The sequence below is a fragment of the Curtobacterium sp. MCBA15_012 genome (genome assembly GCF_001864935.2).
In the GTDB taxonomy this organism is placed as follows: domain Bacteria; phylum Actinomycetota; class Actinomycetes; order Actinomycetales; family Microbacteriaceae; genus Curtobacterium.
Map to the genome: position 1 here is coordinate 230,687 of NZ_CP126267.1, position 57,671 is coordinate 288,357.

A 57,671-nucleotide genomic window follows, 5' to 3' on the forward strand; every position below is an offset into this window, starting at 1 on the left:
CCTCGTGACGGCTGCGGCACAGCGCTACTAACGCGGGCGGTTGAGCCGGCGTCTCGATCGACTCAAGGGGCGCCTGCTGTCGGAGGGCCCATGCGTCGGAGCTTTGCGTTGATAAGTTGCACTCGATCTGCCGCCGCCGACCCTGCCCCTGGCGCGTCGATGGCAGGCTGGCATCGTCATGGCCTTGTGATCGAGCGTTCGCCGGCCAACTGCGCACCATGCGGAAGCGACTACAGAAGTCGCCCAATTCAAGGGCGTCGCTGAGCCGTTCCCTCGACGGCTCGGCACGCCGTGCCGAGCTACCACTACCGCCGCTTCATTCCGTAGTAGGTTGAACACCCAAGTTCGACGCCGCCATCCTCGCCGACGCTGCCACCAGTGGATCCTTCCGCTCCGGGGTGTGTCAACGGACGGTGTTACGTGCATCCCCTCATCACGAATCTCAGGGAGAGATGAAGCTTCAGAACGTATCGATCGCCGGATTCCGGTCCATCGAGCACCTCACCGATCTCCGTATCGGATCCCCGCTCGTCCTTGCCGGGCACAACGATGCAGGGAAGTCGACCATCATCGACGCGATCCTGTACCTCCTCGGCGCCTACAAGCTCACCGACTCGGACCGGACCTACTTGAACGCCGACGCTGCCGCCGTAGATGCCGAGGAAGGTGAGACCAGTGACGCGGCGGACCGGGTCGCGGAGACCTTCGTCGACGCCACGTTCTCCTTGTCTGACGATGAGGCCGACACTTTCGGGGCGGCGACACTGCGACTTCGTCGCATCTCGTTCGAAGGTGATTCCGCAAAACTCGAACAGCTGACGATGGCGCCAGTTGACGCTCGACTGCGAGACTACGAAAGCCTGACGGTACCGGCGCTGCGGGACCGTCTGGCTACGCTCGACCTGCCGCAAACCGGGTTGAAGCCGGAACTCATCGAGCGCCTCAATGACGCTGCCAGTGCGGCGCCGAAAGAGAAACTCTGGGTTGGTGCGCCTACCAGCGTCGATCGGGCACTCCCGACGGTGAAGCGGTTCGATGCGAGTAGCGCCGTCGACGCAGAAGCGGCAATCCAATCGACGCTCCAGACCAAGTTCAGGGCGCACCTCGAGTCGGACGAGTTCAGCGGGAACCTTCGCGCCATCGAGGAGAGCCTCGAGCAGAAGCTCGTCGCGGATGCGCAAGCGATCCGTGAACACATCACCGACAAGGTCACCGATGTTGGAGAGGTGACAATTCGGCCGCTCGTGAACCTCGGCAACGGCAACGGGTTGAAGGCCACCCAGATCACAGTGCAGAACTCCCGCGGGGAAGCGATCGACCTGCGGCTCTCAGGTGCCGGCCGCGCACGACGTATCGCCCTGGCGGTCTGGGAGTACAACGCAACGCTGCTCGCCGACGCCACCGAGGACATCGTCCTGCTCTACGACGAGCCCGACACGCACCTCGACTACGGGCATCAGCGTGAGCTGATGCGACTCATCCACGAGCAGACAAAAAACCCGAACGTCACCGTCATCATCGCCTCCCACTCGATGAACCTCATCGACGGCACCGACATCTCCGACGTCGCGCACATCAAGCACGTCGGACACCGGACCGTGGTCGAACGCCTCACCGAGGACGCGGGCGTAGGCGACCACCTCGGGGCGATCGCCGCGAGCGTCGGTCTCCGCAACACAGTCCTGCTCCATGAACGACTGTTCGTTGGCGTCGAGGGGGATTCGGAAGCTCGTGCGCTACCGGTTCTCTTCCGTCTCGCGATGGGACGGCACCTTGAATCGTGCGGTATCGCCATATGGCCCTGCGACAACAACGAAGGCGCCGTCAAGTTCGCCAAGTTCCTCGTCCGCCACAACCGAAACGTGATGTTCGTCGTCGACGCCGACTCGCGGACGAACGCAAAACACGTCTTCAGTGACGAGAAGCTGAAGAAAGAAGGACTCGATCCGGCAAAGCACAGCCACTACATCGGCGACAAAAACGAGATCGAGGACGTCTTCTCCAACGAGCAGTGGGCGGCCGCGGCAAACGTACTTTGGCCCCGTGACGGCGAACAGGAACCTTCCGACGTGTGGGGTGCTGAAGACTTCGCTGCACATCGGGGCAAGAAGTTCAGCAGCGACGTTCTCGCAATGCTGAAATTCGGATCCTCTTCTGCACCATCCGGGAAGCCAGAGGCGCTCCGTGATCTCGCGCTGAGCCTCCGGGAGCCCAGCGAAGTACCCGATCAGCTCGTCGCCGCATTCGAGGAGATGCTCACGCGCGCGAACTGAGCCGGCGGGCCCGCATCCGAGCAAGACGCTGCGCCGAGGTTGGAGACTCCCAGTAGTGGCCCCGCACGGATCTGGCATATGAATGAGCGTGCGATGAGCGGGGAACACCGCACCAGCGGCAACCATCAGGGGTGGGAGCACTCGTGTGTCGAACCCGAAGCAGCGGCGTGGTCATGACGTTCCTCCTCTCGGTGTCGCGTTCATCGCAACACATCCCACCGACATCCGCATCTGGCGTCGGCGCTGACCCTATGCGCGGACAGCAGAAGAAGCCCGCATGCGCAGTCGATCGAGCACATGCGGCAACTGGAGCACCACGCGAGCCGGTACGGATCGCTGTGCTGCACGAACACCCGCCCACCACTGGCGGCCCGTGCCGCCCCACCGCACAGGAGCAGCGCATGACCGATGCCTTCACTGTTGTCACCGGCACGTTCGGAATCCTCGGAACAGTCGGCGGTATCGCAAGCACGGTCACAACGGTGCGGGTATCGGGCATGCGTCGCCACGTCGAACGGGCGCAGGGAGCGTCCTCGCTCCTTGACGGCCTCCGGTCGCTTCCAAACGGCCACGCGGTCGGAACCCGTCTCATGACACCGTCCGACGAAGATGAGCTCCGAAGCGAACTCAGCAGAATCGTCCGCGAGAACGCTGCGTCCTATGCAAAGCAGAACCCCACTCCCGTCGGCTTCGACTTCGCCCGAGTGCTGATGCCGGCATACTCCGTGCTTTTTGTCGCGGTCGCCATCGGCGCGTTCATCGCGGCGGGCCACGAGCACACCGCGCAGGACGCGGCGTCGCAGCAGATCACTGCTGGCCTATTCCTCTTCGTCGCACTGATCTTCCTGGGGATGACTGGGTTGCTTCACGAGCGGATGCGGCGACGCAACGACGCGCGACGGGTCGCTGGCACTCCCGGTCGCGAATACTACTTCGGACCGCTCGTCGAGTTGTGGCAAATGACCGCCGGAGCAGTTCGCGGCCAGAGCGCTCGTCGACGCACCGCCAGAGCGGACCGGGAGCGCTGAGGCGGCGCGGAACCTGCGTCCGTCATCCCGGAAAGTCGTCAGCAAGCAGACGTAGACGAGACAACGACCACAAAGGACAGAACATGCATACTCAATTGTGCGCGAATTCGATCGTGGAGCATTGTGACTGCAATGGTTGCGACAAGAAGTTACATGGGTGGCGCGGCAGCCATCGTTTCGCGCCACTCTTCGACGGCCGGCAGAACGTGATTGTGCACCAGCCTGCAGTCATTGGCGCTGCGTTCGACACGTTGCAGAGAAGAGAAGGCGAGAGGACCGCCGAGACCACAGACTACCTCGCCGCGAAACTCGCGCTCTGGACCGTTGAAACGGTGTGGTCCGATGACGAAACAGACAGATTGGTGCTGGCGTTTGCTGACAGCGTCGCACCGGCGAACCGCATCTTTGTGGATGCGCTTGCAGCCAGTGCAGGTCTCACGGAAGATGACCGGCACCGCATCCGTGCCCACGTCGCAGGTCATCTGATCTGCGTGCTTAGCGTCGCTGTGCTCGAGGCGTACGACACGCTCGGCACGGCGCTCGACGACCTCGCGACGGTCGCTGCACGGCAACTTGCTGCAGATCTCTTCACTGGCGCCACTGAGGCGATCGCGCGAGCAGCCGCGGAACGGGTCTTCAGGCTTGCCGCCCGGCAGCTGACTGGGATCCTCATCGACGACGTCCGGGTCGTTGCGCTCCGCTTCGTCGGCGCCGTGTCCTGCCCTGACTGGTACGCGCACCCGGGTGACGGGATCTGGACGTACTGCCTCAAGCCGGCTTTCCTGGACGCTCTTGGCGACAAGGAGAAGGAATGGGCGAGTGAGCAGCTCAAGGCTGGCCGCCGATGATCGTTTCGCCGCATAGGGCAGTGCATGAGCACCCAGCGACACCGCCCACTTCCAGCGGAGAGCCTCTCTTCCCTCCCTCACGGGACCGTCGTCACCGTCCGCGACGGCGAACGGTGGGCGGCCTTCTTCTGCGCTCGAACGGACCACTCGACGGCGCACTTCCTTCCCACTGTCGCAGTACGACCGACTACTATCCTCGTCAGTGCACGCCGTGTCTGCACGGGCGAATCACTGACGGCGGCGCCGGACTTCACGATCATCAAGTACGAGGACGACGATCGGAGGTTGTGCCAGGCCGTCAAATTGCCGACCTGCGACCCTGCATGCTGGTTCGCTGTGGCCTGCGGCGCCGAACACGAGGGACTGCAGTCCTTCGCCGACCTACTCCACGAGTTCGACCGGCTCCACTATCTCCACAGTGTCGACACCAAACTCGGTGTCCTGATCCCCACCGATGGCAGCGTCCGCTGACGCGCTGTCCACGGATCTACTGCGTTCGAACCAGAGGCGACTCAAACTTTCGCACTACGCCGCACCAGCGGCGCTGAGTCGCCCGACTGCTGCTCTCACGCGGCCGCCGGCCCGTCGACGTGAGGAAGGCAGAAGCGCAGCTGGGCGCCTCGCGTGCTGTCAGTCTGACGAATCGAGGCAAGCACGGTCTCCGTGGGCACTCCACAATTCCGAACGGTTGACCTGGATCAACACGCCACCCGGGGAATCGACACGGATTCCGCACCCTTCAAGGGGAACGCTGTGATGAAGGCCTACCTTTACCTGTACTGAAATGGCGCCAGCCGATGCGATCATTAGGCTGCGCGCAAGCACTCCGTTTGACTGACGAGCGAGCCCCTGTGGGGGAGCATGATGGAAGGACGGTACCCGTATGAACATTCCTGGCGCAGAGTTCATTGCCCTAGCCGAAGGAGGGAAGTGGCCAGGGGAAGCAATTCTTTGGAGCGTGGACGGAACTGTTGCCGCGATCGACCTTGGCGCGGGTGCGGTTACCGGTGAACACGTTGCAGCGCAGCACCCACAGATCCTGCTGCTGACGCACGACGACGACGACCACATCGGCGGTTGGAGCGGGTTCGCGGCGGAAGCGGACCGTCAGCAGCACTGGCCGGAGCAAATCTGGCTTCCGTACGAGTGGGCAGGCCTCGCGATTGCGGCAGCAACACCAGCCCGAATGGTCGCCACCACGCGGCGGCAACGCGTCACGTCCGAGACTGTGATTGAGGAGCTCGGGCTCGACAACTGGACGATGGTCGCCACGCAACGCGACGACGACGGCGGAAACGTTCGAAGCGAATCTGTTCTTGACACCATCGACTGGAACACCGCCTACGAACGCGTGACCGCGTTGAACGAATCGAAGGAGCTCGAAGAGCAGGTCGCGGCGCTTCTCGCCCCGCGAACAAAGAAGTTCGAAGGCATCGGCACGAGGGAAGCGGTCGCAAAACGAGCGGTCGACAGCGTGAGGAAGATCCTGCAGATCGTCCAAGAAGCGCACCAGTCGCCGACGACCGTGAAGCTGTTCTCGATAGAACACGCCATGCGCAACCCCGAACCGCAGCCATGGCGCTCAGAAGGATCTGCTGGTCTCATCACGATCCCAAACGGGCGCGAAGTCGAGCCGAAATCGTTGACAACGCCGGCGACTGTGCAACACCTGGCCATGCTCTATACGCTGACAATCCAGAACCGTCGAGCCCTCACAAGTCTCCTCTGGACATGCTGGTGCGTCGGTTCGAATAAGGTAATGGTGTGGAGCGACTCGTCCGGCGAATGGACGGCCGAGAGCCGACTCCACCTCCCGATCGAGCGTGTAGCCCTAGCCACAGCACCGCACCACGGATCGGCCAACGCCGACCACACGGACGCATGGACCGCAATGTGGGGAGCGACCGCGGAACTCATTCTTGTCGCCGCGGGCGGACAGGCGGGTCAACAGGTGAACGGCGCGTTCCTCGCCGCGCCACACGAGCGGCGCGCCTGCAACAGGTGCCGTCACCAGCCAAAGGAACGAAAGGCGCAACGGGTAACGGCCAACGTCCCGCACCACGACGCGGCAACACTCGCTAGCGCCCACTGCGTTCGACCTCAGCGCAAAAACTAGCAAGCAGCCTTCGATCGCAAGAACACATGTCAAATCGAGGAGCAGAACGACGCATGACAGAGTCTGACGAGACGCTATTCACCGAACATCCCGCAACAGCTCGCTCGGGTCTTATTCAGTACAACGAGTTCCTCATGAATGAACGTCTCGTCGCAGTCGGCTAGCGAACAACCCAACGTGGCGGTTCGCTCGCCGCAAGTTGTATCGGGACGTGAGCTGCGACGAGTCGACCGACGGCGGAGTGTCCGGCTCCACTGAGCTGCAAACGCGCGATGCATGTTGCGGAGAGTTCTGCTTACTCCTTGGACGGCAGCTCGTGCACGACAGCTTGGTCGGCGGCAGCGAGTTCACCGTCGACGCCGCGACGTCGTCAGGGGCGTGTCTTTCGGACTGGCGAACGTTGGGAGGGCGTACACCTCGCTGATGTCCATAGCCGCCAATTCCTTCGCCACCTCGTAGTGGAGACGCCGAATCCGCTTGTTCAGCACCCCGATCAGCTTCGTGCAGAGGCTGCTCAACTGTGCGGGGGCCTCCTCCGGGGACAGTAGCTGTTCGAAATGCACCTGACCGGTTCGCGTAACCGCGCGTTGGGTGAAGCTCGAGTCGGTCAGATATGCGATGACGGCTGTGTCCTCAAGGCCGTTGACCGCATGCGCCACATGCTTGTTGCGGAGGTCCAAGCAGAATTGGTGGAATGTGCTCTCCGACTCGTCGAGTTCGTCCAACGGAACCCGGGCAGCGTGACGGGTTCCGTTGTTGAACGCACGGCCGTAGCTTGTCAACGCGGCGCTCCATAGGCCGAGCCTTGGGTCTCGCGATGACTCCATTCGCGGGCCTTGAATCTGTGTGGCGAAGGCGTCCGCGTAGACCTTCGTCATCTCCAGGTCTCTGCGGTAACTGACGATGTCGCGAAGCTCGGAACTGGATGGCGTATCGACGGTCACGACGCGGTAGCCCGAAGGGCCGGGCTGCTCCTCACCGTTCGCGACACCCATGGAGTGGCGTCGCGACCAAGCGGCTTCTGCCCGACCATCAGTGTCCTCAAAGACCATGGCTCGACGGTAGACCAACGTGAGGCAGGCTCGAACCACTGAGTGGTGCGCGGCAACGCGGGGGCTGGAGCCCGGGCACTTGAGACTGCCCTCCCCGAACAGGCGTCGTCGGCCGCGAGGTCTCCAGCCGTCGACGCATGCAGAGCGCTCCTGCACCTTTGGTCCCTGGCCGCGCAGACTGCTCCACGAATGCACGAAGCTTGACGCATGAGTCGGTAGGAGTCACGCCGGACGGCGGATAGGCGCCTGGGTTTGATCTCGCGCCGCCTGCCCGCTCCTCGCTTCAGAGCGGGGCTACCAATGTGGTGATGTGCCGCTCCGCCGGCGCAGGGGCGTTGTCTTACTGCTTCTGGGCTGAGCACGAAGTGCGACGCCCCACCTGGCACTCCTTGCTCTCGAAGCGTTTCGCTGACCAACACTTGGGCAAGCGGACGGGTGATTTGGTCGGGCAGGGGGTCTGAAGCTCGCAGGATCTCGTTCCATGGACGCCTCCACACTCGCGCATCAACCCCTGCGTGTCGATGACGATTAGGTCAGCGTGTAGATCTCATCCAGAACTGCCGGCCCCGACGTCTCATGACTGTCCTCGTCCTGGCCGGTTCGCAGGAGCCGACCGAGAAGAGAACTGAAACGCCTTGACCATCCGCTTCAGCCCACCTGGGGCTCCTCGGTACCGTCGTCAAGCCACCTGGGCTCTTCTTCGGCGTGCTGCTGAGGGCATCGCGCCCACATGATGAAGTCACGACGGAATCGCTCCGCCGGCTGCCGCGGCTCCATCTCGGAACCGGCGGCGGTAGCCCCTTCACCGAGGGGCTCGGTGAAATCAGAGTACCGGAGCGCAGACCGATCGTGAGCATGACGTCGGCTTCTTTTTCTTGGCGCTCAGAGAGCGGTCGTTCACCGGGCAGGTGTCGGTGGCGTGTGTTCCTATGGCCTTGTCCGGCCTGCTGGAGGAAGAGGAGGTGCGCCCGATGCGCCCTGACGGGTTCCGGTTCAACCTCGGCTCAAACGCTGCGTTGCAGACGTTGGCGGCCTCCGTCGCCGCTCAGCAGGCGGAGCTCCGTGCGTCGCTGATGGCAACCATTGCGCCCGCATTGCAGCAGGTCAACCTCGCATACAAGCCAGTCATGCCGGCATTGACGACTTCGGACCTCATCCGCCACGCATCGGCAGCGTTGGAACCCGCCCGGGTGCTCTCCGCCTGGTCGCCGAAGATCACCGTGCCGAAGTTCACGATGCCGACGATCACGGTGCCGACGGGGATGTTCGACGTTCTGCGCGGGTTTGATTGGGACGCGTTTGAACGTCGGATTCGCGTTCCCCGCAACTGGCCAACCGCGTATGAGCAGTATCTGCCGGATTTGGTCTCTATGGTCAACGACGAAGGCATACCTGTTGCATGGGTGCCGCGTTGGGAACTGCTCGAGACGCTGCTGGGCGCCCCTGACGCAACAGCACGGTCGCTGCTGCTCGTGAAGCACCGTGCTGAGATCCTTCACGACTGCGAGATCGCCCTCGACGACGTCAGCGACCCGTCATTGATGCCGTTCATGTCGACTGTGCGGGAGCTCCTATCCGCGAGCCGGTACGGACTGTGGAAGGTTGCAGCGATCTCCGCAGTAGCAATCACGCACTCCATCGTCGAACGACTTGAGTGGGTTTCAGCCCGTCAGCAGGTGAAGAAGCACCACGCGTTACAGGAGAGCGTCACCCTTGCAGAAGTGATGGAACGAGCGACACGGGGCCCGTTGGTGCTGTTCTACGACGATTGGAACCCTAAATCCCGCCGGCCACGGCCGACCCATCTGACACGACACGTCGTCTCGCATCGATTCGGCCCGGAACAGGTCGCCGAACGCAACTGCGTTGTCGCAGTGATGCTGCTCACCTCGTTGATGGTCACCGTCGACCAACTTGAACTGATCTCTCCGGACGAGTCGACAGGGTCGTCGGGCTAAGTGGAGGCCTCTCGGCTGAGGAGTCGGAGCTACCGCAGTATGCAACACAATGAGCAGAGCGGCCTTCAGACGGTGTGCGCCGCGGCATAGGCGTCGGTCACATGCTTCGGAAGGCGTCCCCGAACGCCTACTTCGTACCCGGAAGCAGCCGCCCAGGCGCGGATGGACGATGGTGACGCTGCCGCCGGAGTAGTTGGCGTCACGGCGGTCAATACCTTCGTGGGCAGCGGGGTTGCGAGCACGGGCTGCCCGCCTGCCGGCTGCAGATGCTGCAGGAGCACCTCGAAGATGTCCGGATGTACGTGGCGGGTACCTAACTCCCGTGCTTTCGCGAATTTGCCGCCGGAGAACGACCCGTCAGTCACGAGTATCACCGTGAGGCGGGAAACGGAACTGATCACCCGGACACCGAGTTCCTCGGCTCGTTGTTCGAGGCGGAGACGCTGCGTCTCGTCGCAGCCGGTGAACGCCACTCGGTCCCCAACCCGCAACGGTTCACCGTGGGGCCACGGGTCTGGCAGCGGGCCAAGGCCGGCGCCCAGACGGGTGTGCCGAGCGGCGTCCGCCCGGTCAAGGACCTGCTTCACCTTCGAGTCCGCAACACCAAGCAGTGACGCAACCGTCTTCAACTCACGACGTTCATCGTGGGAGACACGTCCGTCATCGACCGCTCGATGCGCCAGGGCAAGCAGAAACGCTTCATGCGCTGCGCGCACGTCCGACGGGGACAGCTCGAATTCGGCGACCAGCTCCTGCAACGCGTCCGCTTCCGCGTCGCTGATGTCGCCGTCCTCGAGCGCGTCGAACAGCATCTCCACGTACGAGGTCGTGCCAACGGGCGCACCCTCCTCAACGACCTCCAGAAGAGACAATGCGGTCAGCTGCTGCAGCAACGGCGGTGCGGACGGCTTCGGCGGGGTGATCCGGATTGGACGAGCTCGCACACTCCCGCCGATAGCGCGTTGCTCCGCTGGGAGCGGCGGGCGGACCGGCGACGCCGGCCAGTCAGTACTTCGAGCAGCGGCTAACGCTTCCAACAGAACCGGATCCGGACCGCCGTTCACCGTCACATACGCGCCGAGCAGACCCGCTGCCGCTCGCGCGTCTCCCAGCGCCGAATGGGCGTCGTCGAGACGCACTCCGACCGACCAACAGCAGTCCACGAGGCGGCGACGGTCCATGTCTGGCAGGTACGCGTAGCTGGCGTCCAACGTGCAGTACGCGGCGATCCACGGAACACTCCACCCGGCGGCCTTCAACTCATTGCGGAGGAACGCCAAGTCGAACTTCGCATTGTGCGCCACCACCGCAAGACCCGACAGGGCTGCTATCACGGTCGGTGCTGCGTCTGCAAACCGTGGCTGTCCGACAACATCCGCCTGCGTGATCCCATGGATGTGCGTAGCGCCGACCGGACCTTCAGGGTCAAACCGCGATACCCACTCGTCAACCACCGCGCCGGACTCATCCAGCCGGACGATCGCGAGTTCGAGGATGCGATCCCGCCGCGGAGAAAGGCCGGTCGTCTCAACGTCGATGACGGCGAAGGCTGGAATCTTGCCTAGGACGGGCGCAACCCGGACCGGCGGTGTCACGGGCTCCGGATTGGCAGGGCGGCCCCGACGTCCTAGTAGCCACTTCCACAGACCCACAACATCACCCCTTCAGCAGCAAGTACGTCGTCACAGCAGGAGACTGACGCTCGAACCACGGTAGAAGAAGGGTGCTTGCTTGCACTTCGAGCTTGATACCCCAGAACGGGGTATCGACCGCCCTTGGACTGAACCCGGTCAGCAGCGGCTTTGCCCCAGACCGTGACGACGCTATCGACCTGGTCTTCGCTCGCACCGAGACTGCCCGTTCCGGAAAGCTGCAGCACGCCCGACCGTGGTCTGCTTCATTGTGGGCTGGGTGAAGTTCACCGACGGAGGAGCCGGGCTACCCGGCGGAAGTCCGGAGACTGGGTCGGCGCTCATCGCGTTCGGCTCAGCGGTGGAACAGGTTGAGCTCGGGCTCCACGCCCGAGGGCGCCGCATCGACGTGTGAGCCACCGTCCGTGGCGCAGCCGATGACTGATTCCGAGCATCTTCGTCCGTTACCGGCTCGGTCGTTCGCCGGGCGTGATTCAGGCGAACACGGCGTACACGTTGCAGTTCGGGAACTTGTTGCAATGCCGGAGCATGCCCGCTTCGAAGTTGCGGTACCGGCGTTCCATGCCCTTCGCCGCTTTGGGGCTCTTCTTCCACGGGTCAAAGCTGTCGATGCCGTGGACGCAGAGCGGTGCGTCCGCTCCGTCGTCGAACACGTCGAATTTTCTTGAGTTCCGGATCTTCCGGTGAAACACGCGCTCCCCGACAGCCAGGACGCGGCTGCGGGGCGGTTCGACGTCGTCGGTGACTCCCATGATTGTCACGATCAGGCGGCGCAGGAGCACCTGCCAGGGCAGCTCCCGCGGATCCAGATGTGTCATTCGGCCCTCAAGTCCGTCCGGCACGCGCTGCGCTGCGGCCGGATCGAGCACGACGACGTGCGCTGACCTCGGAACCTCAACCGGCGCGTTCGTACTTTGGCTCTCGAGGCGCAAATCGACGGCGAACGAACTACCGATGGTGCCCAAATCATCACGCCAGGTGGCAGGAACGTCGACGTTTCCTGGTACGTCCGCGGTTCCGGCGACGATGATCACCGGGTCGCGTTCGCGGCGAGCCCGACGCGGCATTGGGTACTCACGCAGGTAGTGAAGAGACTGACGGCCGACGTCGCCGAAGTCGTCGTCGTTGGTGATGTCAAGGATGTCCATCTCCACATCGACGGACTCGACGCGCGGCGGCTGCCGAGGTGCGCCGCGTTGTTCTACCTGAGGGAGCAGTGACGCGCGCAGCACGATTCTGATGTCACTGTCCGCGAGCAGGTCAGAACGTTCGCGCTCCCGCTGCAGGATGACTCCCTGCAGGACCTCTAGGGGAATGTCCCCGCGCTGCAGGGCCAGCGACGGATTCGAAACGACGTGCACCGCTGCGGCAGCAGCGAGATCCGGCTCGAGGCCCTGGGCTTCCAGCCGCCCGATGATGTCGTCGATGAAGGCGATGTCGGAGACCACGCTCAATGCGTTCAACAGCGGCGCACCGGAGGTGCGGATGGCTGCTTGGACTGCCGCTGGCGCATCGTGCACACCAATAAGGTCCTGCGCCGTGAGGTAGTCACGGGCGTGATCGCTGAGCGATCTGTGTGGCTTCTTGCCCATTCGGGTGGTCTCTCACTTCTGGATGAGATAGACCGCCGGAATCGGGATCGCGGACAGTTCAGTGGCACTCATCTGGTCGATGACGGAGTGCAGTCTCGCACGAAGATCGCTCACAATGTCACCACCGGGCGCGTCGTGTGTCGGCTGGCCGGCAGGTCGTAGCCCGCCCATGCTTGGAGCAGCTCCGACAACCTGCGGCGCAGAAGCTGAGGCCTTTCTGCTCTCAGGACTCCGCCGGCGCTCCAGAACCGCTCCAGGGTTGACCTCATTGCGCACCGCCCAGCGTCGCACGTGGTCGCCGACTCGCGCCTGCAGCTCGGATGCCCACGCACGATCTCGCCCGAGCGCCGTCAACACCTTTCGGAACGCGCCACGCGCCGCATCCAAGCCAATCGTCGGCAGCAACTGGTCGGTTTCCGTCGCCGGCAGCGAACGCGCGAACTCGCGCATCCACTCGAACTGCATCTCCTGCGTCACCGGCTCGACTGCGACGAATCGCTCGGGGTTACTGACCCACGCGGGTGACCCGTCTTCGGCAGCCGGGTACATGAACGCCCGCGACGCAACGCTGTCCCAGAGGCGCACGTAGGACGGTTCCCAATCGACAACGATGGGCCACACCGCCCCACGCACCCGCTGATGCTCTCGCGGCGGATCCTCGCGGGCAACGGGCGTCGTCGCAGCGGAGTCCCACGGGCTGACGAACGGATGACGATTGTCGCCGACACGAGTGATGCGGATGAGCTGTTCCTGCTCGGCCGCGTCAAGGAAGTCGATGAACTTCTTGTAACCGAGTCGACGCTGGTCGTCCGGGAACGTCGGAGCACCAGCGGTCAGCACGCTCTTCAAATGAGCGGCGGACGTGCCGGGTGCCCCCGTGAACAACTCGGTGACAGTCGTGACCAGGTGGGAGAACGTTGCAGCGCGGTCGACGGCGATGGGCTGCGGTTCCATGAGGCGACTCCTAATACTGAGATACCCCCTCACAGAATGAGGAGGTATCCGTTGAAAAGTCGCCGACTGCAGATCTTTCCAGTGACCACACCCTTGCCATCGTCCTAAAGCGACGCATCCAAGGATCCCCGTGGGGTGACAGTCTCAGTTGACGCGTCAAACGCGAGTACTGAGGCCGACACGCAGGATCCCCGCCGGGATTGCTGCCAGCGGGTCGTGCATGTCTGTGGTTTGATCGAGCCCCGACGGGGCCGACGGCGTATGCAGTTGTTGGTTCCCACGGTTAGTGGGAATTGCGTCCTACAGTACGCGCCCGTCCTCGACAGCGTCAACTTGGGACGGCGTGTCGCTTGACAAGTCGCGGGAGGCCGCTCGACAGGGAGGTGTCGTCGAGCCCAGGGGGAGCCCGAAGGGAGCTTGCCCGGGTGCCGCAGGTGAGTGGAGCTTGGACGGGGCAACGCAGGGTCGGGGATGGCTGGACGAGGTCGAAGTCGAGGACGGCCTTCTGGAGCCGGATGATGACATCGCCTCCTTTGCCGGATGTGTCGTTCAAGGCACCGCAAGCTAGGGTGCTGCGCGTGTGGCGACGCGACGTCGAGCCGACGCCATCACGGAGTGATCTAGCGCTCAGTCGTGTTCTCCACGCCTGGTCGGAGGTGAAGTGTGTGAAGCATGAAAATGCCGGCCCGCCGCCTAGAAATCTTGACTCGGATACCTCCGGAGGAGCGAAATGAGCCCGAGCATCACTGACTGGATCGGCGCCGGTGCTGCAGTCGCGACCTTCGCGGTGGCACTCGTTGCCCTGCTCTTCGCTCGCGGGCAGATTCTCGAGGCGAAAGCCGCGCGTACTCAAGCTGCGGCTCTCGAGACTGAACAGGCGCAACCGTACGTCGTCATGTACACAGAGCCCAGCGGCGCGACCCAACTACTCATCGATCTGGTAATCCGCAACTATGGACAGACCAGCGCCACCAACGTCAGAATCGCGCTAGACCCTTGGCCGCAGCGATCGCCCGATCCGGGAAGTGCGGAGTCGGAGCCGGTCGCGCTTCCTGACGTGATCCCGGTCCTTGCTCCCGGCCAGGAGTGGCGGACGGTGTGGGACAGCTCGAACGACCGCCGCGACACAAATCTTCCGGATCGGCACACGGGACAGCTCACGTACGAAGGCATCGGCCATGAGTCGAGAACTTCTGACGTAGTTCTCGACTGGAGTGTCTACAAGACGCGCCGTTGGGTTGAGGTCCGGTCCATCCACGACGCAGCTCAAGCGCTTCGTGACATCCGGAGCGAGCTCAAGAAGTGGACCGAAGGCGCCCGGGGCGGCCTCGCAGTGTTCACGCGGGACGGCGATGCCCGAGACGACGCTCGTCGAGCGCAGCTGGAATCGTTTCGGGAGCGCGCGAGGGAAGAACGGTCATGACCGACCGCCCGTACACCGATGAGGAGAATCAGTTCATCCTCAGGCCGAGTCCAACACACCAAGACGTGCTGCGTCTGTCGCAGGCGGCGGATGAGCTCGGGTACCGGCTGCTCTTCGCGCGCCGCCCGCTCAGCTTCACGCTTGAACAAGTGCAGTCAATCCTCGCCGATCGCGGGTCGAGTGCGTTCATGCAAATGATGGTGGCCGCGGAAGACATCTCTCCGAAAGCACCACCACGAGACGCCGAGGAGTTCCTCAAAGCGCGACTGGCCAAGCTCAAACCAGAATACGAACTGCTCATCGTGGATCCCTACCTATTCACGAAGTCCCGCCGCCACGACGCTGCTGAATACGCCGAGGCCGTCGCGCGGCTGATTACGCCGCTCCTCACCTCGTCGGTGGTCGTCCGAATGATCGCCAGCGCACAAGCAAGCCACCCCGACGTCGAAGAAGCAGTGCGCTCCCGCCTGACAGCCGTGTGCTCCGGATCACGACTCGTGGTCGCCTACTCCGAAGACTTCCATGACCGATTTTGGATCGCTGACCGCAATCGAGGGCTCGTCGTAGGTACGTCGCTGAACGGTATCGGCAGCAAGATCTTCCTCGTGGACGAGCTTCGATCGTCGGACGTCGTCTCGGTGCTCGACGCTGTCGCGTCGCTGCTCGGCGACTGAGGTTGGCCAGCCTGTTCGGGCCGTTGAGAGCTGAGCCCGAAGCCAACGGCTCGCGCCAGCAGTTGCGGTCCAGGCCGGGGCTGCATTCAACGCGGTCGACGGGCTCATTGCTGAGAGGCGTTGCGTACAAGCCAAGCATCGTGAAGCCGGTCTCGTTCAAGTGACTGTCGCGTTCAGCGGGCCACGACCCGGTGAAACCGCGGCCAGGGGTGCCCTCCCACCGATCGCACTCGTACACCGGCCCCTCCGGCCAGCATGTGTCACAGGCCGGCATGGCCTTGCTCGCCCGTCCGCATCTCATCCGTCCGCGGGAAAACGGGGTCCTCCTCGGGGGAAACCCAGGTTCAAGACCCTCACCACTCGTCCCTGAACTGGGCTTTTGGAGAAACACAAACGGCCCGCCAGCGCAAAGAGCCCCAGATCACCGTTACGACGGGGATCCGGGGCTCTTTCAATTCGACCTGTCAGCTCCTCCGGTAACCAGGCGGTAACGGACCTTCTCGCAGCAAGTGTGAGCAACCACACTTCGGGCCGCAGCCACCACTGGCGTTAGCCCTTCAAGGTCGATGGTGAGTTGCGCGCAGCTTCTCGATGATGCGAGCCGCTGCTTCGTCACCGGTGACGGTGCCAGCGGCGATCTGCCTGCCGAGCTCACGGGTTTCCTCGTCGGTGACCTGGTGGTCGGCGGCGCCGAGTGCGGCGTCAGCGCGGGTGATCGCGCGCTGGATCTCGGCGTCGGTGCGTGCTGGCGCGGTCTCGCGCCGCTTCGCGGTGCCGGACCCGGTGACGGCCTGCAGGTGGGTTGCCTGGCGCATGGCGGCTCCGTTTCGTACGGGTCCAGTTTACCGGCGGGGCCTGGCGTTCTGAAGGGATTTCGCGGTCTTCGAGCGCCCGAGGGGGGTGCTCCGTTTCGGATAACAGGCACTATCACCGGCGTGAATCGTGACCCTTGAAGTGACATGGAGCTGAGCATGTGAGTGAAGAGTTGGCTGTCGCGCAGGCCGGCCGTCGTGCGACTGCTCGGACCAGTGCCGATCGGCATCCACGGTTGGCCAGTAGGCGATCTCGTCCGTGGCGGGGCGTCCGTATGGCGCAGCCGAGTGAGAATCAAATCGGACGGGGCATCTGCGACGCCGCGGCGCGCGAGAGGGTTGAACTACGCCGCCCGGCCGATCGCGGACCGGCTTACGGCACATGACAGCACCCATAGACAGCGTGCTTCAAGGCGCTGTCGACGGCGGATCAACGCGCAGACCTCGAGCTGAGGGAGTTCAACACCCGTCGCACCGTCGTGTCGAAGGGGGGGCACCGGGCGCCCCTTCCGAACGCTCCGCCTCGGTCAGCTTTCCCCGTCTTTGAGCCAGCTGATGAGGTCAGACCCACACCCCGAGAGCCCTGCCTTGCTACCGGCAAAGTCAGTGCAGTTTCAGGGCACAGGCCACTCCGACACGCCCGCTGAAGTTCTACACACCCTGTGGAATGCGCAACAGGCCTTGTGGATGGGTCCGGCCAGCAGCTAGTGAATATGCGGGATTCCGGGGTGCGAACACCTGTCCCCCTTGTGGAGAACTCGCGCCGGGAACTACATGGTTGTAACACTTCATCTTGTGGTCAAGGTCAGTGTCGGACCCCAGATGTAGTATTGGCGGTGAAGAGCAAGGCCCCTGGTCGGAGAGTCCGACCGAGGTCGGTCTCCGCAACAGGGGCCCGTGGATTCCGCCAAGAATCACCCACGAGCTTAGCCCGCCGATGACGACGTGACGCACCCGCGTGACTCCTCGCGGCAGGCGCGGAGGTCAGCTGGTCAGGAGACCGCAATGCCCCGTCGGATCACGGTTCGGGTGAAGACCCGCACCTACACCATCACGTGCCCGCACTGCCGACACGCCCATCGGAACATCGCCGCCTACGTCCGCGGAGTCAACGTCCTCTGCGACTCCTGCCGTCGTTCGTTCCGGACGCCGTAGCCCTACATCACGACGACACCTCAGGGAGGAGGTGATCAAGATGGGAAAGCCCTCGACCCGCGTCACGAGCAAGAGCGTGGCGAAGAAGGCATCGGCAGCACTTCGCGACGGCCGGTCATCTGCCCGCACCCGCAGCATCGCGGCCAGCGCCCTGGCGCAGGCAGCAACGAAGCGCTCCAAGTAACGGATGGCGGGCGCACCGATCAGCGGTGCGCCCGCCTCCACCTCGACGAAGGGATAGCCACCATGGCAAACGGCTTCAAAATCGACAAACGCCAACTCGACAAGCTCACCAAGGAGCTGCAGCGAGAGTTCAACAAGCGCCCACTCAAGGTGCCGGTGCAGCCGTCAACGGCAAGTCACCTGCCTGCGACGGCACCGCCAACGGTCATCCACCAGCACGGCCCGGCGGTGACCGTCAACGGAGACGGCGCTCAGCTCGCGTGGGGCAACACCGGCCCCGTCCACCAGACGCAGCATCGCGTTGAAACGATTGCCCCGGGACTCGAGACAGTAGCCCAGCTTCTAGCCACCATCGTCACGAGCAGCGCTGCGTTCCAACTTTCCGCCGAGGACGAGGCGGACCTCAGGACGACGGCAGGAGAGGCGCTTGCAGAGACCACCCTGGCCGAACCCGACGAGGGAAAGCTCAAGAAATCGATCCGCATCATCAGCGGCCTGCTGGCCCCCCTCATCGTGGGCGTTTCGAAGGGGGTGTCCGACGAATCGGCGAACCTCGCGCGGGAAACCATCCAGGCGCTTTCGGACGCCGTGACATCCTAGCGCGACTGCTCATGCCGGTACCAGGAGCGCCCCCGTCGGGGAAAGTCGACGGCGTGGTAGATCGGTGTCGCGTCGTAGTCGTCTCTTAGATATGCCACGGCGCTTCTTCCCGACGGTGCCAGGGTCTGCGCTGGTTGCGCCTGGCGCGCCCTGGGTCAGAGCGACTAGAAAGGAGGACATTAGCCGCTACCTTCGCCGCTGGCGGTCTCACAGCAACCAGCAGACCGGGATCGCCCCCTGCCCTCCCGGCTCATCCCAGCACCCGTGATTCCCTACCGACCGGGGACTAGAGGTGTCATCATCTACACATGGGTAAGGGAGCCAGACTCAAAGCAGAGCGCGCAGCCGCGCCGTTGCCGGCCGAGACACACGAGCCAGCGACGCCACAGAACTGGCCTCGCGGCCACGTCTACGTCGCGATAACCGACCCTCAGGCCGATGAGTGCATCGCGGTCACCGTTCACGGTGTGAAGCACTACCTGCATTCCACCACTGCTCGTGAGCTAACCAACATGCTCTCGGCTCGGCTCGATGAGTGGAACGAGGATGCGCGCGCCCACGGGGTCCCCGAGGTCTGACAATGGGCATCTTGAACTCCGTCGCAAAAGCGCTAGGCAGTCTCCGCCCCTACAGCGACGACGAATTGGCACTGAAGCGCGAGGCGATACGGCTGCGCCACATCGCCGGCGACGACCGGTACGACGAGCTGCGGCGGTACGACGCAGAGATGGTGCGGCGGTCGAATGAGGCATACGAACGAGAGCACCCCAACCCGCCAGCAACGCGCCACCGCGAGCACGGCTGGTATCTCCCGAACGACGACTGACTCGCGACTTCTACCGCCAGGTGATGACGACAACCTCGGAGAAGCGGTGACGATGAGCGATCAGGCAAGGGTGCCGGCGACAGCGATCGGGTACGTGTTCAGAACCGAACCGGCCGACAAAGCGTGGACCTACATCGGACAGAGCACGCGCCTCGACTCGGCGCACATTGACCGCTACTTCGGCAGCGGCGCCTTCATGACGGAGGTGATCGCTGCGCATGGCACCAGCACGCTGACCAAGACAATCGTCGCGACGGCGGAGTCGCCTCTCGAGTTGCACTACCTCGAGATGCTGCACATCGCTGAGGCCCGAGGGGACGGCGTCCGCGTAGGCAACGGCGACTTCGGCGGCCCGCGACCGTTCCCCAACCTGCAGCAGGCGCTGCGGGAGGTCGCCCCGACCGTGATGCGCGTGGCAGACGACCCGAAGCGGTTCTACGACGCCCTAGTGAAGCACCGTGATCTCGTCGAACAGGCGATCCTCGACTCGTCCAGCGTTCCAGTGGACGCGTTCTACGCCGGGATGGAACGCGATCTGCGCGCCACCGAGGACCTGACGCACCCGTGCCCCGCCTGCGGCTCCGACGTCGGCGAGGTCTGCCGGACGAACTCGAAGTCGCTCACCAAGCCGCGGAACCCCACCAGCAATCACTCGAAGCGGCCGCGCTCATGACGACGTACACACCACGAGAGCTGGCAGCTGAGCTCGGTTACACGAACGAGTCCCGGCCGGGGCAAGTCGTGCGGGCGTACCTGCGCGCGAAGTACCCGGAACACCCGAAGCACGAGCGCTGGGAGCTCGACGAAGCACAAGCTGACGACGTGCGTGCGAACGTGCCTCGCGCGTCCTGACCGGGCGGCAAGCGGCGCAGAGCCGCGTGCTCCGCCTCGCTATTGTCACTTAGCAGCGGTAAGTGACAATAGCGGCGGCGTTGTCGCCATCTCGGCCCGGCTCAGCGCAGAACTCAGGCGGGCGGGAAGTGCGCGGCGATCGCAGCAGCGACCGCGGTCGCGTCGACCGCCCCCTCGAGCGCGGTGAGCTGCGTCGAGAGCCGCCTCGGCCAGCAGACGTCGATGCCTCGCACGGTGAACGAGCCGCCGAAGAGCGGCCAATCCGCATCGACGAAGCAGAGCGCGCCGTGCACGCTGACCGGACCGACGACGTCCTGCACGAGCGCGACCTGACGGAGCACACCGTCGACGAGCTTCGTGCGATCCCCGCCGATGACGAGCTTCTCGGTGCGGGGCCTGAAGAGCCCGCCTTCGACCTGCAGGCGGGGCCGCTTGTTCCGGTACCGCTTCGCGTCGATGACCCAGACGCCGGAGCGGGTGATGACGATGTGGTCGATGTTCGCGCGGGACCGGGGGATGCGGCGGTCGTGGAGCACGACGACGTGCTCGTTGGCGATCGCGTCGAGGGCCCGCCCGACCTCGGCCTCGCCGGCTGCGCCGGACTTCCACGCAACGGTACTCTGTCGCTCGCCCGAGAGCGCGACGGCGATCGTGCCGATGGTGCCGTCGCCCCACGTCTCGCGGATTTTCGCCTCGTCGCTCGCCCGCCGGCGGTCGTACTCGCGCTGAGCGGAGGCGCCGGCGCCGGTGGTGTCGTTCGTCCCCATGGCTTCCATCCAGTCAGATCGACAGCGCGCGTCGCCAGCCCCAGTGCGAGGCGCGGGTGCTGGCCGCGTACCGGTTGTACCGGTACCGGAACGGGTTGCATTGTTTGGCCGCCTGCGTGCGAAGAAAAAGAACGTGCACGCTGGTGCACTGGCGGTTCGGCATCCCGATGGAGCCGCCGCGCGGGCGCCCCTCAAGAACTTGAGTGTCGTCGCGAGATTGTGCACGAGTTTCGGGCCGAGGATCGCTGCTGCCGCGGAGTACCAGGCATCGCGCTGGCCCCTTGACGTGCACGATCTCGCGACAGGTTCGTGCGCGGGTGTGTACTCACGCGTCGTGGCGGCTCGATCGAGCGACGACGTCGCAAACCCCCGCGCCTTCGCACCTCATCCTCATCGCGCCGGACACATGTGCGCGTCTCACGGTCCCTCTGTGTCCGCTCGCTCAAGCTGACGCAGCATCCGCGCAAACCTTCCCTTGACGTTGAGGCTTCGCGTCACTCCTGTTCTCCACGCGAACAGGTCGTGCTTGCGCCATTCGCGCATCACGTGGAGCCGAAAATCGCTCCTAGCGAGGTAGTGGTCCCGCGAGCTCACGCCTTCCGGGCGCCGTGACGGAACTCCGTCCGCTTCCGGAAGAAGGTGATTGAACACTTCGTTGAACGTCGGGCCACGACCAAATCGCTTCCTGTGCTCATCGATGAAGAGTGCCGCGGCACGCGCCCACTCCTGCGAACGATCGGGAGCGAGTAGGTCCTCGATCACGTAGGACCAGCTCGCTGGAGGCGGCGTGTCTTGACTTGGCCACCATGCCACGCGATCCTCAGGCATCGTCGACCTCGAGACCTGCAAGCTTCAGCGCGGAACCGTACGCCTCGATCTGCGCGGCGGAGACGAGTTCCACCCACCCAAGGATGTCGTCCTGCTCCTGACGGCTCAGATCCTCCCAGGTCCTGTGACCGAACCATGACACCTCGCTCAGTCGCGCGACCGCGACCCGAGCGGTCTCCCGATTCAGGATCTGCCGGAATGCGGCTGCTCGGTTTCTCCAGTCGGAACTCGCGTCAGGCTCGTTCATGAGGCGCCTCCGGTCCGCGAGTGGGAGCGGTGAGGGGCTGAGACGTGTGCGGCTTGGACGGCCGTTGCTGCGATGCCCCTCGCCTTCATCGGTGCAGTCCCGCGTCGATGCGATCGAGTACCTCAGAGGGATCGCCACCGTCCTCGAGCCAGGCCGCGGGCGTCTTCATGCCCTCGTCGAAGAGGTCCTCCTGACGCGTCGTGAAGAAGCGCCCGATCGTGAGCGGCCGCCATCGGTTGAGAAGTGCAGGCATCAGTTCGGCGAGGTGCGGTAGGAGATGCCCGACGGGTCGAGTCGTGAACTGCCAAGTCGGGATCCGTTGTTCGCTGCCGAGCTCGACTATCAGAAGCTCGTTTCGATCCGCGGCCCGGAGGAGCTCCTGCGGAGTCCTGTGTAGGAGCCTGGATGCCGCGTCCAGCGACACCGTCTCCCAAGCGCTTGCGAGCCAGCCGGCTGCTTGCAGGAGCTGGAGCGAATCCTGCGCAAGCCGGTCTTCAGCGGCAGCCACGTCCTCGGCTGTCATCGCCCCGGTGTCGACGAGCGCCTTGGCGTGCGCTGACTGGTCCGATCTGGGCGGGACTGGCGGCATGCTGCGGATCACGGTTGCGAGGCCGCGGACGAGGTAGTCGCCCTCGGCACGAAGCGCTCGGATCGCGGTCAGGAGCTCGTTCTCAGCTTCGCTGTTGGTGGCCGGCTGGGGCGATAGCCTCTGTGCTGCGAAGGGATCTCTGGCGGTACTCATCGCCGCACGTTAGGCAGAACCGCTCGATGCTCGGCGGGTGCCGAGGTAATATCCGTTAGGTAATGCTCGTTTACGTGCCAATCTAGGTACGGATATTTCACAGGCTTCGGGCGTGTCGGGTTGCCTGGACCACGGACGCCTCTCACAGCCGCCACCCGCGCTGTTTCGCCTCGACGCCGAGCACCCTCAGGCGGCCCCTGGCGGACGATGGGTCTGACGCGGCTTCTTCCACTCGCTCGGCGTCATTAACGTCCTCTCGACTGGCGGCGGCACTTCACCAGACTCCCGGGTCCGTCGCGAGCGTGTGGGGAGAGGAGGCTCTCTCTGTCGGCTCGATCACGCCTGGCGAACCGCATGCTCTGAGTTGATCGCGCACGAAGCTGCGACCAGAACCTTTTGAGTGATATCTGGCCGGATGGTGGCCGAAGTGTGGCCATAAAACGGTCCCAAAGCGGTCACAGAAAACCAATTCCCGCCCCAAACGGCGTCAGGAGCGCCCCAGGGGTTGGCTGTCCTGGAACCGACCGAACTAGGGTCCCCATCCGGGCATAAAGTGGTCAGAGACCGGTCCCCCGGTGCCCAGATCACCAGAATGTATGCAGCTGGCCTACAACTGACCGGAGTGTGACCGGATATTGGTCAGAAATCGGCCTCAGATTGCGCCGCGGTCGTCGTCTCGGGAGCCCCGTCCATCAGTCGCTGCACCTCTGCGCGAGCGGCCCGCCTGCGAGCCATGTCTGACTCGAACACGTGGCGCAGCGGCTGGCCATTGCTCTTTCGCCTGTCAAGCCAGGCCTCGAACTCCGGCGGCACGTGCAGCAGCCGCTCATTGATGGCGCGCAGCTGGTCACGCTCCCGTTCTGCTTCCTGTCGGGCACGCTGCGTGGCCACCTGGACCGCTACAGCGGCGCGACGTGCTGCTGTGGCCGTCTCTTGCACTCGATGAGCCTCCTGAAGAGCAGCCGCGAGTTCGGTCTCACGGACACCGATGCTCGCTTCTCGCCGATCCAGGTTCGTCGATCGGTTCTTGAGGCTGATACGCATGGTCTCGTAGGTGGCCTTTTCTGCCGCGGCGTCTGCGGCTGCGTCGCGCAGCCGGTCGGCCTTTGCCTGAAATTCGCTACTACTGAGGTGTTCGCGGGATCGCTCGGTGACGCGCGTCTCCACGTCGTAGCCGGCCGCCGCCATGTGCTCGCGGAGGACCTTGTGCTGGCGGCGGAGGTCGCTCGGACTCTTGAAGAAGTCCTTCTGGGACAGGCGCCCGTCAGGCGTGACGGGCGTGACGAGTACCTGCAGCTGCGGGCTGTACTCGTCGAGGTGCAGCGAGAATCCCAGCACGTTCTCGAGCCCGAACTCATCAATCGCCCAGTCGAACGAGGCACCCATGTAGTCGACAGCCGCCTTGTTGGGACCATGCGTGCGCCACGTCGGGTTGAAATCGTCGAACCACTTCGGGTCGAGCTGCAGGATGAGCCCTCGGAGGAGAACGGCGTCCTTGCGGAGTGGGCGCTTGACGGTCGCGAGACGTTTGCCGAGGTACGTGTGGAACTCGTGAGACGGCGGCCGACCATCGATCGAGACGAGTTGGCGGAACCCGCCCGCCCCGTCGTTGATCAGCGTGCGGTTGTTCTGCGTCCGTTCCGGCACGATGTTCTTATTCGTCTGCGGGAAGTGGAAGCCGGCCTGCTGATCCGCCTCACGAGCGATGTGGCGGAAAAACCGCTGCGCGTGCCCTCCGCGTCCCACCTTGTGGGACGCATCGAACGTCATCGTGTAGCTCATGCTTCGCCACCCTCGACGCTGATCGAGGGGCGCACCGACTTCGTCGTCGCACCCCTCGATGCCTTCGGCGACTCTCCCGAGGGGCTTCTCCTGCCGCGACTCCCACCACCACCCCCGAGCACCTTCGGGAGGGTGGCGGTCTCCTTCGCGGCAGAAGAAGGTGTAGCCCCATACACTTTGGCGTCGCTTCGCTCGCCAAAGTCCTTGGGGCCCTGCGGGGCACCGACGCGCGACGCGCGTCGAGAGCAGCCACGAGGCTGCTCTACCGACCCGACTCGCTGGTCGCTCCTCGGGCAAGTGGCCGTGTCACGCTCCGCGGCTTCTTGTCGGCCACGCGAAGGCACAGCCTTCGCCGGGAACACGTAAGTGCGGAGCGCGCTCCTCCTGTTCTCCAGAGGAGACCGCGTGGCAACGGTGTTGGAACCTCGATCACTGCGAACTCGTTGGGTGCGGCACGAGCCGCGCACGACGCCGACGCCATCGATAGGCGCCATTACGAGGTCGAAGGGGGAGGTGCCCCAAGCGCGCGGGCTCGCTGTCCACCACCGTTCCACAGCCTTTGGCTGTTCCTGCACGGTGGCACAGAGGCACGGAGAGACATCGGCGGACGCGAACGAGTTGCACCCGCAGGCGAGAGCCGCAACCCGCTCAGCAGGGCGGATCGCTGGCTCGAGGGCTGAGCCTCCAGCTGGCGAATCATTTCGGAAATCATTTCCGCAATCATTCGTTGAGGAGGCAGGAACAACGCGTGGCTCGACGGTGCCCGTCACAGCACGCCTCGCGTCCGCTGCCGGCGTTCCGCCACTCGAGCGGCGCGCAGCTCGGGCGTCGCGTACTCCCGCAGCGCCGATTCGTCGAGTCGCTCGAACTCCAGGTGGTGGCGCACGAAGAGTTGCGGATACTCGTCGAAGATGCTGCGCGCGCTGCGTTCGCCCCTTAGCACCGCCACTCGGAGTCGATCGAGAAGCGGTGGGATGTGGCCCTCATGAGCACGCAGGGCATCGACTTCCGCTCGCCAGTCGTAGCCGGGGGAGGCGAACACCTCGCCGTCGGCGTAGAGGTGCTTGCCCTTTGCCTGCTCAGTCGGAGACTCGTGCGTCAGGTAGCGCACAGCGCGGGCGAAGGAGTGAGGGTCTCCGCGTTGGCCAACTACCGGGCGGACGAGCTCGGTCGGAACCTGCAACATGTTGGCGACGGTCGCGTAGCTGCGGGCATCCCTGAGCGCGAAGATGACGTGCACATGCTTGCGGACACCCTGATCCTTGTCATGCACGATGCCCGCGTAGCGCTCCACGTTCGGCCGATCAAGCCCGTGAACGACGGCATCACGCGTTAGCGTCTGGGACACGACCCGGAAGCGGCGAGTGCGCTGTCCGCCGCGACGACCCATCGTAGGAGGACTAATGGGAGTCTCGCCAGCGCTCATCGGCGCCCCTCCTCGGAGGTGCTGCCGAACTCCTGGGACAGAAGCCACGCATCGACCGCCTCAGGGCGATAACGAACGGACTTCCCAAGGCGGATGAAGGCTGGGCCGGTGCCGGTGATGCGCTTCTCGCTCAGAGTGCGCTGCGACAAGCCAAGACGCTCAGACAGGGTCGCCGGCGTGATCAGGGCATCGAGGAGTGGGGTGCTAACTGCAGAGGTGACGGGCATGGAGGGTCCTAGAGGACCCTCGGATCGCGCTAGCTCTATCCCCGAGGAGGGTGGTCCGACGGTGATCTGTCGGTGGGAGGTCCTTCTCCCTGCGGCGCTCACTTCCCCGACTGTCACTTACATCGGTAACGGTGCTTGCTTCGCCGCGTTCGTCAATCGCGGAGTTCAGTTTACACGTTTGTGCACGTTCTTGCGGCCGCATTCGGAATCCGCCAAGATCCTCGATGCAGAGCTTCGGTAGTGACAAGGAACTGATGGGCAGCGTCTACAAGTACGACACAAAGCAGGGCTCGCGCTTCGAAGCTCGGTATCGCCGACCGGACGGCAAGACTGCCCGGAAGGGCGGGTTCAGGCTCAAGCGCGATGCCGAAAACTACCTCACCACTGTGGAGGCCGCGAAGCTCGATGGGTCGTATATCGCTCCCAGCGACAGTCGCCTCACCTTGGGAGTCCTCGGATCGGACTGGATCGCGTCTCATCGAGCGTGGGTCAAGCCATCGACCTTCCACTCGGACGAGTCCGCGTGGCGAGTACACGTCGAGCCGAAGTGGGGCGCTCGAGCACTCGGGTCTATCCGGCATACCGAGGTCCAAGCGTGGATCAGCGAGATCGCGGAGACGCGAAGCGCGACGACTGTCGCTCGTGCGCATGGCGTGCTTGCCGCAATCATCGATGGAGCGGTGAAGGACAAGCGACTGACCTCGAACCCCGCGCGCGACATCAAGCTCCCACGCAAGACGAAGGGTCGGTGTGCGTACCTCACCCACGAGCAGGTCGAGCGCCTTGCCGTCGCGTCCAAGTACCCGGACCTCGTGCGGTTCCTCGCCTACACCGGACTGCGATGGGGCGAGGCGACCGGGCTTCGCGTCCGGCACGTCGACCGGGCTGCCCGGCGAGTGAACGTCGAGGAGAACGCGGTCAGCGTTAACGGGACGGTGATCGTCGGAACCCCGAAGACTCACGAGCGCCGCTCGGTCGTCTACCCGGCGTTCCTCGACAAAGCGCTCGAGGCCGCATGCGGGGGGAAGTCCGCTGACGACCTCCTCTGGGGGGCAGGGCTCGAGCACTTGCGACCGGGTGACTCTCGCAAGGGCTGGTTCGTTGGCGCGGTGAGCCGAGTGCGAGATGCAGACCAAGAAGCTGCGGCCGAGGCGCGTAGCCGTGGCCGCGAGGTGCCGCCGATGATGCCGGTCGTGACACCGCACGATCTGCGGCACACGGCTGCATCGCTTGCAATCAGCGCAGGGGCAAATGTCAAGGCCGTACAGCGCATGCTCGGCCACTCGTCTGCGGCGATGACGCTCGACCGGTACGCAGACCTCTTCGAGGACGATCTGGACTCCGTGGCTAATGCGCTCGATGCCGCACGAAACGCCCGCTTGCTGAAAGAAACTCCGCGTACCTAAACGCCGACGACACTTCCAAATCTCGGTTCCGAGAATGACTATTATCGGAACTGATCCGACCGGCGTGCACAGTGTCGCCGCTGGCAGGAATGAGGGCACGTGTGTGAAGTGAAAGACAGGTTGTCGTTTTGAAAAGCAACTTGTCGCGAGTGAAACCGTCTTGTCGCGACGGCGATACGGGTGGTTCGGCGCTTCATCCCCCGGGCGAGCGTCCGGGCCGTGACGAGACCGCGAGCACGATCGCCATGGCGTTTCAAGGGATGTTCTCGTGAGCCGTCGTCTGCCTGGCAGTTGTCGTGTTGTCGAACGTCAGCCAACTTGTCTAGCTGCCAAGCAACGTGTCTGAAAGACGAGGGTTAACACGTTATTTGGCAGCTAGAGAGTGATTGCGGGCCACCCATTGGCGCTCTTTGATATGCACACACGTCCGATCCTCCGGTAGCTCTAACGACGAGGAGAGCTCGGAGTGAGACCCTTAAGCGTTGGATGCGCGGGCAGGAAGTTCGCCACGAAAAGACCCGCTTCAGAGACGCGAAGCCCGCGCGTCAGCTCGAGGGATTAGGCCTGAATTGTCGTGGGCGGGCGAGGACAGCATTCGGGCCCGCCCCTCCGACGTCGCCGGATTGATTTGGGCGCTGGCACCGATTCTGCTCTACCCTATTCGTGTTAACGCTTGAAATTGGACATCAGTTGAACCCGTGGCACTGTCCGACCGCGAGAAGTGCTGATGTGTGGTTCTGCGGCGTCAAACGGAAGGGTACCGTTAGATCGGTAGAAGCAACTTCACCTGCTCGGATCTAGCGATCCTGGCTTCCCAGAGGAGACACCCTGGACCACGAGGAGCTCGTGCGGGTTCGCACAGATCTACAGCGTGTCGGATGGGCAGCGACCACAGGCACCCCGGATGGGGCGCTACGAACGATCCGAAGGGACCCTGTCTGGAGCGCCATACCGAACCGGCCTGGCGCAACTCGGCAGTCAACCGTTCTGAAGCCGATGACGAGAGCGGAGGCGCCGCAACGCTCGCTGAGTGCAACCTACGGGCTGGGTGCTCAGCCCTTGCACACGGATGGTGCGCACCTGATCGACCGCCCCGATGTGATCATGCTGGCGTGCACGGAACCGAGCGCCACCGACACCCTCGTACGTTTCTTCGAGCCCGGCGACTTGCCGGACTTCGTGTTTACGGGCATCTTTACGGTGAATACCGGCAAGTCAAAGTTTCTAGCCCCTGCGTACGACGGCGCGATCCGTTTCGATCCGGTCGCGATGCGTCCATCTGACTACCTCGCTCGACGTACCGTGGCGCACTTCGCGGACGAGCGAGCGAACGCCTATCACCACCGCTGGGACAGCCCCGACCTGCTGCTGTTCATCAACAATCGGCGGAGCTTGCACGCTCGCGACGCGCTCTCCGGCGACGCCACCACTCGCCGTGTAACCCGGTATGCCTTCCGAATTGAGCGCGACGCATGAGCCCGTTCGACGCAGACGGGCTCTGGATGAAGAGCCGGCTCTTCATCAACAGGGCCATGGATCAGGATCGTGACTTCGAGGAGCGTGCGTTCTGGGCGTGTGCATCGCTTGAGGTCCTCGGCAAGGCGGCGCTCGCACATGTGTCACCGCTGCTGGTTGCGACCCCTACCGATGATGGGAAGAGCCTGCTCGTCGCGAGCGGAGTGGACTTCCCGCACGCGAACGCCACCTCGGTCCAGGCTAAGGCGGTGTGGGCCCGCTGCGGGAAGCTCTTCAAGCCGTTTAGTGATGCCGCTGCGACGAAACTTTCCTACGGCCGGAACGAGTACATCCATTCTGCGACGGTCGGCTTCGACGCTATCCCGGAGCATGCCTGGTGGCCGAGCTTTTGGGCGCAAGCAGTAATTCTTCTGCAGCACGTTCAGAGAGACGTCCCCGCCTTCGTTGGGGACGCGGCTGCCGCGGTGGTGGCGCAGCACCTCGCGACAAACAAGGACTCTCTCGCCCGACAGCTACAGGCACGCCTGGAACGAGCGCGCTCAATGCTCGCCCGGCATACGAACGGAACGCTGACCTCGCAGGGAGCTGCGGAGTGGGCCACCTTCACCGCGCCGTATGCGGCGTATACGCGACTCACGTCTTGCCTAGCTTGCGAATCGAAAGCCGCGGTGATCGGCGGTAACGAAAAGAACGGTACCAGCGTCGACTCATACCAAGACGAGTACTCGGAGAACGTGATCGTGGACGTGACAGTGGAGGTCAATACCGACTTCATCGCCTGCCCGGTCTGCCACCTCCTAATCACCGAGTGGGAGCTCCTGTCCGAAGCGGACGTTGAGCTGGCGTTCGACGCCGAAGGTTCGCTGGACGATCTCGACTTTGAGGACTACAACAACGAATAGGTGAGCAGGATCATCTGCGCGAGTGGTGTTGTACGTCGTCGGCAACGTGCTGGAGTTGGCAGGTCTGCGTGTCGTGCCGGGATGCTCGTCGAAGAAGAAGGTCGCCGCCCACACCGGTAAGTTCTCGTTCCACTCGACAGCAGTGATCCTCTCGCCGGATACGTTCCTCTCGCGGTGCTTGCGGTCCAAGTGAACCGACCCCAGCGGTCTACTAACGATGCCTTGAGCTCTGCCGCAGCGTTTCGGATCAACGAGTAGTGACCGGCAGTCCGTGGCGTCCAGGGCTGCTGCAGGTTTTTTGACTCGTTGGTTCAGGCCGCGAGTGCGACCTGTGGGTTGATGATCATCTCGTACTCGATCGGGGTCACCTTCCCCAGGGCTCTTTGCCGTCGTTTCCGGTGATAGGTCGATTCGATTCCGGTAATGATCGCCAGCCGGAGTTCCTCCCGGGTGACCCATCGTTTCCGGTTCAGGACATTCTTCTGCAGGAGCGCGAAAAACGATTTCATCGCCGCGTTGTCCGCGCACGCACCGACCCGCCCCATCGATCCGAGCAGCCCGGCGTCCGAGAGGGCCCGGACGAACTTCTTCGAACGAAACTGGCTGGCCCGATACGAATGGATCACCGTCCCGGCTGGGTTCAGGCGGGAGATCGCCATCTGCAGGGCCGCGACGGCAATCGAGTAGCCGACTATGCGCCGCGAGCACGCGTCCTTCATCGCGCGGAGGTAGAGCTTGCCCTCACCGGTCGGATGCTCGGTGCTGTCGGTCAGCCACAGTTTGTCGAGATCCGGTGCCGTGAACGCACGCCGGACCCGGACATCGTGCACTAGCGGGCCGGCCTTGCGATTCAAGCCCCGCTTCTTCGCGTGCAGCGACCAGAGCCGCCGCTGCGAGCACAACCACATCCTTTCAGCAAGAGCCAACGCCCCTGCCCGTCCGGAGTCAACCGAACCTGTAGCAGTCACGACGGAGCAACAGAGCCCCATGCTGCGGCTCGGCGCTGGCTCTGCAACACTGTCGTCATGCCGGTTCAGGATGACGAACGCGAGAACGCGATGATTCAGCTATTCAACCTGACGGTTCCTGCCGACCGAAGCCGGTCCGACATCGACGCGCACCTCATGATCGATGGCAAGGTCATCAACTTCGAGCTGAAATCGACCACCGGGAAGTCCGTCTCAACGGTCAGGGACTTCGGCCCTGACCATATCCGCAAGTGGCGTGACGACCTGCACTGGATCTTCGCCTTCTACGACAAGCTCGGCGCCCGGCTCCAGTACTGCATCTACGCCTCCCCGACGGACATGGAGCCGTGGATTGTTCGCAAGGAGCGTTACATTGCGCCAGACCTCGCACTCGCAGACTCGCTACCAGCAAGCGTGACGTCGGAGATGGTCGTGGCCCTCCTCGGAGAGAAGGACGTCTACAGCCCCGCTGACGCCCGATGGGTCATGAAGAATCAGTGGAAGGCCAGCGAGTACCAGGAGTTCAAGGACCTCCCGGACGGCTACTCGCTTGCCCGCATGACGGAGATCATGCAGCAGCGAGGCCGGTACGTCATCCTCCGCGGTTCGACGCTGAACAACCCACACATCGAGGGGTCCTTCTTCGACAGTTTCGACCGCATAGTGGACGAGCACGCCATCCGGCTGCGTGACCTGGTTCGTGCTTACCTCAGCGCAGCAGCCACTGACGACGCCACGGAGTAGGCAACCGGCGGTACGACGGAGTTCCCGATCTGCCCGAGTTGCATGTACGTAGCGCCCGCGAAGCGCCAGGATTCGGGGAACCCCTGCAGCAGTGCCACGTCGGCAACTGACAAGCGGAAGTGCCCGTTCTTCGTGACGTATGCACTGGCGGCGTCCCGGGTGGCGGCAACGCCATTCGGCCAAATCTGTAGCGCCTCGAAGCGGCGCTGCGCCGAAACGCTGCTCAGGATGGACGTTGTGTGTCGCGGTCCGGAGAGGCCGCTGCGAATCGTCGGAGAGACGTCGTCAAAACCGATGTCGGGAAGTCCAAGCGCTTCCCGGGCCCCAACAACCGTCGGCAGATCCGACCGTTCGTCCCCGACTCGCCGGTATTGCGGCGAAGGTGCAGCCCACCGTTTTGCCAGCGTCTTGGTGCGAAAGCCGAAGAACACGACCCGCTTTCTGACCTGCGGTACGCCGTACTCGTAGGCCTGCAGCAGGACCTTCCGGATCTGATAGTGCCGTTCAAGCGGACGGATGATGTTGTCTTCGACGTAATCGGAGAAGGTGGCGCTTGCCAGGGCTGCAACGTTCTCGGCGACGAAGACCTCGGGTCGCGTCTGAAGGACGGCACGAACGAACTCTGGCCACATATCGCGAGGATCGGAAGCGCCGCGCTGCTTGCCTGCGTTGCTGAAGGGCTGGCATGGCGGGCCGCCGTGCAGAACAGCGACGTTGCCCCTCCAGGGCTTCCAATCGACTTCCCGAACGTCGCCGTCGTCGCCTCCGTAGACGGACCACGACGGGTTCGCTCGTCTCAGGGTTTCGGCTGCTGCCGGGAGGATCTCCCATGAGCCCTGGTGGTCGAACCCCGCCCTATCGAAGCCCAGGTCGAGCCCGCCACCGCCGCTGAACAGGGACAGTGTTGACAGCCCGTTACGGGTGAGCTGCGGCATCAGGTCATCCGGGTTGAACATCGGAACGTTGACCGGGTGCAGCGGGGTTCCGCCGAGTCCGGCCGCCGCAGCGTCTTTCGCCAGCCGCGCCTCTCTGGCTCGCCTCCGGAACACCTCTCGCTCTGCAAGCGTGAGGTTCCACTGCTCGTGCAACGGGTCGGTCGACTTAATCCGGCTAGGCACGAACTCGTTGCTGAGGGTCACAGTGTCAAGGCTAATCGGCCGCCCGACATCTGTCAGCTGCGAGCTTCGCTCGACGTAGCCCAGAACGATCGGCTCGGCTAGTTGTCGCCGAGGAACGCGTCGTGCCGCATCGGGATCTCGACGGGCGGCGCGGACTGCAGCAGCTCACCGCCGCCCAGCGTGTGTCATCCAGATCGGAACGATCCCGCTTGACCAGCGAGACGAATCACGTCGTCAGCTCGCTGAGTTCGGAGAGCCGCTGCAGGGGTGAGGCCGTCGAGGTCATCGCTTGGAGCATTCAGCCATACGGCGTCGCCCCACGGGTCAACCTCTTCCGGATCGAGTTCTGCGAGCACCTCACGCAGTCGAGGCAGGAGCTGGCCGCCCTCGTCGATCTGGAACGCGGGGAAGAGGCGGGAGCCGTCCGCACTCACAACGGCGAGTATCTCTCCGCGTTGAACATGCGCGTCAACTGCCTCGCTGCTGATCTGAAACCAGCCACGCAGGCCAGCGGTGTCATAGAACGGGCCGATCCGGTCAGAGAGCGTGTTTGCGTGGGAGTCAGAGGGGTCCTCCACGGCGCCCGCGTCACCGGGGGCCGCAGTGATGGGGTCCGCGCGATCGCCGGCCTCCGGCCGGGGATTCTTGGAAGGATCAGCGAAGGGCGAGGGCTTCCGCACGGCGCTGCGCTTGGTAGCTCCCGGCGGATCGACACCCGGTGGCACAGCCGCAACCTGGTAACCGGGATCTGGCGGCCCCTCCGGATCCACCAGATTCGCACCGGCATCGACGAGTGCGGTGATGAAGGCAACCGCTTCGTCACCGCTCATTCGTCCCTCCGCGACCCACCGAGCGAGTTCACGGGCATACGGGTCGATGACGGCGATCCCCTCAGCGCCAAGGGCCGCATCCGCCAGCGCAATCGCACGGCTGGCAATTGCGTCATCGGCACGGTGCGGGCGGCTGTTCCTGATGTGGGACCAGGCGAGCGCCATGGCTTCGGACGGACGCAGCGACCCGGACACGATCGCATCCAGCAGGGCGACCAGCACGGAATCGGTGATCTGCGGCCTTGCCTGTCGAGGAGGCTTGCCCTCCCATGCCCCAGGGTTCGGTTCGCTGTTTGGTGGCATGTCCGTCACGTCCGACGCCGTGCCCGAAGCAGTTGGAGCAGCGGCTGCACGTCTCGGTGCGCGGTGAGCCATTCGACGGGCGTAACCGGTTGGCCGGCGATAGGCGTGTCCGCGTGCGGGGTGGTCATGAAGCAGAGGATCGAAGCGGGGTACATGGCGTCATCGAAGGCTGCCGCCAACCACGACAGGTGATCCAGCACGGGGTGTGCCGGGTCGTCGGTGAATTGCCACGCCGGGAATCGGAGCTCGTTGTCGCACACGAACGCGAACAGGTCCCCGAACGCGAGGTCGGTCAGAACCCTCCCTGTCCCGACATCCAGCCAGTTTGCTGCCTCGGCGACTGAAAGGGCAGCGCTCATGGCTTCGTGATCGGTGCGACGTTCGAGGTCGTCCGACTCCCCCCGCGCTACCTCAGCCTCCACCACTGACCACTCAGCGCGGGAGTGGAATGACGACGTGTTGAGGAACTCCCGCTCGTCGTCTGTCAGGTCTCGCCCGGCTTTGGACCGACGCCGCCGCAGCGGTCCGAAGTCACGACCTGAGGCATGGACGCCCACCAGGAGGGCGAAGGAGAAGCGCCGCGGCGGTCCTTCTGCGTTGGGAGACTCCGAAGCTGGGATGGCGTCGTCGGCGTCCGCGAAAATTTCGGCGGCGATCGCGCGGACGGAGTCGGGGAGAGGCTCTCCCGACAGTTCGGCGAGGGCGACTCGAGCTCGAGCTCGCGCGATTTGCAGGCGGGACGTCATCCGGCGGTCCGTTCTCGGTCGGCTTCTGAGTTCCTCAAGGATGCCTCAGCGGGACATGAGCGCTTGCGGGCGCAAGCACGCTTCGAAGCTTGTGGCCTGACCCATCACGGTGACTCCTACCTCCATCGTTTGGCTTCGACTGACGGAGGACGACCTGGACGCTCACGCCGATTACGAGCCGCTGAATCGGCCGCCGACACCGCGGTCGTATCGCAGTAGAATCGCAAATATTGACTCGTTTACGAGCAAAAACGGGCGAATCCGCGACATAGTCAGGTCTGGGACCGGTGCACGGCCCCGCTGCCGAGAGGGTGATTACACTTGAGCCTTGAACGTAGGCACGCAAAAGGGCGGGCCGGCTTTGGCCGCCCGTGCCTCGGACGCAAGGAGTCTGCCAGGGCTCCTCTGTCCAGTCTTCGTTCAGTTCTCGTCGCTGCCTGTGAAGCAGCGGCGCGCTCACTCCGTTCCTCGGTTCCGTCCCGGGATGTTCGCACGCCCTGCGGCGTGTGACAACTCGGGCTCGTCTCACGAACCGAAGGAGCCAGCGCAGTGTCAGACCCGAATCCGAAACCCGCTGGGCGACCTCGGCGGAAAGTCGCTGACCCCGACGAAGCCGCTCGCATCCTTGCTGAATTGAGGCGCGAGCACGACGCTCAGCTACGAGGAGCCGAACGTCGCCGTCGACTCGCCTTGGAAGCCGCAGAGCTCGGCGTGACGGCTTCGAACATCGCAGAGGCGGTCGGGTCAAAGCAGACAACGGTCTCCCTTTGGATTCGGAAGGCGCGGAACGAACGCGATCCTTCCGCACCATCCCACCAGAAAGACGCCTAGATTTCCAGCATCTATTGCTGAAAATCCGAGACCTGCCTACGCTGACCGCATCGGTGACGAAGCGGGTGATGGCGAATGGGCGACGTGCTGGACGCATGGGCGGATGAGTACTGGCCGGACGCGGTGACAGGACTGCACCTCGGCGGCGAGGACCTGGAACAGGTCCTCGCTCGACACGCAGGCTTTGAGCGGCATCGCCATGGTTCTCGAGCACGACTGGCGCGCTCGATCCGCGGGGTGCGCCATCTCGACTTTCCCGACACGGAGGGCTTGCGCAGCCCGCGACTGGTGTTCAGCGCGGATGGCTACAGCACCTATCCTCGGGACCTCGAATCAGTCCGATGGAGCGACTTCACCGAGGCTCACCCGCTGCGCGACTTCTCCCGTCGACCCGGGCAGAAGAACAAGCCGATCGCGTTCTACAGCACGACCGTTCGCGACCTGGTCAACTGCGAATCCCGACTCGAGCGTTCCTTCGTCCTCGTCGCCGACTACGACCCACGGGTCGTGCACATCGGCGCGCAGTCGGTCGCGATCCAATTCCCGCCAGGCGACGAGCTCCGCCGGCACACTGTGGACTTCGTCGTTCTGGCACTCGGTCGAGTACCTGTCGCTGTGGACGTAAAGACGCCCTCCGAGGCGGCCAGGCCGGAAGCGATCGCTCGGCACGAGCGTGTCCGCAAGATCCTGAATCGCGCAGGGATAGGACACGTCGTATGGACCGGCCACGATCGTACGGTGATCGAGAACCTTGCCTTTCTCGCGTCGTCGAAGGTGCCTATGGCGGTCGCCACTACGGTCCGGGCTCGCGCTGTCCAGCACAGCCGCGGAGGCATTGCCGCCGGTCAGCTCGCCACGGAGATCGCGCCGTGGATCGGTGACTGGCCAGCCAGCAGTGGTCGCACAGCGCAGCCCCGATCGCTCGCGCTCGTCGTCATCCGGAGTCTGATCTGGGACCGGCATCTGACAACAGACCTCACGACTCCGTTCACGCAAACGAGCCGAGTGTTTGCAGCATGAACCAGTGGGTGCGGTGGCTCCGGGACGACCGACAGATCACCTGGCAGGGCCAGGAGGCGAAGATCCTGCGCATGGGGACGACCGTGCAGCTCGCGGACCTCAACGGCGAGCGGCTGCCCGATGTCCCGGTCTGCGATTTTGCACTCGGTGTCCGGAGCGCGCTCTTACCGGTGCTTGACCGGCCGCGGTCGTTTGCCGTCGAGAAGAAGATGACGCCGAAGGCGTTGAAGCGCTTCGAGAAGGACAAGGCGATCCTCCTGCTACTGCAGACCGGCCTTAAGGCTTCAGATCCGATCAACGCCGTTCCCCCGCCTGCGCTGAACCCGAAGTTCCATACCCAGGCGGAGCGCACCACGACGTTGGCGAAGATACGGGCCCGCAAGCCGAGAAAGAACGGCCGGCAAGATAAGCACTCCGTGGACTGGCTGTCGGAACGGCGCCGCCTCGAACGACTGCTCAAGCGATACCGCGAGGGCGGATTGCTCGCACTCATCGATCCTCGATACATTGCGCCGCGGAAGATCCAGACCGGTGAGGCACTCCTCGACGAGCTGACAACCTTCCTTAACGATCGTCGAGTGAAATCGACGACGACTGTGTCTGCGAAGATCGTGCTCTTTCGCCACCACTGTCGGAAGAACGGCATCTTCCCCGACCTGCCGACCGATCGCACCATCCGCAGCCGCGTCAACCTCTTGATGGCCCGACGCGAAGAGTTCCGCGGATCCGCGTCGGCCCAGATCTCCGCGGGAAAGCGGCCCGAACCGGCGGAGCTCCAGCGGTTGACGAGCCGTGCCGGGGAACTGGTTCTGTTCGACACCACCACCGTGAACGTGTGGGTCATCGACCCCGTCACACGCGAAACATACCGTCCAGAGTTGACCATCGCGCTCGATCACTACACCCGGGCGGTTGTCGGCATGAGCGTGACCAAGACGACCTCCGCTTTTGGAGTCGTCCTCTGCCTCGCCGATGTACTCCGGCCGAAGACCACTGAACTCGTGGCCGAATGGACTGAATCGGGCGAACAGCCGGCGCCCCAGACCTTCATCGGCGTTCCTGCCGGAGTCGCCTGGTTCCCCGGATTTCACCCGGAAGCCGTCGGCGTCGACAACGGCATGCCCTTCCGAGCAACGGCCACATCAGGCGAGATGGCCCGCATCGGAACCTCCCTTGAGCCGCAGCGCGCGCTGACGCCGACGGACAAGGCGCAGGTCGAGCGAGTGTTCCGAACGATCAAAGACCTGTTTGAAGCGCTGCTCTCGGCCTTCACGGGCGGATCCGTGCACGAGAAAGGCGAAGACCCCCGTGCCGAAGCGGTGTGGACCGGCGAGGAGTACGAGCGCCGAATGCGCCAGTTCATTGACCTTTACAACCATCGCCTGCACACCGGTCTCCGCCACGAGCGTGACCCGTATGTCGATCTCAGTCCGTACGTGATGTGGGCGCTCTCCCTCGAAGAGACGGGCATGCTTCCAGACGTCACTGCCGCGCACGAGTGGATTCGCTTCCTCCCGTCCGTGCAGGCGACCATCTCGGCAAGCTCTCTCACCGCGAGAAAGCTCAAGTACAGGAGCGCTAGCCTCCGAGAGATTCAGCGAGACGGCCGCGCACTGGACGGCAACAAGATTCGTGTCTACTACGACCCATCTGACCTACGCCGGACGTACTGCTTCGACGGCGACGGGATGCTGCACTCGTTGCGATGGGACAAGCTCACCGCGCACACCCCCAGATTCGGTGAGACCGCAACCAACTGGATCAACACGGCGCTCCTCGAGAAGGCGCCGACCCAGAAGCAATTCACTGAGCGCCTCCTCGACCTCCTGGACGAATTCGACGCCGACACCCCTGTAGCCGCCACGGTCCGGCGGAAGAGCATCGGGGAGCGCATCGTCGGAATTCAAACGGACCGACTCCGAGACGAAGATCTAGAACCGATTGAAGACGACCCGATCGAGGATGACGCCCTGACAGTCGAGCCGATCGGCTCCGTGACGGCGGCGCTCGAAGCAGGCGACGAGGAGGCCGAGACTCAGCACAAGCTTGCGCCCGTCACGCCGATCGGTCCACGCAAGCGGCTGCGACGCGTCGACGCGCAAAGGAATGGCTGGTGAGTAGCGACGTGCAAGGCGGCACCGCGGACACTGACGTACATCTGAACCGTCTCAGCGCTGCGGACCGTGCATTCATTGAGGAGACCGAGAACGAGGCCACTCTGGACCCCGGCACGAAGAGCATGCGGGAGGTGCGAGCCATGACGCCTGACGAGCGCCTCGTTTACCAGCACCAACGTGCCCAGTGGCAAGCGAGCATGCCGTTCCTGTACACGCCTGTTGCGGACCGTGCGTTGACAGCACTGACAGTCAGCGCCCTGGCTGCAACGAACAAGCCCGTCCACCAGCGGGGCGTTCCGGTAGTTTCCGGTCCGCCAGGAGTCGGGAAGTCCTTCATCGTCCGTCAATTCGCAGTGAACGAGCTCCGACGCCTCGCGCGCCTCGACCATCTTCTTGGTATTGCGCCGGACCCAGCCCGGGACTTTGACGTCACCGAACGATCGGTTCTGTACATCGTCCTCGAAGACGGAGTCGACGTGCGAGGCATGTACTTCACGATCCTTCGTGAACTCGGATGGCCGGCTGAACGCCGCGACCCGTCAGTTCAGGTGCAACGTGCTCTCCATGCATGCCGCACGCGGCTGCTCGTCCTCGATGAGATTCACAACGTCAAGTTCGACGGACAGACCGGACGCCACGTGCACCTCGCCTTGAAGTGGCTGACGAACATTGGCATCCGTGTCGTGCTGTGTGGCAACGACATTGGGTGGATGCTCACCGACCCACCCAAACGCCCCTTGGAGACATCCCGTCGCGGGTCTAAAGGGCGCTGGATCCCGATCCCCGTAGAGGCTATGCCCTACAACACAAGCGACGACCGGGAAGCCTGGGGCGCTCTGTTGCTGGAGTACGAACTGCGACTGCGGCTCCCAGGACAACCGAGCCGGGAAGGGTGGCTCTCTGTGGGCCTCGCCGATTACTTGTGGGTGAGTACCCTCGGCTACCTGAACAGCCTCGCGACGCTTATCGACTCGGCCGCAGCTGCTGCAGCGTGGGATGGCTCTGAACGAATCACGCGCGACGTCCTTGACGAGATCCTCCTCGAGGAACACGTCCAGTCGAGTCGGACGACGCGCCTCGCGCTACTCGACCGCGGGAAGTACGACTTCGCGCTTCAAGCCGATGTCTGACAGAGATCGGCCGCTGCGCCGGTCAACCGTGCTGTCGGTGCGACCGCGGCTGTACCGTGACGAGTGGTTGCACTCGGCGATCAATCGCTGGGCCTGGTACATCTTCGGGGTCTCTCGCGGCACCCTCTTGGACGAGTTCGGACTCGAACAGCTCTCGGAGCACGAGATTCGCCAGCTCGGGAACCGCGTTGACGGCGACGTGCTCGCCAACATGGCAGGTGCAGTCGGCATCTCAGCGGATGCGATCCGTGGCATGACGATGGCGACGATCCAAGGGCCAGCGGTCTCCTTGACTGATCGGCCATCGATGGCGAGCCGGCGCCTATGGGCACGGGGATCGGGAACACGGTACTGCCCGGATTGTCTCCGCGAACGGCCTGGGGTCTTCCTGCGGTCGTGGCGTCTGACGTGGACCTTCGCGTGCACGGAGCATCGTCGGATCTTGCTCGACGCGTGTCCGACGTGTCTTCTCCCTGTACACGAACTAACGGGAAGGAGCCGCTTCCTTTGGGACCCGAACCGGTGCCGGGCGAACATCGACGGCGGGCTGCCCGTGACACCCTGCGGAGCCGAACTCATTGACGACTGGGGCGAGAACAAGCTCTCACTGCAGAGCCCGGTCCTCCTCGCTCAGGAACGGATCCACAGCACCATCGATAGCGATCCGGACCGGGAGAGGTTCTTCTCGACTCTTCGGGGCGTTGCCTCGGCACTGCGAGCCGCGGGCGAGATCGACATCATCGCATCGTTGAGCGGTATGCCAGCCGACGGGCTGGTTGGCCTGATCGAGCCCGAAGAAAGAGTGGGGCTCACTCCGCCGAGCAACGCGTATGCCGCGGCAGCGCTCTTCGCCGCCGCCGTGATGGTCATGACCGCCGACGACGAACTGATGAGCCCGCTGATCCGACAGGTCACTTTCGCCAGATCGCCCGGCCATGTGCCTCGCGGAACAGGCTTCGGACCAGGTAGCCCGCTAGAGACTCTCGCTCGATGGGGGATGCCGACCGGGCGGATGCGGGAGCGGGTTCTCGTGGCACATGACCAAGACTTCAGCATGACCCATCGACTCGTCTACGGCTCGACGATATCCTCATCCACGAGAGCTCGCCTCGGAGCAGAGTCGAGTTCTCGACGGCCTTTTGTGCACCCGTCTGACATGCCGCCGTTGCTGTGGACCGAGTGGGCAGCGCGATTGGATAGCGGCGGCCGGGCCAACGAAAGCTTTCTCCGCGCGGCTCTGACGGCCGCAGTACTGACCGTCGACAACGGCGATCATCTCGTCGCACTTCCGGAAGTAGTGCAGGAGTCAGGAGCGTCAGACCGGATGACACGACTGACCCGGTTGCTCCGACCGAACATGATCGGCGGTCCGAAGAACGCGGACCGCCTCGTGAAAGCCGTCACGGAACTGGCCGTGATCCTTACCCTCGACCCATCGCCGATTGACTACCGGAGGCGCAGGGAGCTCGACTGGTTCATGATTCTGACCAAGCCCGACTGGCGGGACCTGTGCGATGCTTCGGGCCACAATCCAGGGGGTGACGTTCGCCTTCGTAACGCCAAGCGGTACCTGTTTCAGCGCGCAACACTCGCCCCGCTGTTGGCGCTGCCTCCCGAGCTAGCAATGGGAAGGCATCGGCAGGACACGGCCGAGTACTCCCGCTTCCGAGCGTCCGTCACAGCCGAACTGCAGGAGGGCCTCGACTCGTACCTCCGCGGGCTCATCGACGCGACGGGTCTTCGCGAGCCGGTGACCTGGGTACCGGACCGCAGTCGTGCGCGGTTGGCAAGGGTCGGGAGGGATCTCGAGGACATCGACTGGGTCCGACTTCACGAACTACGCGGCGAAGGGTGTCCGGACGGACAAATGGCGCGCGAGCTGAATCGCACCATTCGGCACTGCCTTTGGGCGGGTGACGCCCGACCTCATCCAAGCGGCGCTCGTGTCGAGACCATCGACTGGTCCATCGCACTACAAGCTAGATCTCGTTGACGCAGACGCGATCTCGCCCATCCAAATACGGCCCTGGGCAAGTCCATCCCCGATGTCAGTCCCTTGCGCTTCAATTCCCCCGTGGGCCGGAACAAGAGCAAGAAGCCAAAGAAGGATCGAGCCAGGCGGGTTCCTAGGTTGGACCCGGTCGCCGAGCTCTTCCGAAGGCGTGACGCCGAGGAAGTCTGGTCAGCACTATTCGCGGCCGGGACCTCGCCGGGAGCACGTCACCGTTGGACGGCGGTCGGCGCCGCGATCGCCGCGGCACTGCGCGCAGAAGATGCTCGGGTTGCGCCTGGGAGTGAAACGGACGCGCTTCAGTCCACGGTCGATCGCGCCGCACTGGCAGCAGGCATCAGCCCAATGGAAGAGGACTTCATCCCAGCCGACCCCCGGGTGCGCGTTCGAAGTCGGGTCGACGACGAAGTATTGGAACTCTTTCCCGGTCTCACAGAACGACCGGTGGCCGACCTCGCGCGTGCGCACCGGCTGGCGCAGGTCGTCGATCACCGTGTCCTGAAGCGGCACGGATTCGGCATCCTGAACGTGCTCCACGTTGCCTACAGATACGCGGACTGGGTCGTCAGCGAGATTGCACCGACGTGGCCAGCCGACGAGGACGTCTCGATTGGCGATCCACTTGCCGTGACGAGCGAGGAGATCAGTGTGGCGCGCAAGGTCGTTGGCAGAGAACCAGCCTTCACGATGGATGAGCGCGATCTGCTTGCGCTCGAATGGATGACGACCTCGGCAGCTCGAGCGGACTTCTCGACAGAAGGGATCAGTGGATTCGGCCGATTTCTGAGGTACCGAGTCGGCAGCAACACTGCTCGAGAGCGGTGGCTGCCGCCCGCTTTTGTCCCCGAGATCGTCATGGAGGCGGTGCACCAGCTTGTGGAGGAGGCTAGCCGCTCCGAAGAGTCGGCGGCGGATCTGCGCGCTGACTTCGTGCGCCAAGCGCTCCGTGCGCTTCTTCGCTTCAACGACGCGGTTCACGGACCAGCAGAATCGCAGTGGTCACTGCCGCAGGGACGAGCTGATGAGATTACATGGCTCGTACCGTTCAGCCGAACGAGCATGCTTGCTGTGCAGGTCGTTGCTGTGACCGGCAGTTCGCCGATACCGGAGAAATGGGCGGTCGAGCGGCTCGCGGAACAGGCGCGAGAAGCCGGCACTCCGATCAAAGCAAGGTTCGTGGGTGGGGCCACCGCAACTCTTCCCGGGGAAACTGAAGTCGTCCCGCTCGTCGTCGTCGCAGCAACGACGCACGTCGTCGCGATGCAGCGGAACGGATGCGCGACCGTGGCGCTCGAGGACCTCAGCTGGATTGCGGAAACCGCCGAAGACGATGACGACCTCCTTGCGTTCGCACGAGATCTTGCCGCTCCGGACTTCCCTCGAAGCATGGGATGGGAAGCAATCAACTACTGGGAGCCCTGGCGGACAAATGGGAAACAGTTCTTCGGGGGTGGCATCAAGCCGTCGTTCGCGATGTTCGAGGCCCATGCCGGAGAGGCTGAATGGGAGCGTGCATCCGCGCTCTCGAAGCTAGAAGCGGCGCTCTTCTTCGTGGGGCTGCCTCCGCTACGTGAGACGCAGCTCGCGGAAGCGACTGCAGACTCAATGATGGTGATCTTGCCGCCCGAGCCGACCTACGACCAGCGGCACGGTGCTTACCGCACGCGAATGGCGGAGGGGTGGGTACTGAGCAGCACCGAACCTCCCGTTGCCCTGCCGCTCGCAACGGATAAGTGGAAGAGCGGGCCGGGTCTCGTGGTGAAGAGGGACTACGCGGGTGGTGTCGCCTACGGTCTGCACTCGATCGCAGATCGGTGGGCTGCGGCCCACGCAGAATCAGAGGTTCGTGGGTATCGGCTCGAATTCGAAGACGCGGATGAGGGTGAGCCGGTGTCGCAGCGATCCGGTGAGCTCCACGTGGACGGAGTTGTCCGAGCGACATGGTCGATTTGTGCAGAAGAATTTGCGAAACGAGCGGATGGTGATCCTCGCGCGGCCAACCAATTCACCGCGGCCCCGCTCCGAAGTATTCTCGAAGTCGGCGGAATGGAAGAGCGCAGCGCCAACCAGATCGCGCAGGCTCTAGCCGCGGCTTCACCGTTCCTCATCCTTGAGCTTCGTACCGCCCGAACGATGAAGAATGACCTGCCCGCCCCTATCCGCTTTGACGAAAACGCAGCCGCGCAAGTAACACGTGAACTCGCCCGCCGGCTGGCTGAATCCGCCGTCGACCCCGGCACCTACGGCGGATCAGAGGCCAACCGCATCATCAGAGAACACCTCGCGCCTGCAGTGCTCGCCGAACTCAGGACTCGCGTCTCCGAGTGCGGGCGCACACGTGTTGTCGAATTTGGCTTGGAGCAACTCGTGCGGGTGGTCGATGATCGTCACCGGTCAACCGGAAACCTGCAGCGAGTATCCCGGCACTTGCGAACGTCGTGGGACCCAACGGAGCAAATGGTGGAGACAACGGGCACATCCCTCCGGCTTCGTCAGGCGAACGAAATTCTGGTCGAGGCCGCGATCCGCGAGGCGGACGATGATGAAGTTCCCGCGTCGCCTATCGGCGCGGATTCCTGGCGCAGGCTTCTTGCTGCGGCGGATGCGTATCTCAGCTTGACCAGTCACAGCGAGCGCCTCCACAACGGGATAACACCAGTAGAGGTCGAAGTTACAGACCTCTACGAACTGCATGTGCGCGACGACAACACCGGTCTACACGCGCGGTGGCCTCTCGACGCGGCGAGCATGAATCACGCTGCAGCGGTGTCGGCCCTTGACGAATCGACGCCCATCGAGACGGTTGCGTCGCCTGAGGTGCTCATCGAAGTTGATGCTGCGATGCTCGACGCTTTTGGTGTAACTCGGCAGGACATTTACGCGGTCCTAGGCGCTCTTGTGCAGTGGGCGCAATTTGAGGCTGGTTCGAACATTGCAAAGACCGATCGCGCAGCCGTCGTCGCATGGCTGAGCGAAGTGCTCGACGAGGCGGATCCCGGTAAGGAGACGCGCCTACAGACGGCGCTGGAACTCCTGTCGACAGATGAAAGTACGCTGTCCGAGTCGTGGGAGCCGTGGCGTACTCGCACCCGCCGCAATCGGTTGCTTGTTCAGCCCATCGTGCGACACGCGGGCGCGATTCTCATTGCGCCACAGTTCCTCGAAGCGTCTCTGTCCGTTTACTTCAACTACCTCAGTCAGGGCATGTTGCCATGGTCGGCGCGACCGCCGAAGCGGCTGGAAACTGCCCTCGCTACCTTACGTAGCGAACGTAACCGTCATCTCGAACAGGCGGTCGACGAAGCGCTCCGCTCCCGTGGCTTCACGACGATCGCACGTGTCAAGCCCGGTGACGGCAAGCGCCTCGGCGTCCCGACCCTGACCACCGAGATTGACATCGTGGCTGGCAAGCCTGACGGCGACATAATCTGGCTGATCGAAGCCAAGGATCCAGCGTCCGTCCATGGGATTCCGGAGACTGCGCGCCAGCTAAAGGCCTTCTATGGCGACAGCGAATCGCCCAGGCGGGGCTCCCCGAGCTACACCACGCAGCTCGGTCGCAAGGACAACGAGCTGCGACCCTTCGCACGAGCGATTGCTGGACAGCTGGGTATGAGGACCGAGGCCGAACCCGAGCTCCGGACCACCTTCGTCACACGCTCGCTCACTCCGGCTGAGTACATCACCGGGCGATTCCCTGTCGTCACTGTCGATGAGCTTCTTCGGTTGTTCGATGTCGACGGTGACGTCTGATGGCTCCTCGCGTATCGGTTCGAAGATGCGTGCTTCAGCGAGGGGAGACGCGACCTTTCAACATGCAAGACCGGCCGACAACTTGGCCTTTCTACGCCGTTGGCTGTGTCCGATGAAGTGCAACCGCCGCGACTAGTCCCTTAGTTCTGCTCGGCTGTTGACGCCGACCATGCTTTCGTCTGTTCGGTAGGCGAGGACCCGGGGGGCCAGATAGTCTCCTCATCCCAGCTTGCAGCGGCCGCGAGCTGGCGTTGTGTCGTGTTCCGTGCAGCTCCCTGCTTCACTCGTTGACGGTAGAAAACGGCGCCTTCGAGGCGAGTATTCTGGAAACTCGCACTCCGAAGGTCGGAAATGCCGAAGTGGGCGCGCCGAAGATCTGATTTCTGAAACTGCGCACCTTGAAGATCGGCTCCGTGAAAACTTGAGCCGCGGGCATCAATTTTATGTAACGTGGCACCCTGTAGTTCAGCTCCTGAAAAGTTTGCTTTGCCTAAATCAGCGCCTGACAGGGTTGCGCGCTGCATGTTCGCCCCCTCAAAGATTGCTCCACGGAGATTTGCTCCGTCGAGTTTGCTTTCGGGAATCGTGGAGTTCGAAAGATCTACTGTCCCCTCCGGGCCCCGCTCGCGGCAAAGTGTGGCAAGTGCTGCCATCGCAGCAGCAACGCTCGGCGCCATGACTTGTTTGCCGCTTATGTCGCGGTATTCCAGGTCGTCCTTGTGCGGATGCCGGACGTATGCGGCTAGCACCTGAATGGTGCGCCAATGGTCTCGTTTAGAGTCAATTCCCATGCGCTCTAGCGCAAAGAAGCCGCCAATACGCGATGCCTCGCTATCGGAACCGATGTGGCTGATAGCTTCGTTGTACCGCTTTGTCCAGTCCTCGTCCCGTGCCAACTCATGCCGGCGGTAGGTGATCCACAAAGTTACGGACGCAAGCAGTCCACCGAGAGATAGGAGCACTGCTTGGCGTAGCGAGCTCTCCGAGGCACTCAGGTTCAAGCACAGACCGGGGTGCGAGCAGGGTAGTTTCAGCCAAGCGGGCAGTGCGATTACGAGAACAAACCACAAGAGAAGTACTCCCCCGGCGGCATATGCAAGCCTTGACCATCTCATAGATCTAGCCTAGTAGGGCCTCGGATAGAATGCTATGGCGTGTTGTCCCATGAACACCGATGCCGACTCCCCGGACAACCGAAGCGTCGTGTCGTTCTTGCTCCGTTGCGCCGTCTCAAGCCATCGTACCCATGGCCTCGGATAGGCACACGTCAAGGTCTCGCCAACGACGTGGATGGATTTGAAGCGCCCCCTGACCGGTCGGCTACTGTACCGGTTCGTGTTGGTAGGCGCTGGAACTCCTTGCCGTCCATCTTGAAGGGCACTTACCGGCGAGCCACGAGCCTGCCTTCTTTGGATTCAGTCCTCTACAGCAAGTAGATCAAGGCCAGCGGAGCGCTGTGCAGCGACCTGCGGTTGCGGATACGACAACCTAGATCTCAAACTGGTGCGACTCGATGGGCTTCGACGCCCTTTCTCATGCGGCCGAACGCGACAACTAAGCTTTCGCTCTACAACGTGGACGACGTGAGCGAGACGGACGGGGCGAGCATCGACGTGAGCTCGCAGGGCGTTCGCGCTGTCGATCGTGGTGCTTCTGCTGCGGAGCGTGCCGCGGCGGAGCGGTCCCGGACGGCGTTTGCGCGGCTCCGCGCCGTAGCGGGGGAGGGACGCTCGACCGGCTCGGGTGCCGTGATGGTGCCGGCGGACGCGTCGCCGCGGGTGTTTGCCGAAGCGTCCCTGTCGCCGAACACGATCCGGGCGTACCTGTCGGACCTGCGGCAGTTCGCTCGGTGGCGTGCCGGGTTCCTGGATCACGAGATCTCCGAACCGGACGAGCTCGAGCAGATCATCACCGCGCCGGTCGACCCGACCGAGGTTGCCGCGTTTCTCGCGGACAAGGCCAACGCCGCCCTGCCCGATGGCGGCCAGCGGTACGCGCCGGCGACAATCAGTCGCTACGTCGCCGCGATCGACTGGGAGCACGCCCGCCGCGGCCACACCCCACCCGGCTCCACGCCGATCGTCCGCGACGTCCTGAAAGGCATCCGCCGCACCCGGTCCGTGCCGGTGCGACGTGCGAAGCCGATGACGTTGAAGGCGCTGCAGACCACGCTGCTGAAGATCGACGTCGCCGACCTGCAGACCGGCGCGCTCGGAACCCGCGACCAGGCGTTGCTGCTGTTCGGGTTCGTCGGCGCGTTCCGCGAGTCCGAACTCACCGCCCTCACCGTCGCCGATCTCCGCCTCGTCGACGGCGAGGGCGTCTATGCCCGCGTGCGGAAGTCGAAGACGGACCAGGATGGCGTCGGCCGGATCAAGGTGCTGCAGCAGGGCGCGAACCCGGTCACCTGCGCCCCCTGCGCGTACGTGCGACTGTCCCGGCTGATGGCTGCGCAGGATGCCCGCGGGGAAGCGGGCCTCTTCGCCGCGCTCACTGGTGCGAGTCTCGCCGTGCACGTCTGCACGGATGGGCTCGGCGCGGATCGGTTGCCAGCGTCGATGCCGTTCTTCCGCGCTGTGTCGAAGTGGGGCCTGTTCCGCACCACCGGCATCAGCCCCACAACGGTCGGGAAGGCCGTCGCCCGCCGCGCGCACGTCGCGGGGCTTGGGGAGGACGGCTGGTCCGGGCACTCTCTCCGTGCTGGGTTTGTCACCGAAGCGCGCAACGCCGGCGCGACGGACGTGGAGATCATGAACCAGACCCACCACACCAACGCCGCCACCTTGCAGATCTACGACCGCGAGTACGCGCCCCTGGTCCGCAACGCCGTCACCCGGATGCGCTTGTGACCCCCCAAACTTCCCCCAAACTCGGCCCCAAACTCCGGCCCGACAGCGAGGCTCTGCTCGAGGCGCACTGGGCTCGGTTCGTCGCCTGGTGCGAGGCGACAGGTCACGCGTCGCTCCCGGCGACGGCAGCCACGATCGGACAGTTCCTGACGCTGTTCCCCGGCAGCGCGTCGACGCAGCGGCTGCGCCGGCGCGCGATCCGCGCACACCACCTCGCAGCAGGCTTCCCGGACCCGATACCCACTGTGGAGGCCCGGGTGTGGCCGCGACCAGAAGCCCCCGGCCAGACGATCGTGGGCGAGGTACTCGCGGCGATCCCGAAGTACCGGTACCCGATCGGGCTCCGCGGCCGCCGCGACGCCTTCCTCATCGTCCTCCTCGGGGTCCTCCACCTGACCCGCGAACAAACCCGCACCATCACCCCAGACGACGTTGCGGTGACGAGCATCATCCGGATCCGCGGCCACGTTGTGCCCTCATCCGATGACCCGGTGTCTTGTGCTGCGTGTGCGGTGACCCGGTGGCTGCGCATCGCCGGACCCGTCTGGACCGGATTCCGCGGCGACGTCATCCGCCTGCTCGACCCGACGAAAGGGAAGGGACTGCTGCAGGTTTGGTTGACTCGTTCGTTTAGGCCGCGAGTGCGACCTGTGGGTTGATGATCGTCTCGTACTCGATTGGGGTCAACTTCCCAAGACCGCGTTGGCGTCGTTTCCGGTGGTAGGTCGCTTCGATCCAAGTGATGATCGCCAGCCGGAGCTCTTCCCGGGTCGTCCATCGTTTCCGGTTGAGGACGTTCTTCTGCAGCAGGGCGAAGAACGATTCCATCGCAGCGTTGTCCGCGCAGGCGCCGACTCTGCCCATCGATCCGAGGAGCCCTGCATCGCAGAGGGCGCGGACGAACTTCTTCGACCGGAACTGGCTGCCGCGATCCGAGTGGACGACCGTCCCGGTCGGGTTCCGGCGGTGCACCGCCATCTGCAGGGCTGCGACGGCGAGCGAGGACCGCATCCGATCACCGATCGAGTAGCCCACGATCCGGCGGGAGCAGGCGTCCTTGATCGCGCAGAGGTAGAGCTTGCCCTCCCCGGTCGGGTGCTCGGTGATGTCGGTCAGCCACAGCCGGTCCAGGTCTGGTGCTGTGAACGTTCGCCGGACCCGGTCGTCGTGCACCGGCGGACCGGCCTTCCGGGTCAGGCCGCGCTTCTTCGAGTGCAGGGACCAGAGCCGCTGCTGCGAGCACAACCGCCACACCCGACGCTCGGAGGTCCGGTGGCCAGCCGCGGCCAAGTCGTCAGCGATGAACCGGTACCCGAACGTCGGATCGTCGCGATGCGCGTCGATGGCGGCGTTGGTCAGGTGCGCGTCGTCCCAGTCCCGTTTGGACACGGGGCTGGCGCGCCAGCGATAGAACGCCTGCTTCGAGAAGCCCAGTACCCGGCAGGCCACCGCGACAGGAACACCGTCGTCGGCGAGTTCAAGGACCAGCGGGTAGATCATTTTGGGAGTTGTGACTGCGCGAAGTACGCCGCTGCCCGGCGGAGGATCTCGTTCTCCTGCTCGAGCAGCCGGATCCGTTTCTGCGCCTCCCGCAGCTCGGCTTGCTCCACCGCTTTCAGCGACGGCGGCTCTGCGACCCCGATGCCGTCGTCACGGTCCGCGAGGCGCAACCAGCGGGCCAGGCAGGACTCGGAGACGCCGAAGTCCTTCGCGACCTGCCGCACTGACGTCTCGCCCTTCCGGGCGACCGCGATCACGTCACGGCGGAACTCTTCCGGATACGCCTTCACCATGGCGCACATCCTTCCAGCAGGAGCCAATGCCCCTACCTCTCAGGAGTCAACCGAACCTGCAGCAGTCCCGAACCTCGACCAGCACGACTGTGCACAGCCGGTACCGGGGGAGTGGCGACGGGCGGAGCAGCTGCTGTTGTCGTTAGACGTCCATGGATGGGCGCGCACCGGGGTGAGTCTGTCAGGTCGGTCGATGACGAGCATCATCCCGAGTCGACGTGCCGCAGCAGCGGACGGCTCAGTCGCGGAAGCCGTCGGCGCAATCGCGCGACAGCCGTCACGATTCGACGCGCTGACGCTGCAAGAGACCTACATCGAGCTCGGTGCCGCGGACGCTGCCGTCGACGCCGCGCTCGCTAGGCTCACCGCCATCTGGACCGACGCTCAAGCGCTCGACTTTGATCTCGATCACGGAGCTACGCCTCGCAAGCGGGGGTAGCACCAGATATCCCGGGCTAGCTAGCTAGCTAGCTGGCCGGTCGTCCGCTCTATGGCGTACTCCGACTGGCATCCTCACCCAGTCCCTTTCGCCGTCATTGCCGGGGTCGGATTGACACTCTTCCAAGAGGCCACCCCCCGACCGGGACTGGCATCAGGGCTGTTCACCAACGTGCCACGTGTGGGAGGCAGTTGCCTCGGGTGGGCTCATCGCACTCACGACGGTCATCGGCGGCTACCGGAACATCTTCCTGATCTGCGCCGCCCTGACACTAATCGCACTGAGCATCATCCTCGCCGTCAGAATCACATCACGTCGACAGGCAGCAACTCGTCTGTAACGGCGGCGCCTCGGCGCCCCGGCGCCCCGGCGCGCGGCGCAGCTGCTGCCGCGGACCGCTGCCGGCCTGCGGTTGGTGCACGGCCCCTAAGTTCAAGAGTAGATGTGTTGAGGAACCCATCCGTGGAACCTAGAACCACAGCGAGTATTTACGCGGCAGCGGCAGCGGCAGCGGCAGCGGCAGCGGCGGCGGTGGCAACGCCCCAGAGCGGCATGACCTTCGGTAGCATATTGAGCAACAATCGGATGCGACCACCGGTTGATCGCGTCGAGGAGAGCAGATTCATGAAGCTGAAGAACGTGACTCTCACAAATGGCACACAAGTGTCAATCTCGGAATCGATTACCGCAGTCGTAGGCCCGAATAATGCTGGAAAAAGTACCTTTCTGCGCGAGATTCAGCAGGCGTTCGCTAGGGAACCGTATCAAGGCCCAATATCTGATCATCGCCTCATTCAAACCTATGACCTTATAGGGGATGAAACCCCGGACGCCTTTGTGCAATTTCGGCGAAGGCTTGATGCTAATGCTACGCACCGGAAGGCTGGGTCCTACAATGGCGGGTACTGGGATCAAGACCACTGGATGCTTTCAAATGGGCAGGTGGTGACGGAATCGCAGATTTCCCAATATTGGAACTCTCGTCTTGGCTTTGGGCCATTGGCCTCTTACGTGAGTATTTTCATGGATGCAAGCAATCGCTTGCATCTGGCTAATTCTGCATCTGCTTACGACGCGCTCCATGAGTCGCCGTCGACGGTAGTACAGCGGCTTTATGCCGATCGAGCCCTTGAAGCTACTTTGAGTGCACTGACTCTCAAGGCGTTTGGTGTCCCGCTAACTGTGAACAGGTATGCCGGGAGCCAAATTCACCTTCATGTTGGAGCACCTCGATCGGCCGAGCGCGAAGCCCCGCAGTCTAGCGAGTACCTTGAGGAGCTTGGTCGTCTTCCATTAATAGGCGAGCAAGGGGATGGTTTCAAAGCGTTTATTGGGATGGCGCTTTCGGTTATTGCGGGATCACATCCCATCGTTCTGATTGATGAACCCGAAGCTTTCCTGCATCCCCCGCAAGCCCGATTGCTGGGTCAGTTCTTGGCTGAACAGCAAGCCACCGGCACGCAGGTGATCGTCTCCACGCACAGCGAGGATGTAGTTGCGGGCATGACGAGTGGCGATGGCCAGAGGGTTGCTGTTGTCCGCCTCACGCGCGAAGCGAATATTGCGTCGGTCGCACAACTTGAGCCGGAGGACGTAAAAAATCTTTACGACGATCCTCTCATAAAATACTACGACATGTTGAATGGCCTATTTGTGCGAGGTGTCGTTATTTGCGAGTCCGATTCGGACTGCACCTACTACCGCGCAGTTCTCGATGCCGTCGATCGAAAGAAGGGTATAGATTCAGGCCTGCACTTTACGCACGCAGGCGGTAAGTCCCGGGTTCACGTCGCCCTTGAAGCTTTCCGACGTACAGAGGTTCCGGCCGCCGCGATTCTCGACATCGATCTTCTCCAGGACGACCAGGAATTCTGGCGAATCGTTCAGGCGGCAGGGGCTCAAAAAGTCGATCTTGAACGTGACCGTAATATTATTACGGCATACATCAAAGACAGGAATCAAAAGAAGTCGGTAACTGCCGCGGCGGCAGAAATCAGGGAGCTACTCGCCGTCGCATCGGGTGACGTCACATCGGGTTTGATCGGCAAGATAAACAAGTCGCTTGCTAGTCACTCGGGCTGGAAAGATTTCAAGCTTCAGGGTAGCCCGATGCTACATGGTGATGCGCTCAACGCGTTTTCGAGACTCGACACCACGTTGCGGTCTCATGGGGTTTTTCTAGTTCCAGTCGGGGAACTAGAAGGCTTTCATCCCGAGTATTCGTCTGCGAACAAGGCTCGATGGCTCCGCTCTGTTCTTGAGGTGAAGGCTTTCGCGCGCGAAGGTGAAGCGAGCGACTTCATACGCTCGGTGAGTGCGTACGCCTCTCGTCGGCAGATCAGGAATTGACATAAGAGCCCGCTATCGGCGGCACAACGAGAGCGGCCGGACCGTCAGTGTCGTGACGGTCCGGCCGGAGCTCGGGGCGAGCGGTGCTCGAGTCGAGCCTAGCCCGGGGATGTGTGCTCTGAGCTAGTGCGCGGCGTCGTATGCGTCGCGGACTGCCTGGCTGATGCGGCCGCGGCTCGAGACTTCGTGCCCGTTCGCGTTCGCCCATGCGCGGATCTTCGCGAGCTCGTCGGAGTTGCCGCGCTTCGCCGTGCTGCCGCCGGCGCTGCGTGCCTGACGGCCGCCGCTGACCTTCCGGGCAGCGGCGACGTAGTCGGAGAACGCTTCGCGGAGCGCGTCAGCGTTGTCGTCGGAGAGGTCGATCTCGTAGTGGCTGCCATCGAACGAGAAGGACACGGTGCGACCCTTGCCCTCGTCGATGGTGTCGCCGGTCAGGTCATCGACCAGGTGCGTGGTGACTTTCTGCGCCATAGGAACGCCGCCTTTCATTCAAGGGATTGCGCTCCTACTGTGGCACAAAAAGCTTCCCGAGCTCTGCACCATGACGACGGCAGCCGAATGTGGTTCCGCACGGCAGAATGGATGCGATGACCGAGTCCACGCCAATACCGTCCGGGTACGCCGCCACCCTCGCTGAACTCAAGCAGCAGGTGAGGAATGCGCGGTTCACCGCGCAACGGCGCGTCAACACCGAACTCGTGCGCTTGTACTGGGGAATCGGCGCCACCATCCTGCAGCGCCAGGAGACAGAAGGGTGGGGAAGCAACGTCATCGGCCGGCTTGCAACCGACCTGCGGGCAGAGTTCCCCGACATGAAGGGTTTCTCCCGAGCGAACCTGTTCTACATGCGGAGGCTCGCAGGAGAGTGGTCAGCGGACGCGATTGTCCAACAGGCTGTTGGACAACTGCCCTGGGGTCACATCACCGTGCTCCTGGACCGGCTCGATGACCACCACCTCCGCGACTGGTATGCCCACGAAGCGGCGGCACATGGCTGGTCGCGGAACGTGCTCGAGCACCAGATCAAGACCAGCGCCCACACCCGGCTGCAGGCGGCACCGTCGAACTTCCCGGCGACCCTGCCGGCGGGGGACTCTGACCTTGCGCAGCAGCTGACCAAGGATCCGTACGTGCTGGACTTCCTCGCCCTCGACGGCGACGCGAAGGAACGCCACCTCGAGCAGGCCCTGGTCGACCGGATCATCGACACGCTCCGCGAGCTCGGTGAAGGGTTCGCGTTTGTGGGCAGGCAGGTGCACTTCGACGTCGACGGCGACGACTTCTACGTCGACCTGCTCTTCTTCCACGTCGAGCAGCTCCGCTACGTCGTCATCGAGCTCAAGACCGGGAAGTTCAAGCCTGAGTACCTCGGGCAGCTCGGCTTCTACGTCGCCCTCGTCGACGATCGGCTCCGCCGCACCCAGCATGCCGACACGGTCGGGCTGCTCCTGGTCGCGGACAAGAACGACGCGGTCGTGCGGTACTCCCTCGCCGGGCAGCAGACCCCGATCGGCGTCGCCAGCTACGACCTCCTGCCCCCGTCGGTGCGGGCAGCACTGCCGTCCGAGGCGGACCTCACCAACCTGCTTCACGACGCCCGAAACGACAACAGCGGCACCGGTAACTGACCCGGCATGTAGGAACTAGGCGCGGCAGCCCACAGCGGACACCTTCTCTCGGGACAAGCGCTAGCCTTCCGCGCGACCTGTGCAGATGGGACCGCTCGCTCTGCACGGGCGCCGGTGTGGGGCTGTGGACGACAAGTCCGAACCGACGGGTGGCGAAGCTCCATAGAGTGATGCCGCAACCCTGGTGACTGGGCCGGTAGTGAGAACGACGGTTCTCCCCACGTTGGGGGCGTATCCGGACCGCGGGGTACATGGTTGAATCGTGAGTGGCGCCTGGCCCGGTCGAAACGATCGCGCAGCCGGAAGTCGCACCGATGTGGGTGTCTGGCCGCATTCGGGTTGTGGCCAGGCCCCTCATCGGGGTCCCGCACGAACGAGCGCGGTGGATCGCCGGGAAGGTGCGAGCGGGCCTGTGGCACGCCCGACCGGGGAGCAGCTCCTGCCGAAGCCGCTGTGGCGCTATGGCGCTATGGCGCTATGGCGGGGATCCGTGGGGACCGCGACGAGTGGTCCGATCCCTGTTCGGTATGGACCGCTTCCGCGGCGGGCTTCACTGGGACAGTGGCGTGGTGTCCCGGCTAGTGGGAGGGGCCCGGTGCCAGGACTCTTCCGGATGACCAGCTGGGAAGACCCACCATGCAGCGCTGACTGCCAGTTGGTGTCCCCTTTTTGGCCGTCTTGCGACGCCTGAGGAAGTGCAACAGGGTTGGTGACGCTTGACCAGTTCGGGTCTGATCAAGCACCTCGGGATGCCGGCTTCTAGTGCAGAGCCGGCATCCCGTGCTTACCCAAGCCAATGAGGCTCGCACAACGCGAGACCCTTGCCGTTCACTCGGTGTCCCTGGGGCCGGGCCGAGGCGGAGGGGCTTTCCAATGGCCGGCGCCGCGGTTTCCGGAGAGGCGGTCGTGGAAAGCTTCGCTGGTGTTCTTCATGCCGCGGATCTCGAGCCACTTGCTGTGCTGGTAAAACGTCGTCTCGAGCGCGGCGCCTGTGGAGGCCTCCCAGGCGTGCGACTTCGTCATGTCGATGGCGACGAGCTCCGGGCCGTCGACTTCGTCGAACCGGGGTGTGAGGCCGTTCGGGGAGGCGAAGAGCAGCGCGCCTCGACCGTGTAGAGCACATCGCGGACCACGGTGTCGCGTTCCCCAGCACTCGCGCGGAACACCGCTGGTACGTCGCTGTCACTCAGCGGAAACATGCTGTCGGTGTGCTGGAGGCATGGAACTCGCTGCGTCGAACCGGATCCCCACACGCTGGTACCGCTCACTGTTCGTGCAGATCGCAGTCGCCGTCGTGGCGGGGATCGCCGTCGGTGTCTGCGCGCCTGCCGCTGCGCCAGCCTTGAACGTGGTGGGGCAGGGCTTCATCCGCCTGATCGAGATGGTGATCGCACCACTGGTCTTCATCGTGGTCATCACCGGCATTGTGCACGTCGGCAACCTTCGTGCAGTCGGTGCGGTCGCCGGTAAAGCGATGCTGTACTTCGTCCTCGCGTCCTCCGCAGCGCTGGTGTTCGGCCTCGTCGTCGGCAATCTCGTCGCCCCGGGCAGCGGGCTACGAATCGACCCGTCCACACTCGACGAATCCGCCGTCACGGCGAAGACGGGAAACGCTGCTGCACCGAGCCCGGGGGAGTTCGTTCTGGGTCTCATTCCCTCGAGCGTGATCAACGCGTTCGCGACCAACGACATCCTGCAGGTGCTGGTCGCGGCAGTGTTCGTCGGCGCGGCGATCGCTGCGATCGGCCCGGAACGCACCGCTCCGCTCATTCGCGGGCTCGACCTCTGCCTCGAGGTCGTCTACCGAATCCTCGGTTGGGTGATGCGTCTCGCGCCGCTGGGTGCGTTCGGCGCGATGGCGTACGTAGTGGGACAGTACGGGCTCGCGACGCTCAGCTCCTACGGGTGGCTCATCGCCGCCTGCTACGGCGCCGCGGCCGTGTTCATCCTCCTGCTGCTGGTCGTCGGACAGGTCCTGTCCGGCGTGCCTATCTGGCGGTTCGTCTGGCACACTCGCGCGGAGTTCGGACTCGCACTCGGGACAGCGTCAACCGAGGCGGTCCTGCCACGGATGATCACCCGGCTGACCGAGGTCGGCGTATCCCGCAGTGTCGCGGGGCTAGTGGTGCCAACGGGCTACTCCTTCAACCTCGACGGCGCCGCGATCTACCTCTCCATCTCGCTGCTGTTCCTCACGCAGGCGTTCGGGATCCCGCTGACGCTGGAACAGCAGGTCGCAGCCCTCGGGGTGCTGCTGCTGACGTCGAAGGGGATGGCCGGTGTGCCCGGCTCGTCGTTCCTGGCGCTGTCAGCGACGGCGACGACACTCGGCCTCTTCCCGGTCGCGGGCGTTGCGCTGCTGTTGGGGGCTGACCGAATCATGGACTCGATGCGGGTAAGCGTGAACCTGCTCGGCAACTGCGTCGCCGCACTCGTCGTCGCGCGGTGGCAAGGAGAACTTGACCACGTCGCGGCATCCGAAGCGCTCCACCCAGCCCAGCGTCCCCTCGCCGCAGCAGGCGCGCGGCAGCAGTAGGCAACAGGAGCAGAGGCAGGACCAGGAGCGGCGGTGTGCCGGTCTGAGTTCCGTGGGCCCCCGCATCTGCGGTGTGGCTGGGGAGCTCGAGATAGAGGAGGGGTGTCGGCCCTGATCGTTCCGGCACCCCCCGCCAGGACAAGACCCGAACAAGTCCCGACAAGTCGAGTTTCACTCCTCTTTTGGCGTTCGGCATCCCACAAGCCAGGATCCGTTGTGAGCTTGCATACTGTGCGTAGCCGCGGATGGTTACCGGGGCAGAACGCCATCGGGATCCTGATCAACGATGCTGCTCGGGTGACGTCCGGGCGCCTGAAGGGCCGGACGCCATTCTTCGTCGACTGCAGCCGTTCGCCTCCGCGAAGGGCTGCGCGCCACATGAGCGGTCAGCGCTTCAGCCGAGTCAGCGCACCGAACGTCACGACGATGCCGGACGCGACGCCAACGATGCTTCAGCGCCACGAACGAAGGAACACGGTCGGCGTGGCGGTCGGTCTAGAGCGGGCGGTGGTACTCCTGGCTCAGCTGCGTGGGGAGTTGTCGGTCAGCAGCTGAGACGATTCACCTGCAGGACATCACGCCACGGCAGGGAGAGCAACGCTGATGCGTTCGATCGTTTACACCAGCACCCAGACCCGTCCGATCACGGACATTGAGCTCGCGCAGATCCTCGCGGTCGGTCGGGAACGGAACACCAGCCTCGGC

The 57,671-nt window shown here is 63.9% G+C and carries 47 protein-coding genes and 1 pseudogene (2 of these 48 running past the window's edge); 29 read left to right on the plus strand and 19 right to left on the minus strand.

The window, feature by feature from the left end; genetic code table 11:
• The 6 genes from QOL15_RS01150 to QOL15_RS01175 all read left to right on the plus strand — a co-directional run.
• A protein-coding gene (locus tag QOL15_RS01150) for a DUF3800 domain-containing protein (protein WP_139197381.1) crosses the window boundary here: on the plus strand, positions 1-8 show its 3' portion. The gene continues 1,045 nt to the left of window position 1, outside the view; 8 of the gene's 1,053 nt are visible here — the last part of the coding sequence; its start codon lies beyond the left edge, outside the window; it ends in the stop codon at positions 6-8.
• Positions 9-452: 444 nt separating this feature from the next.
• Positions 453-2,273: an ATP-dependent endonuclease gene (locus tag QOL15_RS01155; RefSeq protein ID WP_071246302.1), complete on the plus strand. Its 1,821-nt coding sequence runs from the start codon at positions 453-455 to the stop codon at positions 2,271-2,273.
• Between the two features lie 401 nt (positions 2,274-2,674).
• A complete protein-coding gene (locus tag QOL15_RS01160) occupies positions 2,675-3,301 on the plus strand; it encodes a hypothetical protein (protein ID WP_139197380.1) in 627 nt (208 codons plus the stop codon).
• An 83-nt stretch (positions 3,302-3,384) separates the two neighbouring features.
• Entirely contained in the window at positions 3,385-4,149 is a 765-nt protein-coding gene (locus QOL15_RS01165) for a hypothetical protein (protein ID WP_139197379.1), read from the plus strand.
• A 24-nt stretch (positions 4,150-4,173) separates the two neighbouring features.
• On the plus strand, positions 4,174-4,620 hold the full coding sequence (locus QOL15_RS01170; RefSeq protein WP_071246297.1) for a hypothetical protein: 447 nt from the start codon (positions 4,174-4,176) through the stop codon (positions 4,618-4,620).
• 487 nt (positions 4,621-5,107) lie between these two features.
• Positions 5,108-6,265, plus strand: a complete 1,158-nt coding sequence (locus QOL15_RS01175) for a hypothetical protein (RefSeq protein ID WP_071246295.1) — start codon at positions 5,108-5,110, stop codon at positions 6,263-6,265.
• 347 nt (positions 6,266-6,612) lie between these two features.
• Here the strand turns inward: QOL15_RS01175 and QOL15_RS01180 are convergent, their stop codons facing one another.
• Positions 6,613-7,317 carry a hypothetical protein gene (locus QOL15_RS01180; protein WP_139197377.1) on the minus strand — a complete coding sequence of 235 codons (705 nt, stop codon included), beginning with the start codon at positions 7,315-7,317 and terminating at the stop codon, positions 6,613-6,615.
• A gap of 935 nt (positions 7,318-8,252) precedes the next feature.
• Between QOL15_RS01180 and QOL15_RS01185 the strand changes: the two genes are divergently transcribed.
• Positions 8,253-9,275 carry a hypothetical protein gene (locus QOL15_RS01185; RefSeq protein WP_139197376.1) on the plus strand — a complete coding sequence of 341 codons (1,023 nt, stop codon included), beginning with the start codon at positions 8,253-8,255 and terminating at the stop codon, positions 9,273-9,275.
• Between the two features lie 65 nt (positions 9,276-9,340).
• Here the strand turns inward: QOL15_RS01185 and QOL15_RS01190 are convergent, their stop codons facing one another.
• The 3 genes from QOL15_RS01190 to QOL15_RS01200 form a co-directional block, all read right to left on the minus strand.
• Entirely contained in the window at positions 9,341-10,870 is a 1,530-nt protein-coding gene (locus tag QOL15_RS01190) for a histone-like nucleoid-structuring protein Lsr2 (RefSeq protein ID WP_139197375.1), read from the minus strand.
• Between the two features lie 530 nt (positions 10,871-11,400).
• Positions 11,401-12,519, minus strand: a complete 1,119-nt coding sequence (locus QOL15_RS01195; protein ID WP_139197374.1) for a hypothetical protein — start codon at positions 12,517-12,519, stop codon at positions 11,401-11,403.
• A gap of 12 nt (positions 12,520-12,531) precedes the next feature.
• Positions 12,532-13,473 carry a hypothetical protein gene (locus tag QOL15_RS01200; RefSeq protein WP_071246285.1) on the minus strand — a complete coding sequence of 314 codons (942 nt, stop codon included), beginning with the start codon at positions 13,471-13,473 and terminating at the stop codon, positions 12,532-12,534.
• A 730-nt stretch (positions 13,474-14,203) separates the two neighbouring features.
• Here QOL15_RS01200 and QOL15_RS01205 point away from each other — a divergent pair.
• Together QOL15_RS01205 and QOL15_RS01210 are read left to right on the plus strand one after the other, a co-directional pair.
• Positions 14,204-14,896, plus strand: a complete 693-nt coding sequence (locus QOL15_RS01205; protein WP_071246283.1) for a hypothetical protein — start codon at positions 14,204-14,206, stop codon at positions 14,894-14,896.
• On the plus strand, positions 14,893-15,570 hold the full coding sequence (locus QOL15_RS01210; protein WP_071246281.1) for a hypothetical protein: 678 nt from the start codon (positions 14,893-14,895) through the stop codon (positions 15,568-15,570). Before QOL15_RS01205 ends, QOL15_RS01210 begins: the two co-directional genes overlap by 4 nt.
• A gap of 557 nt (positions 15,571-16,127) precedes the next feature.
• Here the strand turns inward: QOL15_RS01210 and QOL15_RS01215 are convergent.
• Positions 16,128-16,385: a hypothetical protein gene (locus QOL15_RS01215; RefSeq protein ID WP_065963945.1), complete on the minus strand. Its 258-nt coding sequence runs from the start codon at positions 16,383-16,385 to the stop codon at positions 16,128-16,130.
• 1,192 nt (positions 16,386-17,577) lie between these two features.
• On the opposite strand from QOL15_RS01215, the gene QOL15_RS01220 reads away from it, so the two are divergent.
• The 4 genes from QOL15_RS01220 (at position 17,578) to QOL15_RS01235 (ending at position 19,819) form a co-directional block, all read left to right on the plus strand.
• The gene (locus QOL15_RS01220) at positions 17,578-17,721 is read left to right on the plus strand and encodes a hypothetical protein (RefSeq protein ID WP_171898811.1); all 144 of its coding nucleotides are present in this window, start codon (positions 17,578-17,580) and stop codon (positions 17,719-17,721) included.
• 62 nt (positions 17,722-17,783) lie between these two features.
• A complete protein-coding gene (locus QOL15_RS01225) occupies positions 17,784-18,320 on the plus strand; it encodes a hypothetical protein (RefSeq protein ID WP_065963943.1) in 537 nt (178 codons plus the stop codon).
• Between the two features lie 589 nt (positions 18,321-18,909).
• Positions 18,910-19,146: a hypothetical protein gene (locus QOL15_RS01230; RefSeq protein ID WP_216093142.1), complete on the plus strand. Its 237-nt coding sequence runs from the start codon at positions 18,910-18,912 to the stop codon at positions 19,144-19,146.
• A gap of 52 nt (positions 19,147-19,198) precedes the next feature.
• Positions 19,199-19,819 (plus strand): hypothetical protein, encoded by a 621-nt coding sequence (locus QOL15_RS01235; RefSeq protein ID WP_139197373.1) that lies wholly within the window; start codon positions 19,199-19,201, stop codon positions 19,817-19,819.
• Between the two features lie 292 nt (positions 19,820-20,111).
• Here the strand turns inward: QOL15_RS01235 and QOL15_RS01240 are convergent, their stop codons facing one another.
• The 6 genes from QOL15_RS01240 to QOL15_RS01265 all read right to left on the minus strand — a co-directional run bounded on the left by QOL15_RS01240 (position 20,112) and on the right by QOL15_RS01265 (position 26,017).
• Entirely contained in the window at positions 20,112-20,765 is a 654-nt protein-coding gene (locus QOL15_RS01240) for a nuclease-related domain-containing protein (RefSeq protein ID WP_065963937.1), read from the minus strand.
• A gap of 820 nt (positions 20,766-21,585) precedes the next feature.
• Positions 21,586-21,840: a hypothetical protein gene (locus tag QOL15_RS01245; RefSeq protein ID WP_065963932.1), complete on the minus strand. Its 255-nt coding sequence runs from the start codon at positions 21,838-21,840 to the stop codon at positions 21,586-21,588.
• 85 nt (positions 21,841-21,925) lie between these two features.
• A complete protein-coding gene (locus QOL15_RS01250) occupies positions 21,926-22,582 on the minus strand; it encodes a hypothetical protein (RefSeq protein ID WP_065963930.1) in 657 nt (218 codons plus the stop codon).
• Positions 22,583-23,221: 639 nt separating this feature from the next.
• The gene (locus QOL15_RS01255) at positions 23,222-24,364 is read right to left on the minus strand and encodes a plasmid recombination protein (protein ID WP_065963928.1); all 1,143 of its coding nucleotides are present in this window, start codon (positions 24,362-24,364) and stop codon (positions 23,222-23,224) included.
• A gap of 766 nt (positions 24,365-25,130) precedes the next feature.
• Positions 25,131-25,790, minus strand: a complete 660-nt coding sequence (locus QOL15_RS01260) for a Rep family protein (protein ID WP_083230348.1) — start codon at positions 25,788-25,790, stop codon at positions 25,131-25,133.
• A complete protein-coding gene (locus QOL15_RS01265; protein WP_051597137.1) occupies positions 25,787-26,017 on the minus strand; it encodes an AlpA family transcriptional regulator in 231 nt (76 codons plus the stop codon). The genes QOL15_RS01260 and QOL15_RS01265 overlap by 4 nt, the downstream gene beginning before the upstream one ends.
• 224 nt (positions 26,018-26,241) lie before the next feature.
• Here QOL15_RS01265 and QOL15_RS01270 point away from each other — a divergent pair, with 224 nt between their 5' ends.
• From QOL15_RS01270 to QOL15_RS01285, 4 genes are all read left to right on the plus strand, one after another.
• Positions 26,242-27,423, plus strand: coding sequence for a tyrosine-type recombinase/integrase (locus tag QOL15_RS01270; protein ID WP_253181682.1), 1,182 nt, complete (start codon positions 26,242-26,244; stop codon positions 27,421-27,423).
• Positions 27,424-28,419: 996 nt separating this feature from the next.
• Entirely contained in the window at positions 28,420-28,899 is a 480-nt protein-coding gene (locus QOL15_RS01275; RefSeq protein WP_071246279.1) for a TauD/TfdA family dioxygenase, read from the plus strand.
• Positions 28,896-29,801 carry a hypothetical protein gene (locus tag QOL15_RS01280; RefSeq protein ID WP_071246277.1) on the plus strand — a complete coding sequence of 302 codons (906 nt, stop codon included), beginning with the start codon at positions 28,896-28,898 and terminating at the stop codon, positions 29,799-29,801. The genes QOL15_RS01275 and QOL15_RS01280 overlap by 4 nt, the downstream gene beginning before the upstream one ends.
• 22 nt (positions 29,802-29,823) lie before the next feature.
• A complete protein-coding gene (locus QOL15_RS01285; protein WP_175473808.1) occupies positions 29,824-29,994 on the plus strand; it encodes a hypothetical protein in 171 nt (56 codons plus the stop codon).
• Positions 29,995-30,112: 118 nt separating this feature from the next.
• Here QOL15_RS01285 and QOL15_RS01290 read toward each other — a convergent pair.
• A pseudogene (locus tag QOL15_RS01290) lies at positions 30,113-30,703 on the minus strand (transposase); the annotation flags it as partial.
• A 123-nt stretch (positions 30,704-30,826) separates the two neighbouring features.
• Here QOL15_RS01290 and QOL15_RS01295 point away from each other — a divergent pair.
• Positions 30,827-31,513 (plus strand): hypothetical protein, encoded by a 687-nt coding sequence (locus QOL15_RS01295; protein ID WP_071246273.1) that lies wholly within the window; start codon positions 30,827-30,829, stop codon positions 31,511-31,513.
• Here QOL15_RS01295 and QOL15_RS01300 read toward each other — a convergent pair.
• From QOL15_RS01300 to QOL15_RS01310, 3 genes are all read right to left on the minus strand, one after another.
• Positions 31,474-32,652, minus strand: coding sequence for a DNA cytosine methyltransferase (locus tag QOL15_RS01300; RefSeq protein ID WP_217640981.1), 1,179 nt, complete (start codon positions 32,650-32,652; stop codon positions 31,474-31,476). The genes QOL15_RS01295 and QOL15_RS01300 overlap by 40 nt on opposite strands.
• Positions 32,653-32,816: 164 nt before the next feature.
• The gene (locus QOL15_RS01305; protein WP_139197371.1) at positions 32,817-33,773 is read right to left on the minus strand and encodes an antitoxin VbhA family protein; all 957 of its coding nucleotides are present in this window, start codon (positions 33,771-33,773) and stop codon (positions 32,817-32,819) included.
• Entirely contained in the window at positions 33,770-34,510 is a 741-nt protein-coding gene (locus tag QOL15_RS01310; RefSeq protein WP_071246269.1) for a hypothetical protein, read from the minus strand. Before QOL15_RS01310 ends, QOL15_RS01305 begins: the two co-directional genes overlap by 4 nt.
• 906 nt (positions 34,511-35,416) lie before the next feature.
• Here QOL15_RS01310 and QOL15_RS01315 point away from each other — a divergent pair.
• From QOL15_RS01315 to QOL15_RS01335, 5 genes are all read left to right on the plus strand, one after another.
• Positions 35,417-36,361 (plus strand): hypothetical protein, encoded by a 945-nt coding sequence (locus QOL15_RS01315; RefSeq protein WP_071246268.1) that lies wholly within the window; start codon positions 35,417-35,419, stop codon positions 36,359-36,361.
• A complete protein-coding gene (locus tag QOL15_RS01320) occupies positions 36,358-38,478 on the plus strand; it encodes a Mu transposase C-terminal domain-containing protein (protein ID WP_071246266.1) in 2,121 nt (706 codons plus the stop codon). The genes QOL15_RS01315 and QOL15_RS01320 overlap by 4 nt, the downstream gene beginning before the upstream one ends.
• Positions 38,475-39,608, plus strand: coding sequence for a TniB family NTP-binding protein (locus QOL15_RS01325; protein WP_071246265.1), 1,134 nt, complete (start codon positions 38,475-38,477; stop codon positions 39,606-39,608). Before QOL15_RS01320 ends, QOL15_RS01325 begins: the two co-directional genes overlap by 4 nt.
• On the plus strand, positions 39,601-41,601 hold the full coding sequence (locus QOL15_RS01330; protein ID WP_175473806.1) for a TniQ family protein: 2,001 nt from the start codon (positions 39,601-39,603) through the stop codon (positions 41,599-41,601). Before QOL15_RS01325 ends, QOL15_RS01330 begins: the two co-directional genes overlap by 8 nt.
• A gap of 81 nt (positions 41,602-41,682) precedes the next feature.
• A complete protein-coding gene (locus QOL15_RS01335; protein ID WP_139197370.1) occupies positions 41,683-45,372 on the plus strand; it encodes a hypothetical protein in 3,690 nt (1,229 codons plus the stop codon).
• A 140-nt stretch (positions 45,373-45,512) separates the two neighbouring features.
• On the opposite strand, the gene QOL15_RS01340 is transcribed toward QOL15_RS01335, so the two are convergent.
• Complete coding sequence (locus QOL15_RS01340) at positions 45,513-46,295, minus strand: pentapeptide repeat-containing protein (RefSeq protein WP_175473805.1); 783 nt, start codon at positions 46,293-46,295, stop codon at positions 45,513-45,515.
• Between the two features lie 651 nt (positions 46,296-46,946).
• On the opposite strand from QOL15_RS01340, the gene QOL15_RS01345 reads away from it, so the two are divergent.
• Together QOL15_RS01345 and QOL15_RS01350 are read left to right on the plus strand one after the other, a co-directional pair.
• Positions 46,947-48,221, plus strand: coding sequence for a tyrosine-type recombinase/integrase (locus tag QOL15_RS01345; protein ID WP_065963924.1), 1,275 nt, complete (start codon positions 46,947-46,949; stop codon positions 48,219-48,221).
• Positions 48,218-48,880, plus strand: coding sequence for a hypothetical protein (locus QOL15_RS01350; RefSeq protein ID WP_305405127.1), 663 nt, complete (start codon positions 48,218-48,220; stop codon positions 48,878-48,880). Before QOL15_RS01345 ends, QOL15_RS01350 begins: the two co-directional genes overlap by 4 nt.
• Here the strand turns inward: QOL15_RS01350 and QOL15_RS01355 are convergent.
• Positions 48,852-50,014 (minus strand): IS3 family transposase gene (locus QOL15_RS01355; protein ID WP_139197620.1). Its coding sequence is split into 2 segments (ribosomal slippage): positions 48,852-49,735 and positions 49,735-50,014, totalling 1,164 coding nucleotides; the frame shifts between segments, so codons are not numbered across the junction. The two genes, QOL15_RS01350 and QOL15_RS01355, sit on opposite strands and share 29 nt — an antisense overlap.
• Before the next feature lie 277 nt (positions 50,015-50,291).
• Positions 50,292-50,426, minus strand: coding sequence for a hypothetical protein (locus QOL15_RS01360; RefSeq protein ID WP_290439173.1), 135 nt, complete (start codon positions 50,424-50,426; stop codon positions 50,292-50,294).
• 651 nt (positions 50,427-51,077) lie between these two features.
• On the opposite strand from QOL15_RS01360, the gene QOL15_RS01365 reads away from it, so the two are divergent.
• Complete coding sequence (locus QOL15_RS01365) at positions 51,078-52,802, plus strand: ATP-dependent endonuclease (protein WP_175473878.1); 1,725 nt, start codon at positions 51,078-51,080, stop codon at positions 52,800-52,802.
• A 123-nt stretch (positions 52,803-52,925) separates the two neighbouring features.
• Here QOL15_RS01365 and QOL15_RS01370 read toward each other — a convergent pair whose 3' ends face one another.
• Entirely contained in the window at positions 52,926-53,273 is a 348-nt protein-coding gene (locus tag QOL15_RS01370; RefSeq protein WP_065961100.1) for an Lsr2 family protein, read from the minus strand.
• Positions 53,274-53,389: 116 nt separating this feature from the next.
• Between QOL15_RS01370 and QOL15_RS01375 the strand changes: the two genes are divergently transcribed.
• The 3 genes from QOL15_RS01375 to QOL15_RS01385 all read left to right on the plus strand — a co-directional run.
• Positions 53,390-54,430 (plus strand): YhcG family protein, encoded by a 1,041-nt coding sequence (locus QOL15_RS01375; protein WP_065961181.1) that lies wholly within the window; start codon positions 53,390-53,392, stop codon positions 54,428-54,430.
• A 1,219-nt stretch (positions 54,431-55,649) separates the two neighbouring features.
• Positions 55,650-56,966, plus strand: a complete 1,317-nt coding sequence (locus tag QOL15_RS01380; RefSeq protein WP_083230107.1) for a cation:dicarboxylate symporter family transporter — start codon at positions 55,650-55,652, stop codon at positions 56,964-56,966.
• 603 nt (positions 56,967-57,569) lie between these two features.
• Positions 57,570-57,671, plus strand: the 5' end (the start) of a protein-coding gene (locus tag QOL15_RS01385; protein ID WP_065961105.1) for a BLUF domain-containing protein. It continues 951 nt past the right edge of the window; the window shows 102 of its 1,053 coding nt (coding positions 1-102); its start codon is at positions 57,570-57,572; its stop codon lies off the right edge, out of view.

What these genes read in the sequence shown, in the direction of transcription:
- QOL15_RS01155 (WP_071246302.1), top strand. Translation starts at nt 453, where the DNA reads ATGAAGCTTCAGAACGTATCGATCGCCGGATTCCGGTCCATCGAGCAC.
- QOL15_RS01160 (WP_139197380.1), top strand. Translation starts at nt 2,675, where the DNA reads ATGACCGATGCCTTCACTGTTGTCACCGGCACGTTCGGAATCCTCGGA.
- QOL15_RS01165 (WP_139197379.1), top strand. Translation starts at nt 3,385, where the DNA reads ATGCATACTCAATTGTGCGCGAATTCGATCGTGGAGCATTGTGACTGC.
- QOL15_RS01170 (WP_071246297.1), top strand. Translation starts at nt 4,174, where the DNA reads ATGAGCACCCAGCGACACCGCCCACTTCCAGCGGAGAGCCTCTCTTCC.
- QOL15_RS01180 (WP_139197377.1), bottom strand. Translation starts at nt 7,317, where the DNA reads ATGGTCTTTGAGGACACTGATGGTCGGGCAGAAGCCGCTTGGTCGCGA.
- QOL15_RS01195 (WP_139197374.1), bottom strand. Translation starts at nt 12,519, where the DNA reads ATGGGCAAGAAGCCACACAGATCGCTCAGCGATCACGCCCGTGACTAC.
- QOL15_RS01200 (WP_071246285.1), bottom strand. Translation starts at nt 13,473, where the DNA reads ATGGAACCGCAGCCCATCGCCGTCGACCGCGCTGCAACGTTCTCCCAC.
- QOL15_RS01205 (WP_071246283.1), top strand. Translation starts at nt 14,204, where the DNA reads ATGAGCCCGAGCATCACTGACTGGATCGGCGCCGGTGCTGCAGTCGCG.
- QOL15_RS01210 (WP_071246281.1), top strand. Translation starts at nt 14,893, where the DNA reads ATGACCGACCGCCCGTACACCGATGAGGAGAATCAGTTCATCCTCAGG.
- QOL15_RS01215 (WP_065963945.1), bottom strand. Translation starts at nt 16,385, where the DNA reads ATGCGCCAGGCAACCCACCTGCAGGCCGTCACCGGGTCCGGCACCGCG.
- QOL15_RS01220 (WP_171898811.1), top strand. Translation starts at nt 17,578, where the DNA reads ATGGGAAAGCCCTCGACCCGCGTCACGAGCAAGAGCGTGGCGAAGAAG.
- QOL15_RS01225 (WP_065963943.1), top strand. Translation starts at nt 17,784, where the DNA reads ATGGCAAACGGCTTCAAAATCGACAAACGCCAACTCGACAAGCTCACC.
- QOL15_RS01235 (WP_139197373.1), top strand. Translation starts at nt 19,199, where the DNA reads ATGAGCGATCAGGCAAGGGTGCCGGCGACAGCGATCGGGTACGTGTTC.
- QOL15_RS01240 (WP_065963937.1), bottom strand. Translation starts at nt 20,765, where the DNA reads ATGGGGACGAACGACACCACCGGCGCCGGCGCCTCCGCTCAGCGCGAG.
- QOL15_RS01245 (WP_065963932.1), bottom strand. Translation starts at nt 21,840, where the DNA reads ATGAACGAGCCTGACGCGAGTTCCGACTGGAGAAACCGAGCAGCCGCA.
- QOL15_RS01250 (WP_065963930.1), bottom strand. Translation starts at nt 22,582, where the DNA reads ATGAGTACCGCCAGAGATCCCTTCGCAGCACAGAGGCTATCGCCCCAG.
- QOL15_RS01255 (WP_065963928.1), bottom strand. Translation starts at nt 24,364, where the DNA reads ATGAGCTACACGATGACGTTCGATGCGTCCCACAAGGTGGGACGCGGA.
- QOL15_RS01260 (WP_083230348.1), bottom strand. Translation starts at nt 25,790, where the DNA reads ATGAGCGCTGGCGAGACTCCCATTAGTCCTCCTACGATGGGTCGTCGC.
- QOL15_RS01265 (WP_051597137.1), bottom strand. Translation starts at nt 26,017, where the DNA reads ATGCCCGTCACCTCTGCAGTTAGCACCCCACTCCTCGATGCCCTGATC.
- QOL15_RS01270 (WP_253181682.1), top strand. Translation starts at nt 26,242, where the DNA reads ATGCAGAGCTTCGGTAGTGACAAGGAACTGATGGGCAGCGTCTACAAG.
- QOL15_RS01275 (WP_071246279.1), top strand. Translation starts at nt 28,420, where the DNA reads ATGACGAGAGCGGAGGCGCCGCAACGCTCGCTGAGTGCAACCTACGGG.
- QOL15_RS01280 (WP_071246277.1), top strand. Translation starts at nt 28,896, where the DNA reads ATGAGCCCGTTCGACGCAGACGGGCTCTGGATGAAGAGCCGGCTCTTC.
- QOL15_RS01295 (WP_071246273.1), top strand. Translation starts at nt 30,827, where the DNA reads ATGCCGGTTCAGGATGACGAACGCGAGAACGCGATGATTCAGCTATTC.
- QOL15_RS01310 (WP_071246269.1), bottom strand. Translation starts at nt 34,510, where the DNA reads ATGACGTCCCGCCTGCAAATCGCGCGAGCTCGAGCTCGAGTCGCCCTC.
- QOL15_RS01315 (WP_071246268.1), top strand. Translation starts at nt 35,417, where the DNA reads ATGGGCGACGTGCTGGACGCATGGGCGGATGAGTACTGGCCGGACGCG.
- QOL15_RS01320 (WP_071246266.1), top strand. Translation starts at nt 36,358, where the DNA reads ATGAACCAGTGGGTGCGGTGGCTCCGGGACGACCGACAGATCACCTGG.
- QOL15_RS01330 (WP_175473806.1), top strand. Translation starts at nt 39,601, where the DNA reads ATGTCTGACAGAGATCGGCCGCTGCGCCGGTCAACCGTGCTGTCGGTG.
- QOL15_RS01365 (WP_175473878.1), top strand. Translation starts at nt 51,078, where the DNA reads ATGAAGCTGAAGAACGTGACTCTCACAAATGGCACACAAGTGTCAATC.
- QOL15_RS01370 (WP_065961100.1), bottom strand. Translation starts at nt 53,273, where the DNA reads ATGGCGCAGAAAGTCACCACGCACCTGGTCGATGACCTGACCGGCGAC.
- QOL15_RS01375 (WP_065961181.1), top strand. Translation starts at nt 53,390, where the DNA reads ATGACCGAGTCCACGCCAATACCGTCCGGGTACGCCGCCACCCTCGCT.
- QOL15_RS01380 (WP_083230107.1), top strand. Translation starts at nt 55,650, where the DNA reads ATGGAACTCGCTGCGTCGAACCGGATCCCCACACGCTGGTACCGCTCA.